Source organism: Halorientalis sp., from assembly GCF_028275115.1.
GTDB lineage: Archaea > Halobacteriota > Halobacteria > Halobacteriales > Haloarculaceae > Halorientalis.
Genome location: NZ_JAQCNH010000029.1, coordinates 1 through 55331 on the forward strand (window position 1 = coordinate 1; position 55331 = coordinate 55331).

At 65.7% G+C, this 55331-nt stretch carries 61 protein-coding genes, 1 tRNA gene and 1 pseudogene (1 of these 63 running past the window's edge); 30 read left to right on the forward strand and 33 right to left on the reverse strand.

From position 1 onward, the window contains the following. Window positions 1-725 (reverse strand): DUF429 domain-containing protein (locus Q0964_RS04580; protein ID WP_299263995.1); only part of this gene is annotated, 725 nt, incomplete at its 3' end. Window positions 726-794: 69 nt separating this feature from the next. Between Q0964_RS04580 and Q0964_RS04585 the strand changes: the two genes are divergently transcribed. Together Q0964_RS04585 and Q0964_RS04590 are read left to right on the forward strand one after the other, a co-directional pair. Next, on the forward strand, window positions 795-953 hold the full coding sequence (locus Q0964_RS04585) for a DUF7559 family protein (RefSeq protein ID WP_299263997.1): 159 nt from the start codon (window positions 795-797) through the stop codon (window positions 951-953). Continuing rightward, complete coding sequence (locus tag Q0964_RS04590) at window positions 950-1450, forward strand: Hsp20/alpha crystallin family protein (protein ID WP_299263999.1); 501 nt, start codon at window positions 950-952, stop codon at window positions 1448-1450. The genes Q0964_RS04585 and Q0964_RS04590 overlap by 4 nt, the downstream gene beginning before the upstream one ends. Here Q0964_RS04590 and Q0964_RS04595 read toward each other — a convergent pair whose 3' ends face one another. The 6 genes from Q0964_RS04595 to Q0964_RS04620 form a co-directional block, all read right to left on the reverse strand. Then, window positions 1451-2635: an NAD(P)/FAD-dependent oxidoreductase gene (locus Q0964_RS04595; protein WP_299264001.1), complete on the reverse strand. Its 1185-nt coding sequence runs from the start codon at window positions 2633-2635 to the stop codon at window positions 1451-1453. It abuts the gene before it with no gap. Window positions 2636-2660: 25 nt separating this feature from the next. After that, window positions 2661-3113 carry a hypothetical protein gene (locus Q0964_RS04600; protein ID WP_299264004.1) on the reverse strand — a complete coding sequence of 151 codons (453 nt, stop codon included), beginning with the start codon at window positions 3111-3113 and terminating at the stop codon, window positions 2661-2663. Then, on the reverse strand, window positions 3110-3427 hold the full coding sequence (locus tag Q0964_RS04605) for a DUF7388 family protein (RefSeq protein WP_299264007.1): 318 nt from the start codon (window positions 3425-3427) through the stop codon (window positions 3110-3112). The genes Q0964_RS04600 and Q0964_RS04605 overlap by 4 nt, the downstream gene beginning before the upstream one ends. 547 nt (window positions 3428-3974) lie before the next feature. Next, window positions 3975-4370, reverse strand: coding sequence for a hypothetical protein (locus tag Q0964_RS04610; protein WP_299264010.1), 396 nt, complete (start codon window positions 4368-4370; stop codon window positions 3975-3977). A 123-nt stretch (window positions 4371-4493) separates the two neighbouring features. Then, window positions 4494-5093 carry an NUDIX hydrolase gene (locus Q0964_RS04615; RefSeq protein WP_299264012.1) on the reverse strand — a complete coding sequence of 200 codons (600 nt, stop codon included), beginning with the start codon at window positions 5091-5093 and terminating at the stop codon, window positions 4494-4496. A gap of 57 nt (window positions 5094-5150) precedes the next feature. After that, window positions 5151-5621: a DUF7109 family protein gene (locus tag Q0964_RS04620; protein WP_299264015.1), complete on the reverse strand. Its 471-nt coding sequence runs from the start codon at window positions 5619-5621 to the stop codon at window positions 5151-5153. A gap of 105 nt (window positions 5622-5726) precedes the next feature. Here Q0964_RS04620 and Q0964_RS04625 point away from each other — a divergent pair, with 105 nt between their 5' ends. Then, window positions 5727-6509, forward strand: coding sequence for a response regulator (locus tag Q0964_RS04625; protein ID WP_299264018.1), 783 nt, complete (start codon window positions 5727-5729; stop codon window positions 6507-6509). A 9-nt stretch (window positions 6510-6518) separates the two neighbouring features. Here Q0964_RS04625 and Q0964_RS04630 read toward each other — a convergent pair whose 3' ends face one another. Beyond that, window positions 6519-7616, reverse strand: coding sequence for a glycosyltransferase family protein (locus Q0964_RS04630; protein ID WP_299264021.1), 1098 nt, complete (start codon window positions 7614-7616; stop codon window positions 6519-6521). 146 nt (window positions 7617-7762) lie between these two features. Between Q0964_RS04630 and Q0964_RS04635 the strand changes: the two genes are divergently transcribed. Beyond that, window positions 7763-7933, forward strand: a complete 171-nt coding sequence (locus tag Q0964_RS04635) for an HVO_0758 family zinc finger protein (RefSeq protein ID WP_299264024.1) — start codon at window positions 7763-7765, stop codon at window positions 7931-7933. Here the strand turns inward: Q0964_RS04635 and Q0964_RS04640 are convergent, their stop codons facing one another. The 7 genes from Q0964_RS04640 to Q0964_RS04670 form a co-directional block, all read right to left on the reverse strand. Beyond that, a complete protein-coding gene (locus Q0964_RS04640; RefSeq protein ID WP_299264027.1) occupies window positions 7934-9022 on the reverse strand; it encodes an aldo/keto reductase in 1089 nt (362 codons plus the stop codon). Window positions 9023-9259: 237 nt separating this feature from the next. Next, window positions 9260-9712 (reverse strand): hypothetical protein, encoded by a 453-nt coding sequence (locus Q0964_RS04645; RefSeq protein ID WP_299264030.1) that lies wholly within the window; start codon window positions 9710-9712, stop codon window positions 9260-9262. Between the two features lie 65 nt (window positions 9713-9777). Next, entirely contained in the window at window positions 9778-10182 is a 405-nt protein-coding gene (locus Q0964_RS04650; protein WP_299264032.1) for a type II toxin-antitoxin system VapC family toxin, read from the reverse strand. Then, window positions 10183-10398, reverse strand: coding sequence for a DUF7557 family protein (locus Q0964_RS04655; protein ID WP_414652132.1), 216 nt, complete (start codon window positions 10396-10398; stop codon window positions 10183-10185). A 200-nt stretch (window positions 10399-10598) separates the two neighbouring features. Next, on the reverse strand, window positions 10599-11771 hold the full coding sequence (locus Q0964_RS04660) for a DHH family phosphoesterase (protein ID WP_299264038.1): 1173 nt from the start codon (window positions 11769-11771) through the stop codon (window positions 10599-10601). A gap of 105 nt (window positions 11772-11876) precedes the next feature. Further along, window positions 11877-12764, reverse strand: coding sequence for an SDR family oxidoreductase (locus tag Q0964_RS04665; RefSeq protein WP_299264512.1), 888 nt, complete (start codon window positions 12762-12764; stop codon window positions 11877-11879). A 2-nt stretch (window positions 12765-12766) separates the two neighbouring features. After that, window positions 12767-13195, reverse strand: a complete 429-nt coding sequence (locus tag Q0964_RS04670) for a DUF5791 family protein (RefSeq protein ID WP_299264040.1) — start codon at window positions 13193-13195, stop codon at window positions 12767-12769. A gap of 242 nt (window positions 13196-13437) precedes the next feature. On the opposite strand from Q0964_RS04670, the gene Q0964_RS04675 reads away from it, so the two are divergent. After that, window positions 13438-14193: a hypothetical protein gene (locus Q0964_RS04675; RefSeq protein WP_299264042.1), complete on the forward strand. Its 756-nt coding sequence runs from the start codon at window positions 13438-13440 to the stop codon at window positions 14191-14193. Window positions 14194-14327: 134 nt separating this feature from the next. Here the strand turns inward: Q0964_RS04675 and Q0964_RS04680 are convergent, their stop codons facing one another. From Q0964_RS04680 to trpC, 4 genes are all read right to left on the reverse strand, one after another. Beyond that, on the reverse strand, window positions 14328-15131 hold the full coding sequence (locus Q0964_RS04680) for a 2-amino-3,7-dideoxy-D-threo-hept-6-ulosonate synthase (RefSeq protein ID WP_299264047.1): 804 nt from the start codon (window positions 15129-15131) through the stop codon (window positions 14328-14330). Window positions 15132-15268: 137 nt separating this feature from the next. Next, a complete protein-coding gene (gene trpA, locus Q0964_RS04685; RefSeq protein WP_299264050.1) occupies window positions 15269-16114 on the reverse strand; it encodes a tryptophan synthase subunit alpha in 846 nt (281 codons plus the stop codon). Beyond that, entirely contained in the window at window positions 16115-17362 is a 1248-nt protein-coding gene (gene trpB, locus Q0964_RS04690) for a tryptophan synthase subunit beta (RefSeq protein ID WP_299264053.1), read from the reverse strand. Then, window positions 17359-18138, reverse strand: a complete 780-nt coding sequence (gene trpC, locus Q0964_RS04695) for an indole-3-glycerol phosphate synthase (protein ID WP_299264056.1) — start codon at window positions 18136-18138, stop codon at window positions 17359-17361. Before trpC ends, trpB begins: the two co-directional genes overlap by 4 nt. 101 nt (window positions 18139-18239) lie before the next feature. On the opposite strand from trpC, the gene Q0964_RS04700 reads away from it, so the two are divergent. From Q0964_RS04700 to Q0964_RS04720, 5 genes are all read left to right on the forward strand, one after another. Then, complete coding sequence (locus Q0964_RS04700; RefSeq protein WP_299264059.1) at window positions 18240-18914, forward strand: twin-arginine translocation signal domain-containing protein; 675 nt, start codon at window positions 18240-18242, stop codon at window positions 18912-18914. A 346-nt stretch (window positions 18915-19260) separates the two neighbouring features. After that, window positions 19261-19734, forward strand: a complete 474-nt coding sequence (locus Q0964_RS04705; RefSeq protein WP_299264062.1) for a hypothetical protein — start codon at window positions 19261-19263, stop codon at window positions 19732-19734. Between the two features lie 35 nt (window positions 19735-19769). Continuing rightward, window positions 19770-20234 (forward strand): MGMT family protein, encoded by a 465-nt coding sequence (locus Q0964_RS04710; RefSeq protein ID WP_299264065.1) that lies wholly within the window; start codon window positions 19770-19772, stop codon window positions 20232-20234. A gap of 140 nt (window positions 20235-20374) precedes the next feature. Beyond that, on the forward strand, window positions 20375-20563 hold the full coding sequence (locus tag Q0964_RS04715; RefSeq protein ID WP_299264068.1) for a hypothetical protein: 189 nt from the start codon (window positions 20375-20377) through the stop codon (window positions 20561-20563). Between the two features lie 80 nt (window positions 20564-20643). Further along, on the forward strand, window positions 20644-21882 hold the full coding sequence (locus Q0964_RS04720) for a PQQ-dependent sugar dehydrogenase (protein ID WP_414652130.1): 1239 nt from the start codon (window positions 20644-20646) through the stop codon (window positions 21880-21882). Between the two features lie 290 nt (window positions 21883-22172). Here Q0964_RS04720 and Q0964_RS04725 read toward each other — a convergent pair whose 3' ends face one another. Both Q0964_RS04725 and lonB read right to left on the reverse strand, forming a co-directional pair. Then, window positions 22173-23075 (reverse strand): CPBP family intramembrane glutamic endopeptidase, encoded by a 903-nt coding sequence (locus Q0964_RS04725; protein WP_299264073.1) that lies wholly within the window; start codon window positions 23073-23075, stop codon window positions 22173-22175. Between the two features lie 3 nt (window positions 23076-23078). Then, window positions 23079-25208, reverse strand: coding sequence for an ATP-dependent protease LonB (lonB, locus tag Q0964_RS04730; protein WP_299264075.1), 2130 nt, complete (start codon window positions 25206-25208; stop codon window positions 23079-23081). A 167-nt stretch (window positions 25209-25375) separates the two neighbouring features. Here lonB and Q0964_RS04735 point away from each other — a divergent pair, with 167 nt between their 5' ends. Together Q0964_RS04735 and Q0964_RS04740 are read left to right on the forward strand one after the other, a co-directional pair. After that, entirely contained in the window at window positions 25376-25909 is a 534-nt protein-coding gene (locus Q0964_RS04735) for a nicotinamide-nucleotide adenylyltransferase (protein ID WP_299264078.1), read from the forward strand. Window positions 25910-25927: 18 nt separating this feature from the next. Next, the gene (locus Q0964_RS04740) at window positions 25928-26695 is read left to right on the forward strand and encodes an SAM hydrolase/SAM-dependent halogenase family protein (RefSeq protein WP_299264081.1); all 768 of its coding nucleotides are present in this window, start codon (window positions 25928-25930) and stop codon (window positions 26693-26695) included. On the opposite strand, the gene Q0964_RS04745 is transcribed toward Q0964_RS04740, so the two are convergent. Beyond that, on the reverse strand, window positions 26692-27207 hold the full coding sequence (locus Q0964_RS04745) for a CinA family protein (protein ID WP_299264083.1): 516 nt from the start codon (window positions 27205-27207) through the stop codon (window positions 26692-26694). The genes Q0964_RS04740 and Q0964_RS04745 overlap by 4 nt on opposite strands. 126 nt (window positions 27208-27333) lie before the next feature. On the opposite strand from Q0964_RS04745, the gene Q0964_RS04750 reads away from it, so the two are divergent. After that, the gene (locus Q0964_RS04750; protein ID WP_299264086.1) at window positions 27334-29808 is read left to right on the forward strand and encodes a DUF5059 domain-containing protein; all 2475 of its coding nucleotides are present in this window, start codon (window positions 27334-27336) and stop codon (window positions 29806-29808) included. Window positions 29809-29868: 60 nt separating this feature from the next. Continuing rightward, window positions 29869-30657, forward strand: a complete 789-nt coding sequence (locus Q0964_RS04755) for a hypothetical protein (protein WP_299264088.1) — start codon at window positions 29869-29871, stop codon at window positions 30655-30657. Window positions 30658-30782: 125 nt separating this feature from the next. Here Q0964_RS04755 and thsA read toward each other — a convergent pair whose 3' ends face one another. Beyond that, the gene (thsA, locus tag Q0964_RS04760) at window positions 30783-32342 is read right to left on the reverse strand and encodes a thermosome subunit alpha (protein ID WP_299264515.1); all 1560 of its coding nucleotides are present in this window, start codon (window positions 32340-32342) and stop codon (window positions 30783-30785) included. Between the two features lie 178 nt (window positions 32343-32520). Here thsA and Q0964_RS04765 point away from each other — a divergent pair, with 178 nt between their 5' ends. Continuing rightward, the gene (locus Q0964_RS04765) at window positions 32521-33342 is read left to right on the forward strand and encodes an amidohydrolase family protein (RefSeq protein WP_299264090.1); all 822 of its coding nucleotides are present in this window, start codon (window positions 32521-32523) and stop codon (window positions 33340-33342) included. A gap of 57 nt (window positions 33343-33399) precedes the next feature. Next, entirely contained in the window at window positions 33400-34896 is a 1497-nt protein-coding gene (locus Q0964_RS04770; RefSeq protein WP_299264092.1) for a glycosyltransferase family 39 protein, read from the forward strand. Here Q0964_RS04770 and Q0964_RS04775 read toward each other — a convergent pair. Together Q0964_RS04775 and Q0964_RS04780 are read right to left on the reverse strand one after the other, a co-directional pair. Continuing rightward, a complete protein-coding gene (locus Q0964_RS04775; protein WP_299264095.1) occupies window positions 34881-35783 on the reverse strand; it encodes a glycosyltransferase family 2 protein in 903 nt (300 codons plus the stop codon). The genes Q0964_RS04770 and Q0964_RS04775 overlap by 16 nt on opposite strands. Before the next feature lie 39 nt (window positions 35784-35822). Beyond that, entirely contained in the window at window positions 35823-36530 is a 708-nt protein-coding gene (locus Q0964_RS04780) for a class I SAM-dependent methyltransferase (protein WP_299264098.1), read from the reverse strand. Window positions 36531-36803: 273 nt separating this feature from the next. Here Q0964_RS04780 and Q0964_RS04785 point away from each other — a divergent pair, with 273 nt between their 5' ends. Next, window positions 36804-37091 (forward strand): MarR family transcriptional regulator, encoded by a 288-nt coding sequence (locus Q0964_RS04785; protein ID WP_299264101.1) that lies wholly within the window; start codon window positions 36804-36806, stop codon window positions 37089-37091. Between the two features lie 39 nt (window positions 37092-37130). Next, complete coding sequence (locus tag Q0964_RS04790) at window positions 37131-37904, forward strand: MBL fold metallo-hydrolase (protein ID WP_299264104.1); 774 nt, start codon at window positions 37131-37133, stop codon at window positions 37902-37904. Here Q0964_RS04790 and Q0964_RS04795 read toward each other — a convergent pair. Next, window positions 37901-38848, reverse strand: a complete 948-nt coding sequence (locus tag Q0964_RS04795; RefSeq protein WP_299264107.1) for an AAA family ATPase — start codon at window positions 38846-38848, stop codon at window positions 37901-37903. The two genes, Q0964_RS04790 and Q0964_RS04795, sit on opposite strands and share 4 nt — an antisense overlap. A 105-nt stretch (window positions 38849-38953) precedes the next feature. On the opposite strand from Q0964_RS04795, the gene Q0964_RS04800 reads away from it, so the two are divergent. Both Q0964_RS04800 and Q0964_RS04805 read left to right on the forward strand, forming a co-directional pair. Then, window positions 38954-39038 (forward strand) — tRNA-Ser (locus tag Q0964_RS04800). Between the two features lie 281 nt (window positions 39039-39319). Further along, window positions 39320-40648: a cytochrome P450 gene (locus Q0964_RS04805; protein WP_299264110.1), complete on the forward strand. Its 1329-nt coding sequence runs from the start codon at window positions 39320-39322 to the stop codon at window positions 40646-40648. Window positions 40649-40674: 26 nt separating this feature from the next. Here the strand turns inward: Q0964_RS04805 and Q0964_RS04810 are convergent, their stop codons facing one another. After that, a complete protein-coding gene (locus Q0964_RS04810) occupies window positions 40675-40926 on the reverse strand; it encodes a DUF8142 family protein (RefSeq protein WP_299264112.1) in 252 nt (83 codons plus the stop codon). A 159-nt stretch (window positions 40927-41085) separates the two neighbouring features. Between Q0964_RS04810 and Q0964_RS04815 the strand changes: the two genes are divergently transcribed. Beyond that, the gene (locus tag Q0964_RS04815) at window positions 41086-43395 is read left to right on the forward strand and encodes a heavy metal translocating P-type ATPase (protein WP_299264115.1); all 2310 of its coding nucleotides are present in this window, start codon (window positions 41086-41088) and stop codon (window positions 43393-43395) included. Window position 43396: 1 nt separating this feature from the next. Here Q0964_RS04815 and Q0964_RS04820 read toward each other — a convergent pair whose 3' ends face one another. Beyond that, window positions 43397-44185, reverse strand: a complete 789-nt coding sequence (locus Q0964_RS04820; RefSeq protein ID WP_299264117.1) for an enoyl-CoA hydratase/isomerase family protein — start codon at window positions 44183-44185, stop codon at window positions 43397-43399. A gap of 162 nt (window positions 44186-44347) precedes the next feature. Here Q0964_RS04820 and Q0964_RS04825 point away from each other — a divergent pair, with 162 nt between their 5' ends. Then, entirely contained in the window at window positions 44348-44785 is a 438-nt protein-coding gene (locus Q0964_RS04825; RefSeq protein WP_299264120.1) for a bifunctional nuclease family protein, read from the forward strand. Between the two features lie 80 nt (window positions 44786-44865). Further along, complete coding sequence (locus Q0964_RS04830; protein WP_299264123.1) at window positions 44866-45354, forward strand: universal stress protein; 489 nt, start codon at window positions 44866-44868, stop codon at window positions 45352-45354. Here the strand turns inward: Q0964_RS04830 and Q0964_RS04835 are convergent, their stop codons facing one another. Beyond that, a complete protein-coding gene (locus Q0964_RS04835) occupies window positions 45355-45825 on the reverse strand; it encodes a phosphopantetheine adenylyltransferase (RefSeq protein ID WP_299264126.1) in 471 nt (156 codons plus the stop codon). Between the two features lie 125 nt (window positions 45826-45950). Here Q0964_RS04835 and Q0964_RS04840 point away from each other — a divergent pair, with 125 nt between their 5' ends. Further along, window positions 45951-46418 carry a DUF4112 domain-containing protein gene (locus tag Q0964_RS04840; RefSeq protein WP_299264128.1) on the forward strand — a complete coding sequence of 156 codons (468 nt, stop codon included), beginning with the start codon at window positions 45951-45953 and terminating at the stop codon, window positions 46416-46418. Window positions 46419-46442: 24 nt separating this feature from the next. On the opposite strand, the pseudogene Q0964_RS04845 reads toward Q0964_RS04840, so the two are convergent. Both Q0964_RS04845 and Q0964_RS04850 read right to left on the reverse strand, forming a co-directional pair. After that, window positions 46443-46928 (reverse strand): annotated as a pseudogene (locus tag Q0964_RS04845) (RNA-guided endonuclease TnpB family protein); the annotation flags it as partial. A 248-nt stretch (window positions 46929-47176) separates the two neighbouring features. Continuing rightward, the gene (locus tag Q0964_RS04850) at window positions 47177-48286 is read right to left on the reverse strand and encodes an AI-2E family transporter (RefSeq protein ID WP_299264134.1); all 1110 of its coding nucleotides are present in this window, start codon (window positions 48284-48286) and stop codon (window positions 47177-47179) included. Between the two features lie 380 nt (window positions 48287-48666). Between Q0964_RS04850 and Q0964_RS04855 the strand changes: the two genes are divergently transcribed. The 5 genes from Q0964_RS04855 to Q0964_RS04875 all read left to right on the forward strand — a co-directional run bounded on the left by Q0964_RS04855 (window position 48667) and on the right by Q0964_RS04875 (window position 51739). After that, window positions 48667-49743 (forward strand): disk-shape morphogenesis protein volactin, encoded by a 1077-nt coding sequence (locus Q0964_RS04855; RefSeq protein ID WP_299264137.1) that lies wholly within the window; start codon window positions 48667-48669, stop codon window positions 49741-49743. A gap of 116 nt (window positions 49744-49859) precedes the next feature. Beyond that, on the forward strand, window positions 49860-50111 hold the full coding sequence (locus Q0964_RS04860; protein ID WP_299264140.1) for a hypothetical protein: 252 nt from the start codon (window positions 49860-49862) through the stop codon (window positions 50109-50111). Window positions 50112-50151: 40 nt separating this feature from the next. Continuing rightward, the gene (locus tag Q0964_RS04865; RefSeq protein WP_299264143.1) at window positions 50152-50565 is read left to right on the forward strand and encodes a hypothetical protein; all 414 of its coding nucleotides are present in this window, start codon (window positions 50152-50154) and stop codon (window positions 50563-50565) included. Then, the gene (locus Q0964_RS04870; protein WP_299264145.1) at window positions 50562-50777 is read left to right on the forward strand and encodes a hypothetical protein; all 216 of its coding nucleotides are present in this window, start codon (window positions 50562-50564) and stop codon (window positions 50775-50777) included. Before Q0964_RS04865 ends, Q0964_RS04870 begins: the two co-directional genes overlap by 4 nt. Window positions 50778-50839: 62 nt before the next feature. After that, a complete protein-coding gene (locus Q0964_RS04875) occupies window positions 50840-51739 on the forward strand; it encodes a cell division protein CdpA domain-containing protein (RefSeq protein WP_299264148.1) in 900 nt (299 codons plus the stop codon). Window positions 51740-52037: 298 nt separating this feature from the next. Here the strand turns inward: Q0964_RS04875 and Q0964_RS04880 are convergent, their stop codons facing one another. Both Q0964_RS04880 and Q0964_RS04885 read right to left on the reverse strand, forming a co-directional pair. Further along, window positions 52038-53582 carry a (R)-citramalate synthase gene (locus Q0964_RS04880; RefSeq protein WP_299264149.1) on the reverse strand — a complete coding sequence of 515 codons (1545 nt, stop codon included), beginning with the start codon at window positions 53580-53582 and terminating at the stop codon, window positions 52038-52040. Between the two features lie 163 nt (window positions 53583-53745). Next, window positions 53746-54201, reverse strand: a complete 456-nt coding sequence (locus tag Q0964_RS04885; RefSeq protein WP_349254432.1) for a DUF192 domain-containing protein — start codon at window positions 54199-54201, stop codon at window positions 53746-53748. A gap of 181 nt (window positions 54202-54382) precedes the next feature. Between Q0964_RS04885 and Q0964_RS04890 the strand changes: the two genes are divergently transcribed. Further along, a protein-coding gene (locus Q0964_RS04890; RefSeq protein WP_299264152.1) for a sensor histidine kinase crosses the window boundary here: on the forward strand, window positions 54383-55331 show its 5' portion. The gene runs 803 nt beyond the window's last position; the window shows 949 of its 1752 coding nt (coding positions 1-949); its start codon is at window positions 54383-54385; the stop codon falls past the right edge of the window.

The window sequence follows — 55331 nt, forward strand, 5'->3', positions numbered from 1 at the left end:
CGATACGTCGCCAGCGCCGCGACCACGGCGTCCAGTGCGTCCCCGCCTGCGTCGTCGATCAACTCGGCGCGGACGCCCTGCGAGAAGGCCAGGGGCGTCTCGGTTTCCAGTCCGTCGACGATGGTCCGGCGACGGTCACGGGCGGTCTCGCCGCCGTTCTTGTACTCGGCGGCGGGCAGGTCACACTGGGCTATCGTCGCCGCGGGGTAGACCTCACACAGGGACACATCGCCGCTCCCCTGCATCGGACGAATGGTTACGTCGTCGGTGTCAGCGAGGGGGGCGAGAACGTCTCGAATCCCGAAAAACGTCTGCTTCCAGACGTGGCTTCCGTACGGGCAGAGCGCGCCGACAGGGCCGTCGGTCTCTCGGCGCAGGTCCGCTCGCTCGCCGTCGGTCACCTCGCGGGCTCGCGAGCGACAGGTCGCTTGAAACTCGTCGGCGTCCGTCGCGGCGGTGGCGACCCACTCGACGCTCGACTCCCAGGTCTCGCAGTCATGGACGGTCGCGGGAACGCCGAAGGGAAAGTCGAGGCCGACCGTCTCGGCCTCGCGGAGAAAGGCAGTTAACTGGCCGAGACAAGGAGCGCGCTCGGCGACACCGAAGCGGTCGGCGGCCGACTCGCAGGATTCGACGTGTAGTTCGTCGTCGGTCGGCGTGGCCTCGGCGATCCAGATGTTGTGGCCGGCCTGGGCTGCGCCGCTGAAGTCGACGCCGTGATACATGCTCATAGGTGGGTGCGTCGGAGGCAAAAAGCCGGGGCATTGATACGCGAGGCCACCATATCGAGAAATATGCCCAAAACGCTCGAAGTCAGGTGCACGAGCGGGGACTGCGAACTCGATATGTTCGCGCTCCACTATACGTACGACATGCCCGACGGCGTTGGAGTCGCGGAGTTCGCGTGCCCGTACTGTGGCGAGACGGACGGACTGGAGGAGATCGAGCTATGATCCGGGAACTCGGTCGGTCGCTCGGCAACACGGTCATGGAGACCGTCGGCCGGGCGGCCAGCCGCGTCCAGGAAGGCCGCCCGCTTCCTGCCGACCTGCTCGAATCCGAAGACGCCTTTCTGGCAGTGTTCGACGCGCCCGGCACCGCCAGCAGCGACATCCAGGTCCGGTTCGACGACAACGCCGTCGAGGTCCGGGTCGACCGGTTCCGGGATTTCTACGACGGCTTCGAGATGCTAGTCCCCGGTCGCGGCCTCGCACTCGACGGGCGCGTCACCCTCCCCGCCGACGCCGCCGTCGACCCGAGCGGTGCCGACGCCACACTCAGACACAACGGCACGCTCGAAGTTCGCATCCCCAAAGGCGAAGCCACCCACGAGATGGAGGTCACGGACGAATCGACTGCGGTCGAAGGCGTTGAGGAGTCTACGGAAGAAGACACCGACGACGGAGTCGGCGACGCGGAGACCGACACACCGGACACGAACGACGCGTAGCTACTCGACGGTCATCCCCTCGACGACTGGGAACTGTTCGTCACCGTCGAACCGCGTTGGCTCGAACTTGTCGATACCGCGTTCGCCCAGAATCTGCTCGGCGATCGTTCTCCCGAGCGCCGGCGCACGCATGAACCCGTGGCCGTGCCACCCCGTCGCGACGAACAGTCCGGGTTCGACCTCACCCACAAGCGGGTCTCGGTCCGGCGTCGCGGTACAGAGCCCAGCCCACGACCGCTCGACCTCGACCGGCCGGGCGACCCCCGGAGCGAGCGCCGCGTCCACCCGTTCGACCGCACTGGTACGGAACGTCGCGTCGGCTGCTCGCTCCCAGTCGTCGGGGTCGAAGTCCCGTTTTTCGACGCCGTCGCCGACGAGCAGTCCGCCTGCACCCGGCCGCTGGCTGCTGCCCGGTGTTCGTGTGCCGAACCCGGTCTCGTCCTGCTCGACCGGACGCCAGTAGAACTGCTCGGTCGCGTCGTACAGCGTCGGGACACACTCACTCGCCGGTGTCTGCTCCGTAACCAGCGCCTGGACCCGGTAGGCCTTGACCGGCACCGTGACGCCGGCTCCGGCCAGCAACTTGCGGGTGTGTGCGCCGGCCGCGACCAGTACTGCGTCGAACGCTACCGTGGCGTCGGGCGTCTCGACCGCGGGGTCGGCCGTCACGCCGACCTCCGTCTCTGTCTGCACCGACGCGCCCGCTTTGCGGGCTCGCTCGGCCACGACGGCGGCGTATTCCGCGGGGTCGGCACAGCCGGCGTCGCGTGCAACGGCGGCGACAGCTACGTCGTCGGTCTTCAGAGCGGGATACTCGGCAGCCAGCGTCGCCGGGTCGAGCAGTTCGACGTCACGGCCCCGTTCGCGCATCCGGGGCACCTGCTCGCGGATGGCCGCCGCTCGCGTCTCGTCGCCCTCGCGGGCGAGCCAGACGTATGGACATTCGACGAAAGAAAAGCGAGTTTCGGCCGCCAGTTCGCGGAGACGGTCCATCGCCCGTGCGGCGACAGCCGCGTCGGTCTGGCCAGCGAAGGCGTCGTAGCAGAGACCTGCCGCTCGGCCCGTGCTCCCGGCCGCAATCTCGCCGCGCTCGAACAGTGTCACGTCGACGTCGCGGGCAGCGAGTGCACGGGCGGCGGTCACGCCCACCGCACCGCCGCCGACGACGGCTACCGAGTCGGTCACTGCTACGTCTGAGGCGCGACTGCACTTAGCTTCGGCGTCGACGGACGGCGTCGACCAGCCCGACGAGTGTCAAACTGCCGAACACGGCGAGAGCCACGTGGAAGACCTCGATGCCGTCGATGTCGACACCGGTCCGCCCCAGGGCGTCGCCGGCCAACGCGAGGAGGTCGTCTAACACGACGAGAGGGAGAAAAAGCGACAACACGAGGACGCCGGCGACGCCAAGGGTGATTCGTCGGGCGGCCGCCTCGTCGACGCGCCCCTGGCGCTGGTGGTACGCCGAGTAGACGATGACCGCAAACCCCAGACAGAACACGGCAACAGCCGCAATCCGAAAGGAGGCGAAGACGAACAGTTCGGCCGCCCACGCGACCGTCGCGGCCAGGTCCGGCGACGTTTCGAGGACGCCGGCCACCAGCGTCAGGAGGAGACCGACGACACCGACGGTACCGACGGCACGGGCCCGGCCGACACTCATCGGCCGAACGCGCCGGGGCCGCGTGCCCAGCACGCGGCTACCGTGTCGGTTCTGACTTCTCGGCGCTGCGCAATCCGATACTCGACTGTCTCTCCGTTACCGACCGGCGCATAGTCCCGGCGGGCCTGTGTGAGGGCGGCTTTAATGTGGCCAGTCGTCGCGTCCGTCGTAGCGTCCTCGGAGAGGAATCTGCGACTCTCGTGGCCGGCGGCTGTGTCGACGGACGGCAGCGTCGCTCGCGAGACGGTCGTCTCAGTGAGCTTCAATGTCGCCACGTTGGTCCCGGTATTCGGTAGCGCCGTTGTCGTGAGCATCGGTGGGGCTCGCGGCTAACTCGCACGGGTTCGTGTGTCATACAGCGTCAACGGCGGGTGAACTACCCCGACCTACCGCGCTCGGGCCTACCCGGCCCTCGCTTGTTGAGGTCGGGGCTTCCTGTTTCTGTGTCAGAATTTATACCCGACGTGGGCACAGGGATTCCAGACTCCACAGGCGGCTTCCCTTCACAGGCGATTCGGAGTGTCCCACTCCTACCGGTTGGACACTCAACCACAACCGACGGTGCGCGCTTCTTGTCTCGCTTGAACACCACCAGAGACGTGGTGAGCATTATACTACCATCTTCGACCGCAGGGATACTAAGGGCATGCCGTGTAGTGGAAGTAAAACCATGACGGCGTGGACGAATCGCTCCGCGATTCGTTCGCACACCAGAAATCGGAGATTTCTGGGGACGCTGTATCCCCGCCCTACTCGCTTCCTCCGGTCGCTCCTTGAGGAAGGGGGCTTAGCGCCTGCAAAACAGCTAAACGCTGTCGGTTCTCTCGGCGGGCGCCGAGGTGTGTCACTGCCGAGCCACCGTTACTGCTCGGCAGTCCACTCCCGGGCCTCGCGAATACTGTCGGTCATCATGGCCGTGTGCAGGCCGTCAACATCGTCGATGAAGCTCTCTATGTCCGTCTTCGCGACGGTACTGTCGGCGTGGACCGTGGCGCTGTGTTCGATGCCCGCGTCGATTATCTTCGGCACCCACTCGTTTTCCGGCCACACCTGGTCGTCGCCGCGTGCCCGGATACCACTGGTGTCGACGATCAGCTTCGACGTGTCACGCTCTCGGCTCACCTCCAGGAGGTCGTTCGCGCCGTCACGGAACGTCTCGCCGGCGGCGAACTCGTCCCAGGTGTACACGATTGCATCGAGTCCGTCGTCCCACTCGAGCGTGTAGAGACGTTGCTCGGCGATGACTTCACACGACATGCAGTTTTCTATCGAGCGGCAGAATAAATTCCTGGCCCGAGAGGAATCAAATCTGATAACAACAGGGAACGGTCGTAGGTCCGCGTCCGCCGAACCCGTACCCCGATTCCCGTCCCCTGGCCGCTACATTGGGAGGTCCGCATCCGGGTCCACCTCCCGATCCGCTTCCGCCGGCATCTCCCAGTCGGTCGCGAGTTCCAGCAACTGCACGAGAATGCGCGCGGTCGCGCCCCAGACCGTGTAGCCGTCGACGTGAAAGAAGTGTAGACGGATATCGCCGTAGTGTGGATGGTCCCGACGCTCGGACTCGTACTTGTCCAGGTCTGTGAGGTCCGCGACCGATAACACCGCAATCTCGGCGACCTCACGCTCGTCTGGAACGTACTCCTGGTCTGGAATCGTCCCGACAAACGGCCGGACAGCGTACCGGGTCACGGTGCTGATCTCGTCGAGGCGGCCGACGATATCTGCCTGCTCGGGGTCGAGGCCGATTTCCTCGTTTGCTTCCCGGAGCGCAGTCGCCTTTAGATTCCTGTCGCTGGGTTCGCGACCACCACCGGGGAAACTCATCTGGCCCGGGTGCTCCCCAAGATGGTCCGCCCGCTTCGTGAACAGCACGTGCGCACCTCCATCACAGGCGACGATGGGCGCGAGGACGGCAGCCTCACGCTCCCCGTTGTTTATTTCGGTCGCCGGGAAGTTCCCAACCCGCTCCAGGTCCATATCCTCTACGTGGGGCCCCGCGCTCTTAATTTGCCCGGGGACACCGCTGTCCGTGGGTCACGTTAGCGCGTCGTCAAGTCGCTCCCGGGCCGACGCGAGGTCGACCGGACCCCACACTTCGAGTTCGTAGCTCGCGTCGAGCAGTTCCCGCATCCGGTCGTCGTTCCCGTCGGCGACGGCACGTGCTGTGTCCGCTCGAAACCGTTCCTCCGCGGCGGCACCGAGCCGGTCCCGGTCGACCGTCCGGTCGGGGACATCGAGGATGTGCGGCAGGTCCGTCGCATCCTCAGGGAGCTCCGGGAACGCCACGGGACCAGGGACCAGCCACGGTCCGTCGGCCGCCGTCGGCTCGAACGCGACCAGATGGTACGTCTCGCGGGCCACGGCGACGTCGTCGTCGAACACTGCGGGCTCCACGTCGTCGCCCTGCCGGTACGCAAGTTCGGCCAGTGCCTGCCCGAGTTCACCGGGCGTCAGCGCGTCGAACAGGTCGACGACCCCCGCCAACTCGTCGCCCGTTAGGTCCATACTCCGACCGGCGAGTGGCACCCTCTTTACTCTGGCGGGACTGTCGACAACCGGGCCTGTCAGGGCCTACGTTTATTACATAATATCCCCAAACTGTAATGAACTGTGCCCGCGCTGACCGACGACCGGATACAGGTGCTCCACGTCGACGACGAGGTCAGTCTCCTCGATCTGACTCGGGAGTGTTTAGAGCAGTCCTCGGACCGGCTCACGGTGGTGCACGAGACCACGGCCACGGCCGGACTGGACGTGCTCGGTGAGTCACCGGTCGACTGCGTGCTCAGCGACTACGACATGCCCGGCATGGACGGGCTGGCCTTCCTCGACCGTGTTCGCGCACGGTACGACGACCTCCCGTTCATTCTCTACACCGGGAAAGGCAGCGAGGAAATCGCCAGCGACGCCATCTCCGCAGGTGTCACCGATTATCTCCAGAAACAATCGGGCGTCGACCACTACGACGTGCTGGCGAACAAGATCGAAACAGCCGTCGCGCGCCATCGCGCAGAGCGGGAACTGCGTAGGACCAGAGAGCAGTATCAACGTCTCGTCGAGCAGGAACTCGTCGGAATCTATCTCATCCAGAATGGGGCGTTCCAATTCGTCAACGAGAAACTCGCCGCCATCCACGGCTACGACCGCGAGGCCGTCGTCGGGATGTCGCCGCTGAAATTGGTTTCCGCGTCCGACCGCGACCGCGTCGGTCGACGACTACAGGAACAGTTGTGTGGTGACCGCGAGGAGTGCCACTACCGGATCACCGGGAAACACCGAGACGGCTCGACTCTCGACTTGGAACTCCACGGCGGCCGGATCAGGTACGAGGGACGCCCCGCAGTCATGGGCGTGGTTATGAACTGGTCGGAGCGAGACGGCGGAGATGAGTGAGCGCCGCGTTCACCGGTCGGTCGCGCGGTCCAGTCCCTGCCGAGCGGCCCGTTCGATCGTCTCGGGGTCGAGGTCCGTCTCCGCCCAGGCGGGAAGTCGCGTGTCGGCGTCCGGCGGGGCGACGGCCTCTGCGTACGTGTCGACCTGCTCGCGCTCGCCGGCGGCGTCGAACTCGAACCCGTTGAACGCCGCGTCGGTCCCGTACTGTGCGACGAGGCCGTCCGCGAGTTCCCGGTAGTGTTCGCGGAGTCGCCCGTAGTCGGGGTCGAGACCGGCGTCCTCGACCGCGTGGAACAGCGCGGCGGCGACCTCACGGCACATGTCGCCCAGTCCCTGCGGACCGCCGACGGCGCGGTGGTCGTGCTCGTGTCGTCCGAGGTCGACCTGTGCCGTGCCCGCAAAGCCCGCGGCCTCGAACGCGTCACCGAGCGTCCCGACTTCGAGCCCCCAGCCTCGCTGTGCGCGCAGGCGTCGGGCGAGGTCGCTCGTCGCCGCGAACTCGCCGGCCAGCGCGTACCGGAAACTCCCTAAGTAGTCGACGACCGGCGCGTCGTCGTCCGCGGCGAGCGCTCGAACCAACGGCGTATAAAAAAGCCGAAACAGGCGGCCGTACAGCCGGTCGTTCTCGACACGGGCGTAGTAGCCCTTCGAGAAGTCGTAGCCACGGGTGAGTGGAAAGAGCAGGCGCGGAACGTGGGCCCGCGAGTACGTCGTCGCGTCGGCATCGTGGACCGCGACGTACTCCTCCCGAGCGGCGAGCCCCAGCGCCAGCCACACGTCCCGTCCCTTGCCGGCGGGGCCGTTCAACCCGTACTCACCGAGAGCGTCTCGCACCTCCGGGGCGTTGCACCACAGCACCTCGGGGCCGAGTTCGAAAGAATCGAGCCAGCGGGCGACGGTGTCGACCCGCTCCTCGCTGGCCCGCAGCGCGACGATTACGCGAGCGGGGTCGACCCTATCAAGCGTCGTCAGCACCCGCTCGGCGGCGAGGCTGGCGTGTTCCCGCTCCGTCAGAGGGACGACGACGGCGGCGCTCTCCGTGGGCGCCTCCGGAACGCGGTCGGCGAACGCGTGCAGCGTCGCCACCCGCTCCTGGACGTATTCCATCGCGTCCTGGTTAGAACTGGTCCTGAAAAAGCCCGCTGTTCTCGGCCGTGTGCCGGTTTCCCTGCCGTTCGCCGGAGCCTCACCGTCGAACGCTCGTCTGACACGTCGGCACGGGGTTTTTGTTGAGGCCGCATGTACTGAGAATTATGGAATCCGTCCGCAAAGGACTGCGCTCGGGCGACATCGAGAAGGACACGTACGAGCGACTCACCTGTGCGGAGTGCAGAGAGCAGCTCGGGACAAAAAACGACCCCGACGAACTCAACACCATCAGGTTCTGTCCGGGCTGTGACCGCGAGTGGAAAAAAGTCGGGTAGTCAGTCGAAGACGGCGTCGAAGGCGCTCGCTCCAAGGGGCTCGAAGGTCCCCGCCCCGACGTTCTCCGCGACGTGGGTCGGCGAGCCCATCCCGACCAGCGAGCTCGTCACCCCAGGTGCGCTCCGCGCGAAGTTGATCGCCCGCTGGGCCCGTGTCTCACCGTCCAGTTTCGCTTCCACCTGTTCGGGCATCTCCGTCGCTAGCCGTCCCTGCATAATGGAGGCGCTCGTGAACACGTCCAACCCGGCGTCGTTGGCGAACCACAGCGCCGACTGTGACCCCTCCGCCCCATCGTGAGCGGCGACGGTGAACGCGTCGGCCATGAACACGTTGAACGGCAACTGGACCGCCCGGAGGTGGGTCGAATCCGTCCCCGCCCGGTCCGACGCCGCCCGCGCCCGTGAGACGACCGCCGGTAGCGAGAGGTAGCTGTCCGCACCCTCGCCGACCCGGAACGACTCCCAGGAGGCCACGCCGTAGTGACGCAGGTCCCCGTCGGCCGCCCGCTCTTCGAGCCGAACGAAGGTGTCCTCGAGCTGGTCGTAGACCGCGTCCTGGGAGTTCGTTTCGAGTTGCGTCTCCGGGTTGTGGACGTAGTACAGATCGACCGTGTCGAGTCCCAGGTTGTCCAGCGACCGCTCCAGTTGGTCGTCGATGTAGTCTGGCGCGATGCAGTGTTGCCCCCGAACGAGGTCGTCGGGGTCGACGAGACCCGTGTCGACGTACTCCTCGCGGACGAACTGGCCGGGGTCTGTCGGTCGCTCGCCGTCGAAGGGGACGAACCCACCCTTGGTCGCGACCAGGACGGCCTCGCGGTTCACGTCGGACTCGGTGATGGCGTCCCCCACCACGCGTTCCGAGCGCTGACATCGGTAGTTGATCGCCGTGTCGACGACGTTGATGCCAGATTCCAGCGCCTCGACGAGTGCCTCGTGGTAGTCCTCGTCGGCTTCGTCGGTGGGGTCGCCGAGGTAGGTGCCGACGCCGACCGAGGAGACGACGCAGTTCCCGAAGGATCGGAAGTACGTGCGGGCGAACCGCTCGTGGTGGCGGTCGCGGTAGTTCCAGGTTGCCTCGCGGGTAGCCATGGGCGTAGATTGGAGCGCGGGGCCTAAAGACGGGACGGTCGCGGGTACCGGTTCCACCCAGTGCGCTCACTCGAAACACTCGACGGGGACGCCGGTCTCCAGGGAGTCCGGAACGAGCGCGTCCCCGGGATCACGGATGCCACAGGCCTCCGCTCGAAGCACGACACCATCGTCCACATCTAAGGAAACGTAGCAGATTGGTGAATCGAGATTGCCTCCGCTGCCCTCGCCCTCAGATTAGAGGGTGGCGAAGTAGTTGTACTCGAGTCGGACGGCGGCGGCACTATCGAGTGCCGTGTGCGCCCAGATGTCGTGAACTCCAAATCCGAACTGTGCGGTTCGGCCGTCCAGATCCCGCCGCGATGACTTCTGGACGAACGCTCGTTCGTACTGCGTCGCGTGCTCGACGACGTTGGGTTCATCGCCGATCCGTGGAGGGCCACCCGGGTATGCCTGGGGCTCGACGGCATCGTCGGTCCGGCGGTCCGCTGAATCCAGCGTCGGCCGACTGGCTTCACCGCAGTCGTAGTCCGGCGGTGCCGTTCGAGTGGCTGTGTCAATCGTCGACGACTGTCCGGTCGGTTCGCCGCTCGCCGTCTCGGCCGACGGAGTTCCTGCCTCCGAGCTACAGCCGGCAGTCCCGAGGCCGAATCCGACGCCCAGCACCCCGAGAAAGTGACGGCGGCGCATTCGGGTTCGAGTGGTGGCGGTCGCGGTAAGTGCTTTCTCCCGCTCCGTGTTCGGAGTCGATATCGTCACTCCGCGGTGTGGACGACATCGACATCGGCCAGCGAGTGGACCGGCCCCTCGTCGACGTCGCGTTTGTTGTGCGTGACGAAGGTCCCGCCCTCGGTGTAGACGGTTGCGAGGGTGAACAGGTCGACAGCGTCGAGGACGACATCCTGAGACTGGAGTTTGTCGTCGAGATAGGACGCTTCGATGGCCGTGTCGTCGGTAAACGAGAGAATCCGGTCGAACGTCGACCTGAGACGGCGTTGCTCCTGTCGCCGCTCGGCACGGCTGGTGTGATACTGGAACGACTCCCAGGCGACGTGCGCGGGTAGCGTCCACTCCTCGGTGCTGTACTGCTGGAGGTGGTCGATGACCGCCTGATTCGAGTTCCGCAGTTTGACCAGTACGTCCCTGTCGAGGGCGATCATCTATCGTCGCTCCTCCAGCGACTCGTTCAGTCGGTCGCGCGCTTCGTCCATCCGCTCGATGTCCTCGTCGTCGACGGGCGGGAGCGATTCGGCGATCCGTTCCACGTCTTTCTCCGTTCGGCTGAGCCGTTCCAGCAGGTCGTTGAAGCTCTCGTCGTCCCGCTTGAGGTCCCGCAATCGCTCTTTGACCTCCTCGCTGACCCGGATCGTACTTATGTGTATACGCTGTGTACAAAATGGTGGTAGGTGTTTCGCCGCTCGGGCACCCATGCCCCCCGGAGCGGCCGCGGGTGGTGCGGTCGACACTCCGTGTCGTACCGGACGCGAGCCAGCGGCTCGCGTCCGGCAGTTTTTCGCCACGTTTTCACGAGGAGAGGTGCCGCGCGGAGCGCGGCACCCGACGAAGTAAAAAGTGGTTAGATATCGCCGCTCATCGCGTCGAACAACCGGTCCGTCAGTTCGGGCATCGTCATACCCGTCGAGGGGCCGATTCCCTCCATGTGGTCCAGCGAGACCTGGCCGCCACCCATGCGGGCGTGACCGCCGGCCTCGGCCATCGGAATGTCGTCGACGGTAGCGCGAAGGGTTTTGCCCATGTGGACGCGGTCGTCCCGCGACCGTCCCGAGAGGTGGACGGTACCGTCTTTCTTGCCGGCGACGACGACCGCCGTGACGCCTTCTAGCCGGAGAAGTTCGTCTGCGGCCTGCGGGATGGCGTCGGCGTTGTTCACCTCGCCGACGTTGGCGAAGCCGAAAGCGTTGCGAACCTCGCGGTTAGTGATGGCACGGGCCTTGACCTCCAGCACCTCGGCGTCGACCTCGGGGTTAGCGATGCGGTCGAGCATGTCCTCGTCGACGCCCTCGTAGAGGTAGGAAGCGGCCCCGAACTCGGCGGCAGAACAGCCCTTGGTGAGGTGCTTGGTGTCCGACTGGATGCCGTATATGAGGCCCGTCGCCAGATCCGTTGGCAACTGTTTGGCCTCGGCCTCGTCATCGGGGTCACTGGGGTCCCAGCCGAGTCTCTCGAAATACTCGGCGAAGATGGTTGCACAGGCACCGATGTCGGTGCGAACGTCCGTGAACTCAACGCCGGTGCCGTCTCCGGGGTGGTGGTCGACGACGGCGAAGGGGTCGACGCTGTCCGCGCCGGAGAACCCTCTCGGCGTGTTGTGGTCGACGAGGACGACCTCCTTCGACGTGAGTTCACTGGCGTCCTCGATGCGCTCGAAGTCCAGGTCGAGGACGGTCTCGAAGGCGCGGTTTTCCTGATGCCGGATCTGGCCGGTGTACTGCATCGACGCGTCGGTGTCGACGGATTCGGCGAGCGTTCGAATGGCCATCGCGCTGGCCATGGCGTCCGGGTCGGGATTGGGGTGCATCAGCACCGACACGTCGTCCCGGGCGGCCAGAAGCCGCTTGATTTTCGCCCCCTCGGGTCGGCGGAGGCGGGCGACGACCCAGGCGACGGCGCCGAGAGCGACGAGCACGGCGACGGCCACCACCACCGACGGTGGGCCGTCTATGGCGAACGCCGCGGTGGTGTCGACGGCCGCATCGGGCCAGACGCCACCCGCGGCTGCAAGTGGCATACTCGCGTTGTGTCGGGCCCAACGAACATGAAGTTTCCCCATCAGTACAACAGTAGAAGTCAACCCCTGGTACGAACACTCCGGTGCTGTACGGCGGCGTTACACCTAGTCGCCGCGGTACGCCTCGATTGCGGCCCGGTATCCCTCCCGATAGGTCGGGAACGAGAGGTCGTACCCCCACTCCTGGAGCCGGTCGTTCGAGCACCGCTTACTCGTCTCGACTCGGCGGCGCGCGGCGGGAGACAGCGCCTCGTCGGCCAGCCGCTCGGCTTTCGTCCGTTTGGCTGGCTCCGTGACGCCGCACTCGGCGGCCAGCCAGTCCGCGAACTCCCATTTCGGGGCCGGTTCGTCGTCGACGACCAGCACCACGTCGTCGCGGCCACGGTCGGTCTCGAGCAGGAACCGTACCACTCCCGCGGCGTCGTCCCGGTGGACCATGTTCAGATATCCGGCCGTGACCGGTCCCTCCAGATATCGCTCCAGTCGGTAGCGGTCGGGGCCGTACAGACCGGCGAAGCGGGCAACGGTTCCGTCGATACCGTTCGCGCCGGCCAGTTCAGTGGCGATCCGCTCGGCTTCGGCCAGCACCTCGGTCTTCTCTGTCGTCGGGTCGAGTGGCGTCTCCTCATCCACCCAGTCGCCGTCGTGGTCGCCGTAGACGCCCGTACTGGAGGTGTAGACCAGCCGGTCCGGTGTGTTCTCGCGAGCGGCGAACTGCTCGACGGTCGTCCGGAGACCGTCGACGTAAATCTCGCGAGCCGCCTCGGCCCCGCGCCCGCCGGAACTGGCGGCGAACACGACCGCGTCGACGTCCGGTACCTGTTCTAAGTCGACGGGGTCGGTCACGTCCGCCTGAACGGCCTCGAGCCCCGCCGACTCGATTGCGGCGACACCCGAATCCGAGCGGCGAACCCCGACGACGTCGTGGTCGGCCGATAGCTGTCGACCCAATTCCAGTCCGACGTAGCCACAGCCCAGAATCGCGACGCGCATCGTCACCGCCTGCTCTCGATGAACCTATGCAGCAGGGCGTACTCTGCCAGCGTCATCGGGTGTCGGCCCTCGACTTTCTGCTGTATCTCCTTGGCTTCGAGTTGGCTGCCGATTCCCGACTGGATCGCCTCCACGTCGAGGACGGCACTGCTCATCCCCATTAGGAGGATGTCGCGGGCGTCCGCGACGAGAAAGTCCCGATCGTCGGGCCGGTCCGGGTCGGTCGCGAGGATGGCCGCCCCGTCCTCCAGCGTCAGGTCGGGCGAATCGCCCTCGACCAGCCCCGAGAGCGTCGTCGCGTCGATTCCGGTCTCGGCCGCGACGGTCTCGATGCCCTGTCGCTCGATCACGTCCGTCAGGACCGCCTCGTAGGCGGCCAGCAGGTCCTCGGGGTCGCGGTCCCCGACTGCCTCGAACTCGTCTCTGAGCATACACGCGGATAGAAGGTCCTCCGGTAAATCAGTGTCAGTTCGGGCGGATTTCGACGGGACTGCGACCGGTCGCTCAGCCGGCCGTCGGTCTCGGAGTGTATCGCGTCGAAAGAGCGGGACCGTATCGAACACAGTTTTATTATCCAGCGCAGTTGGATATCTACCGTGATGCTGGGTGGGCCCGCGTATCGCTGGATTGGGGCGGGTCCAGCAGATCACGGCGACCACGGGGTGGTCCACACATGAGTAGAGGAAAAAAGAGGACGGCAGCGGACGAACTGAACTACTACGAACTGGACGAGTACTTCCCGACGACGGCGTGGCTGGAGACCTACGCCGAACGGCTGTGTGCCAGCGAGGAACTCGACCGGGAAATGAACGGCTGGGGTACCGACTGGAACGGCGATTTCGTGTTCGAGATTCGGAATCTCCCCACCTTCGAGAACGCAGTCAACGACCTGCCTGAGGAGCTCTGGCGCAACCTCGGCGACGCCATCGAGTCCCTGCCTGACAGCACACTCGAGGCCGTCCTGCAGACCGCACCGGAGGGGATACAGAACAACATCGAGGCCCGGACCGGCACCCTCCAAGAGCGGGCGGCGGCGGAGTTGCTGGAGACGCCCATCGAGGAGTCCCCGGAGAAGGTCTGGCCGGGTCTCCGCAACATCATGCCGGAGGTGCTGGACGACCTTGTCGACGAACTCGACGAACACGTCACCGACGAGGGCCACGTCTTCGCCTGGCTCAACATGGTCGACGGCGACTGTCTGGAGACCGCGACGATGCAATCCTTAGACGAGCGCGAACACCGCGTCCGCCTCACCGGCGAGTACGCGGACTGGAAACGCCTACTGTCGGGCGAACTGGGCCTCCTCGACGCCGTGATGGGCGGGACGCTGAACGTGACCGCCGACATGAAAAATACCCTGCAGTACATGGACGCACAGTTGGAGATGGTCGAGGTCGCCGCGGAGACGGACAAACGGTACCTTTTTTAATCCTAACTGGTTCCGTTACCGGAGTCGCCCGCGACGGCCCCCTGCGTGAAAAGTTGAGGGAGAATGCGTGAGCGCCTGCCGTGACGGCGCCAGCGGCGTCGCTCGAACAACTCCCACGGAAAGAGAGTACGGTTTCAGGCTTCCACTGCCAGCCCGGCCTCTCGTGCGGCCTCCTCGGCACTCTGGTCGTCGTGGATGACGCTGGCGACGCCCTGCGTGATCGCTTCGGGGTCGTCGTGCTGGAAGATCGACCGGCCCATCGAGACGCCGGCCGCACCGGCGTCCATCGCGCCCCGCACCATCTCCAGCGTCTCCCTGTCGGTGCCTTTCGACCCGCCCGCGATGACGACCGGCAGGCTCGTCGACTCCACGACGTGCTGGAAGCTCTCGGCGTCGCCGGTGTAGCCGGTCTTCACCAGGTCCGCGCCGAGTTCCTCGCCCAGGCGGACGGCGTGGCCGACAGCCTGATTGTAGTCGTCGGATTCGGGGTCGATCTCCGGACCGCGCGCGTAAGTCATGGCGAGGACGGGCATCCCGTAGCGGTCGGCCTCGCTCGTGACCGCTGCGAGTGCCTCGATCTGTTCGCGTTCGTACTGTGAGCCGACGTTGATGTGGAAGGAGACGGCGTCAGCACCCGCCCGGATGGCGTCCTCGACGGTCCCGGTCGCGCGCTTGTCGTTTTCGTCCGGACCGATGGCCGTCGAGCCGTTGAGATGGCAGATGTAGCCCGCGCGGTTCTTGTTTTCGTGCACACGTTCTGCGATGCCCTTCTGAGTGAGAACTGCGTCGGCACCGCCCCGTGTGATCGCGTCGATCGTCGATTCGATGTCTTTGAGGCCGCTGACGGCCCCCAGTGTGATGCCGTGGTCCATTGGGACGATGAGGTGGCGTTCCCCTGTCCCGATGCGCGCCAACCGCGCTGCGTTCCCCGTACTCATGTTAGGGGAAAGTGTGGCAAGTACAGACATAAGCGTTGCGAGACTGCGACACGGCCACCCGTTCCGGACCGGCCGCCGTCGGTGAGTTCGCGTCCAGAGCGTCGCCGGACCGAGCGGTGTCGGCCCGGGAACACGCGTCAGTCCCCACCGGCCTTGGCCCGCTCTCGAGCCCCGCGCAGTGCTCCCTGCTTCAGTTCGCGGGCCCTCGTTTCGAGTCGGTCGGCCACCGCTGAGACCGGTTCGTCGCTCTCTGTGCCCTCGGCCACGATGTCGACGAGAGCAGAGCCGACGATGACCCCGTCGGCCCCGGCCCGGACGATTCGCGCGGCGTGGTCGCCCTTTTTGATGCCGAAGCCGACGGCTTTGGGCACCTTCCAGTCGTCGATACGGGCTAAACTCTCGTCGGTCTGGTCGCTCACGTCGTCGCGCGCGCCGGTCGTCCCCAGTCGGGCCTGTACGTAGACGTAGCCCGACACCTGCTCGCGCATCTCGTCAAGGCGCTCGCCGCGTGTCGTCGGCGCGACGATGAACACGAGGTCCAGGCCGAACTCGTCGCAGGCGGTCCGGAGCGGGTCGGCCTCCTCGGCCGGCAGGTCCGGGACGACAAAGCCCGTCAGCCCGACATCTGCGGCCTTCTCGACGAAGGAACGCGGCCCGTCCTCGTCGCCGTACTGGTAGATGAGGTTGTAGTAGGTCATACAGACCAGCGGCACGTCCACGTCCACGTCCTCGACGAACTCGAAGTACCGGTCCGGCGTCATCCCGGCGTCCAGCGCGCGAACAATGGCGTCTTGAATCGTTTTCCCCTCCGCGATGGGCTCGGAGAAGGGTAGACCGAGCTCGATCACGTCCGCGCCGCCCCGGGCCAGCGCCTCGACGTACCCGATCGAGGCCTCGTAGTCGGGGTCGCCGGCCGCCAGATACGGGACGAAGGCGGGCTCGTCGCGTCCGAACGCAGTGCCGAGGTCGGGGTTGTTGGCCATCTACATCGCACCTCCGGCGGTGTCAAACACGCTCATGTCGACATCCACGTCGAGGTCCCGCTGTTCGGTCTCCTCGATGACGGTCTGGAGGTCCTTGTCGCCTCGGCCCGAGACGTTTATTACTGTGACGTCGCCCACCGCGTCGGGGTTCTCGTGCAGATAGCCGAAGGCGTGGGCGGTTTCCAGCGCGGGGATGATCCCCTCCTCCTGTGAGAGGCGGTGGAACCCCTCCAGCGCGGCGTCGTCGTCGACGTTGACCGGCCTGACCCGGCCCGTATCGACGAGGTGGGCCAGTTCCGGCCCGACGCCGGCGTAGTCCAGCCCCGCCGAGACACTGTGTGACTCCATGATCTGCCCGTCCGAATCCTGCAGGAGCTTGGTGCGTGCACCGTGGAGAACACCCTCGTCGCCGGTCGAGAGCGTCGCCGAGTTGGGGGCAACGCCTTCTTCCTCGTCGACGGCCAGCGAGGAACCGCCGGCCTCGACGGCTATCAGTTCCACCTCGTCGTCCTCGGCGAACTCGGCGAACGCCCCCATCGTGTTCGACCCGCCGCCGGCACACGCGACCACCGAGTCGGGGAGTCTGCCGAGTCGCTCGCGGCTCTGCTCGCGCATCTCCTCGGAGATGACGCTGTGGAAGTCACGGACCATCCGCGGGAACGGGTCCGGGCCGACGATCGACCCGATGACGTAGTGGGTGGTTTCGACGGTCGTTGCCCAGTCGCGCATCGTCTCGCTGATAGCCTCCTTGAGCGTGCCCCGGCCCACGGTCACGGGGTTCACCTCTGCCCCGTTGAGCCGCATCCGGAACACGTTGGGCCGCTGGCGGTTGATATCGGTTCGGCCCATGTAGATCTCACAGGGCATGTCCAGGTGGGCGGCCGCCATCGCCGTCGCGGTGCCGTGCTGGCCGGCCCCGGTTTCGGCGATGATCCGGTCTTTGCCCATATACTTGGCGAGCAGAACCTGTCCGAGCGCGTTGTTCAGTTTGTGTGCGCCTCCGTGGAGCAGATCCTCACGTTTGAGGTACACCTCGGCGTCGTACGCGCCCGAGAGTTGGTCGGCGTACTGCAACGGCGTCGGCCGGCCGCCGAAGTCTCGCAGTCGCTCGCGGAACTCGTTCATGAACCCGTCCTCGTTGTTCAGCACGTACCGTTCGTACGCGTCTGTCAACTCCTCGATGGCCGGCATCAACGCCTCTGGCACGTACTGACCGCCGTACTCTCCGAATTTTCCTGTCTCACTCATGTTTCGGTCTCCGTTTGCGTCAGTCGCGACGTGTTTTCCTCGACCGGTCCGTCCATGATGGCGCTACCGATCAACAGCCCATCTGCCCCAGCCGCTCGCATTCGGGACACGTCGGCAGCGGTCTCGATACCGCTCTCGGCCAACACGGTCACGTCGTCGGGTACGTCGGCTGCGACACGCTCGAACGTCCCCAGGTCGACGTCCAACTGTGCGAGGTCACGGTTGTTCACACCCACGATATCGGCTCCGGCGTCAAGTGCCTGCTGGAGTTCCGCCGCGTCGTGAACCTCCACGAGAACCTGGAACCCGCGGTCCCGGGCCGCTCCGAGCAGGTGAGCCAGTCCGTCGGTATCCGATTCCTGCAAGAACCGGGCGATCAGAAGGATGACGTCGGCCGCCACGGTGTCGAGTTGGGCCTCGCGCACGACGAAGTCCTTCCGCAGGACCGGCACGTCGACGGCATCGCGGATTCGGCGCACGTTCTCCGGTGAGCCGCCAAAGTGGTCCGGTTCGGTCAGCACCGACAGGGCCGCCGCGCCGCCGGCAACCATCTCCTCGGCGAGCTCGACGGGGTCGTCGGTCCGTTCGCCGTCGGTCGTCGGACTCGTCGGCTTGATCTCTGCGACTACGGGTACCCGCCCGTCGGCCTCGGCTGCCGCGAACGCGTCGGGTAGCGACCGCGGGTCGACCGACAGCCGCCCGTCGCCCCCACCTCGCTCGCGAGCGGCCGCGAGTATTGCTTCCACCGCTGGTGCTATTTCTCCACTAGCGTCCATTACTGTACACTGACGGACGGAACTGCACATAAGACTTGCGCCCGGGAACGGTGAGTCGAGGAATAGCCTGAAGAGGTGACACGACGAACTGTCGAACTGAAATGACGGATAGACGAGATTTTCTCGGGGGACTGACGCTCCTCGGAGCGGCCAGCGTGGCCGGTTGTCTCGGTGATGACGGCAGGAGCGGCGGGAGCGGCGGGGACGGGCGACGGACGCCGACCACGGTGGGACCGGCTGCGTCCGGGAGTCAGTCCCGAGAGCCTGACGAGGCGGGGGACGGGGGGTCACTCCCATCGGCACTCCGAGTCGTCTCGGCGGTCGGAACCGGCGTCGAGGCCCGCCGGATTGGGACGGTCGAACTGACGGTCGGCAGGGCCGACTGGGTCGAGAGCGTCGATCTGACCGATCTCACCGCCACCTGGACCGTCCCTGGCGACAGCTATGAACTGGCCGCGGCCACCACCGATACCGATACCGACGCCGACGGCTACTTCGGAATCGAACCGGACAGGGGAACGGCCGCGGACGCGACGCTGCAGACGGCCGACGAGCGGCACCGACTGGTGTTCGACCTCGGAGACGACGACGTCGAGAACGACGACCGGCACCGGCGGACGGAGACCGACGTCACGCACTTCGGTGAAGTCGTGCGCGAGGACGACGTCGTCGGTCTCAGACTCACGACGGCCGGTGGGTCAACGACGAGCGTCCGGCTGTTGGCCCCGGCCGACGTGACGGAAATCGAGGGAACCGTCGAGTTGACCATCGACTGATACTGTCGGCCGGGAGAGGCTCCAGCCGACGTGCGCCTGGAGTTATACGGGCACGGCTGGCGTCGTACCGGCGGACTGACGTCCACTGGCACCCGTCCGGCGGTGTGTGATTTCCGGTCGCGTTACGGTACGGTCGTTTACAGGTCGGGCGCGACTCGTCTGTGTTTACCTGTCGGCGGCGGATGCTCCTCCGGACCGGCATCACCGCCACAGCGCTCGCGGTAGCTGGCTGCACCAGCCAGGACGACTCGGTCGACCCTGCCGCCGACAGTGACGGCGGAACCGACGACGCCGGCGGAACCGAGATACCCGGGACCGTAGTGGTGGAGGCACCGATACGAACGATTTGGCCGAGACCACGACGGACGACGACCGGCGGCCGACCGACCGGAGACAGGCCGCCTCGAAGGTGAGGGTCGTCGCGGACGGGCGGATCAGCGCCGTCGAACTGACGGTCGTACCCGCTCTGGGGGCCGGTCCCGTCGGCCTGGACGTCTTGATTGTCCAAAGGGTCGGCGCGAACGGAACCGACGATGTCGCTACGACGTCGGGTGGGGCGACGGTCGACGGCGGCTTTCGGCTCGCCCCGGTCACGGACTCGGACGACTCCGCATCAGTCGTGGACGTCGTCGACGACCGGATGCGGTTGTCGATGGCTCTCTGGACGACCGACGGGGTATCCCGCGTGGAGGAGTTCGGTGAATCGCTCCGGCCTGGGGTCGCGGCTGCGGTCAGAGTCGCGACTGGCAGTAGCGCGACGGCAACCGTCCGACTCAGGGTATCGCAGACGCTCGCCGGCGAGCAAGCAGTCACCCTGTAGCCAGTTTCAAGACCCTCTCACCCCTTCACGCGAGCATGAGTAGCGATGTCGCGGGCATCTACGCACGCGAATCGGAGTATCTCGACCGCTTCGTGCAGGTCGGGATTGCACAGGGTCGAGTCATCTCCGTCTCGTTCCCCGAAACCCCCGACGAGGGTGCCGAGGACGAACACGAGCTCCTGGATCGGGTCGGCGCGTACCTGCAGGGGAGCGAGGAAACCTTCGAGAACGTTCAGGTTGCGCTGACCGTCCCGACCGACCAGCGACAGGTGCTCGAGTCCGTCCGGGAGATTCCGTACGGACGGGACTCCTCGGTCGCGCAACTCACGCGGATGACGCCCGGACTGGACGACGAGAGCGACGCCGACCTGCGGTCAGTTCAGGAGGCGCTCGCCGAGAACCCCGCACCGGTTTTCATCCCCGACCACCGCGTCCGCGACGGCCCCGGCACGACCCCGCGCGCGGTCGCCGACAAACTCCGGTCCGTCGAAGGTATCTGAGTCCCGGTACCTCGCCGCCTGTCGATTTGAGTTGCGTGCTGTTCCTCCGTGAACTCAGTTACCCCTGTCGTGTAGACAACAGGTCACAGTGGCGAACGAGCTATCGTGGCGAACGATTTTACACGACGTCACAGTGGGTTGTGGGAGCGGTTGCGGTCTCAAGGGTCATCACGGCGTCTGCGTCCGGCGACGTGGACCGCCTGTTCGTCGCCGATCACAGTACGCTGGCCAACTCCGTGGGCGAGGGAACTCCTACGAACGCGGGACAGGCGCTGGCGGCCCGGACTGCCGAACGGATCGTCGAACGGTACCTCTGCCCTCTCTCGTAGCGGAGTGTGCCCGCCCGTGCGGAGCCATCAATAGTATCATAGGCACGTGGTGCTATCTCCCGGCCGTGGTTGATGAACGTGTGTCTCGACGCCGGCTGCTCGCAGCGGTAGCCGTCTCCGGCTCGGTAACGGGCTGTACTGGCTTGCTAGAGGGGGAGTCCGGAGCGACTCCGTCGGATGGCCCACCATCCGGGACGCCGACGGCAACCGAACGGGCGCCTCCGATGGACTCACCCGACGCGGCCACCGGCGTCACGGTCACCGAGGTGTCGACCGGTCTCTCGAACCCCTGGGGGCTCGCCTTCCTCCCCGACGAGTCCGGCCTGCTGGTGACCGAGCAGGCCGGGCAGCTCCTGCTGACGGACGTGGAGAGCGGCGACCGAACCGCGCTGTCGGGGGTCCCGACGGTTCACGCTCGCGGCCAGGGTGGGCTGCTGGACGTGACGCTACACCCCAACTTCGACTCGAACCGACTCGTCTACCTCACCTATTCCGTCGCGGGTGAGGGCGGTTCGACCACACGGGTCGGTCGCGGGCGACTGGAGCGCGACCGGAGCCGGCTCGTCGACTTCGAACCGGTCTACACCGCCCGTCCGTTCGTCGAGTCGAACGGCCACTACGGCTCACGAGTGGTCTTCGATACCGAGGGGTATCTTTACGTCAGCGTCGGCGACCGGCAGTTCAAGAACTTCGGCCCGGACCACGTCGCACAGTCGCTGGACGACGACCTCGGGTCGGTGCTGCGACTCAAGGACGACGGGTCCGTTCCCGATTCGAACCCGTTCGTCGACGACCCGGACGCCTCGGACGCAGTGTTCACCTACGGCAACCGGAACCCGCAGGGACTCGCGATACACCCCGAGACGGGCGCGGTGTGGGAGACGGAGTACGGCGAGCGCGACGGCGACGAAATAAATATTCTCGAAGGTGGTGAAAACTACGGCTGGCCAGTCGCGGACAACTCCTGTCGGTACGGTACCGACGACCCGGTCGGCGTCTCACACGGAGAGCGTGCGGACGTGGTCGCGCCGGTCTACGGGTGGGCCTGCGGGAGCGGCGGGTTCCCGCCGAGCGGCACCACCTTCTACGACGGGAACGCGTTCCCCGAGTGGCGTGGCGACCTGTTCGTCGCCGGTCTGGCCAAGCAGTACCTCGCCCACTTCACGGTCGACGGTCGCGAGGTGACGGAGGTGGCGCCACTGCTGGCCGACAGCGGTCAGCGTATCCGTGACGTGACAGTGTCGCCGGCCTCGGGTCACCTCTACGCGGCGGTCGATGCCGACAGCGCGCCGATATACCGTATCGAACCCGGCGAGTGAGTTCGAATCGGTCTCTCCCGGCCGGTTCCGTTCCCGTCCGGTTCGGTCGTGACCGTGCCTGCCTCGGTCGGAGTGTGTCCGAACTCCCAGCGACGGTTTCCCTGAATGTGGACGGGGCGGTACACCCGCCAGCCACGCCGGTAGTGTCCGTTTACTCCCCTTTGCGACTCAGTTCGAACTCGGGAGCGCTCGGTTCCGACATCAAATCGCCGCGTCTCACAGATTAGCCCGACGGCGTCCGTACAGGTCGGTCACGGTGGTCCTCCGCCGTACCAAGCAGCGTCGTGACCTCACCCGCTACCGCCGACACGCTCTCCCCACTCGACGCCCAGCAGTTCGTGGACGACGAACTCCAGAGCGTTCACGAGGTAGTGGGCGACGAATACTACCAGAAAGCTCCCGGTGACGATGAACGCGCCGGCCAGCACGAAGCCGAGCGACCCGGTGACGACGACGCCAGCCCGACCCTGTGCGCCGTGGCCCAGCGCGAAGGCGAGCGAGGAGACAACCGCCAGCGCCCATACGGACGTCCCGAATCCGGCGGTGGTCGCGCCGACGACCGCCGCCCGGAAAATGAACTCTTCGACGCCCGCGATGATCGGGAGAACCACAAAGAGGAGCGCGACCCACCCGCCGGTCGACTCCGGTGCGAGCATCGACCGCAGGCGCTCGTCGTGTTCGACGCCCATCGCGTCGGCGCTGACCGCGCCAATCTCGTTGGCGGCGTACAGCGTGACGCCCAGCAGAACACCGGCCGCGAGTGCCGGGAGGCCAGTCGAGAGCGGCGCGTCGGTGACGCCGAACGCCGACGCTGGAATCTCGAAGTACCACGCGCCCGCGAGCAGGAAACCGCCGAACAGCCCCTGCGTGAGCGCGACGTTGGCCAGCAACGTCCCGGTCGAGAGGGCGCCGGTGGCGGCGTCGGCACCCGAGTTCCGCCCGCCGGGTGTTCCGGTCGCCGCGAGTTCGCCGTTCGCTCGGAGCGGTCGCTCGTCGGCGCGGGAGTCAGTGTCAGCCTCCGGCGGGACGAACGTCGGAATCTCGTCGGCGCGTCGGCGGTCGGATGCGGAAGCAGTGCGGTCGGTGACTCCGGCCTCGTCGTCACGGACGACGCGCTGGGAGAGACGAGCAAGCGCGAGTAAGAGAGTGAGGACGACGCCCGTCAGTCCGACGAACGCACCCCACTGCGCCACGGCTTACTGAGGGCTCGGGCTTCCGCCGCTGCGACCGACTTCGCGCTGCTCTAGCGCCTTGCCGGTGATATTTTTCAGGCGGTTGACGAGGCCGTCTTTCTCGGGTTCACCCGCGAGAGCGACCTCCAGCACTTCGCTGATGTGGGAGACGGGGACGATTTCGATCATCTCCTCGTACTCCTCTTCGATCATCACGTCCTGCTCGTTGGCCTTGGGGATAATGACCGTGTCGAGACCGGACTTGGCCGCGGCTTCGATCTTGTGCGTGACGCCACCGACAGGCAACACGTCACCCCGGACCGACAGAGAGCCGGTCATCGCGAGGTTCTGCTCGACGGGGACCTCTTCCAGTGCCGAGATGACCGCGGTCGCCACGGTGATTGAGGCGGAGTCGCCGTCGACGCCGCCTTCACCGGCCTGGACGAACTGGATGTGAACGTCTCGTTCGGTGATGTCCTCGTCGGAGAACTTCTTGATGATTGCCGAGACGTTCTGGACGGCCTCCTGAGCCATCTCTTTGAGCTGGCCCGTGGCGATTACTTCGCCCGGACCCTGCGAGGGCGTGACTTCGGCCATGACGGGAAGAACGATACCGGAGTCCTCACCCATCACCGCCAACCCGTTGACGCGGCCGATCACGTCGCCTTTGTTGACGGTGAGTTCGTAGTCTTTCCGTCGCTCGATGTAGTTGTCCGCGAGCTGCTGCTCGATGGAGCGACTGCGGCGTTTAGCCTGCAGCACGTCCTCGCGTTCGGTGTACTCCTTGTCCTCTGCGCGGGCGATGTCGCCAGCGACTCGCACCAGTCCACCGAGGTCACGCAGTTTCAGGGTGAGGTGTCCCTTCCGACCGGCGCGGCGGCGAGCTTCGAGGATGATCTCCTCGACGGCCTGCCGGTCGAAGTGGGGGAGTCGTCCGTCCTTCTCGACTTCCTGTGCGATGAATCGGGTGTACTTCCGACGCATCTCGGCCTCGTCTTCGATGGTGTCGTCCATGTACACCTCGTACCCGTACCCCTTGATTCGAGAGCGCAGGGCTGGGTGCATGTTCTCCATCGCGTCGAGGTTCCCGGCCGCGATCATGATGAAATCGCAGGGGACGGCCTCGGTCTGGACCATCGCACCCGAGGAACGCTCGGACTGGCCCGTGATCGAGAATTTGCCCTCCTGAATCGCCGTCATCAGTTTCTGCTGACTGCGGATGTCGAGGGTGTTGATCTCGTCTACGAACAGGACGCCCTTGTTGGCCTTGTGGATCGCGCCGGGTTCGACGCGGTCGTGGCTGGGCGTCTCCATGCCGCCGGACTGGAACGGGTCGTGGCGGACGTCGCCCAGCAGTGCGCCGGCGTGTGCACCGGTCGCGTCCTCGAAGGGCGCGGTGTTTTGCTCGGCGTTGTTAACCAGCAGGTTCGGAATCATCGCGTCGTTGCCCCGCGAGCCGTACCGGAACGCGAGGTAGATGACACCGGCCGCCAGGATGCCCAGCAGGGGTTGCTGGACGATCAGCAGCGAGTAGCCGATGACGATTGCGATGATGATCCACATGAGGAAGCTACGCATCTGATTGCGCTTACGCGCTTCCTCCTTGTGGGCGTCGACGATCTGATCGCCTTTGCCGGCGGGCACAGTTCGAACCTTCGGTTCGTTACCGTCGTCGGGGTTGTGATAGACGAGGACGTCCTGCAGCTCCTCTTTGGGGAGCAACTGGCTCATCGCCTTGGCGAGCATCGATTTTCCGGTCCCAGGTGAGCCGATCATCATGACGTGGCGACGCTGTTTTGCAGCCTTCTTCACCACATCACGGGCGTGGTCCTGTCCGATGACTTGGTCGACCAGTCGGTCCGGGACCTCGATGTCGTGGGTCGAGTCGATTTTGAGGCCGCCCAGGATGTCGTCCTCGGCGTTTTCCTCGTCGACCGGGGCGTCGATCTCTACTTCACTGCCCAGGTCGTCGATACTACCATCGTTACCGTCGGGAATCCCAGGCTCCTCGCCGTCCCCATCGTCGTGGACGCTCTCGATGCCGTCGACATCGTCGATGTCGTCGACTACGTTGTCGAACGCGTCCGGGGACTCCTCAGCGGAGTCGGGCCCCCCGTCTTCGGGGTCGTCGTCGGTGTCCGTACTGTCGTTCATAGAATCGTTGCTGTTACTGAAATCGAAGGGCTGTCTACTGATATACTTTCTCCCCTATTCAGGCCAGTGAGAAGGACAAAACCGCAGGACAGCGGCGTCGTGTGCGGGTATTCAGAGTGGCGACGACGACTCGCGGATTTTATGCGACTGCCCACGTACGTACAGGTATGGCACGGGGGTTTTACATCGGCCGCTTCCAGCCGTTCCACGATGGCCACCGGGAAATGACCGACCGTATCGCCGAGACGGTCGATGAAGTGGTCGTCGGTATCGGCAGCGCCGACGTCTCACACACCGTCCGGAACCCGTTCACTGCAGGTGAACGAATCATGATGGTCTCTCGCGTCCTCGACGAAATAGACACGCAGACGTACGTCGTCCCCATCGAAGACATCGACCGCAACTCCGTCTGGGTGGCCCACATCCAGAGTATGGCCCCGGAGTTCGACGTCGCGTACTCGAACAACCCACTCGTCATCAGACTGTTCGAGGAAGCCGGCATCGAAGTCCGCCAGTCCGAGATGTACAACCGCGGAAATCTGAAGGGCTCGCGCATTCGGTCTCGGATGGTCGAGGGGAAAGACTGGGAGCATCTCGTTCCCGGCGTCGTCGTCGAGGTACTCGACGAAATCGACGGGCTGGAGCGACTCCGCCGGATCGCGGACGAAGACGGCGACGACGCCACGGAGAACGACCACTGACACCCACAGCCACACAGCATGCTCACCCTCGCGACAGATTTCGGCTCGCCGTACCCCGCCGCGATGAAAGGCGTCGTCCTGCAGGAGTCGGACGCTCGCCTCGTAGACGTCGCCCACGATTTCCCCCGTCAGGACGTGCGGACTGCGGCTTTCTGGCTTCGGGAGATTCTCCCCTGGTTCCCACCGGCCGTCCACCTGGTCGTCGTCGACCCTGGCGTGGGAACCGACCGGGCCGCCGTCGTCGTCCGCGCCGGCGATCACGCCCTCGTCGGTCCGGACAACGGCGTCCTCCTGCCGGCAGCCCGCCGGCTCGCGGACGAGAGCGACGGAATCGATTGCTTCGAGATCGACCTGGGCGACCCCGCGAGTTCGACGTTTCACGGGCGAGATGTGTTCGCGCCGGCGGCCGCGCTCGTCCACGAGACCGGCGTCGGCCGTGTCGAGACACGCGAGGAGTTCACACCGGCCGCGGACTGGGTGGACCTCACGTTCCCCGAACCGACGGTGGCGGACGACCGAGCGACCGGCGAGGTACTGGTCGTCGACGGCTTCGGCAACGCCATCACGAACGTTCCCGGCGACGTTCTCGCCGGTCGGTACGGCAGCACGGTGGCGGTCGACGGCGAGCCCGCGCCGGTAGAACCGACGTACGCCGCGGTCGATGCGGACCGGCGGCTGGTGACCGTCGGGAGTCACGAGAACGTCGAACTCGCAGTCAATCGTGGCCGCGGCGAGGCGGCGTTCGGCGTCGGTGTCGGCGACAGACTGACGCTCGAACTCAGTTAATCCGTCTCTATCCGGTCGAGCAGGTCCGAGAGCGCCTGCTTGGCCACTCGTTCTTTCACCTCCGTTCGAGAGCCGTCGAACCGGTATCGCTGGACGGTCGTCGTCGACGCACCGCTCCCCCACGGCGCGGCGGAGGAGACGCCGACGAAGACAGTGCCCACTGGATGGTCCGCGCGGTCGCGCTCGGGACCGGCCACACCGGTGGTCGAGAGGCCCCATGTCGTGCCCGCGACGTCACGTGCCCCCTGTGCCATCTCGCGGCCGACTCGTTCCGAAACTGCGCTCTCGTCGTCGAGCGCTTCGCGGGCGACGCCCAGGACCTGTTGTTTCGCGTCGTAACTGTACGTCACGAACGAGCGGTCGAAGTACGCGCTGGACCCCGGCACGTCGGTCACGAGTGAGGCGACCAGTCCGCCCGAACAGGACTCGGCGGCCGCCAACGTCTCACCGCGTCGCCCGAGCGCATCCCCGACGCGTGTCTCGATCAGTGGCTCCGTCCCGAACTGTCGCATAGGCTGTAGACTCACCGGCCACGGAATTGAATCCCCGGGACGGACGAGCGTGACTGCGGCCAACCAGTTTTTTGGCTCGCCTAAACTTCGACGGATTTAACTGTGGATTAGGTCACCCTAAAACTGATGAACGCGAACAGAAGACAGCTGCTCCGGACGGCCACGGCGGTGGCTGCAGGGCTGGGACTCGCAGGGTGTAGCGGCAGCAATCAGGACGGCACACCGACGGAAACGGCGACAGGCGCGGACGCCGACACGCCGGCTTCGGCCGAGGGTGACTCAGAAGCCGAAGCGGGCTCGACGAGCGTCGGCGCGGAGGCGGCCGTCGCCGCGGAGTGGACGGCGATGCGGATGCGACTCGACGACGCGTTCACCCTCGGTGTCGCGGGCCACACCGAGGCAGGCGCGAGCGTCGGTCAGAGCGTGTTCGCCCAGTTCGAGAGTGCCAACGGTGAGTACGGCGCACACGAGTACCTCGAAGCCACGGACGAGGCCAACTACAGCGGCTTCGAGGAGGACGGACTGGTCGTTATGAACGAGAGGCTGAACGCAGGTGACGCCGAGGCCGCCCGGGACGGCTGGCGGACGGCCAACACCAACCTCCGTGAGGCGACCGTTGCCCGCATCGGCGAGACCGGCGCGAACGCGCTGGCGGTCCTCCGGTTCGGCGCGGCCGTGAACAACGTCGAACTGCTCGCCGCCGCCGGCGACGTCGAGGGCGCGGCCTCGGTCGGACAAGAAGTGCTAAGCTGGTGGGAGAGTTCGCCCGCTCACGACGCGGTCGAGAGTGCCGACAGCGAGGCGTACGAGCGCCTCGAAGGCGCGATGGAGGACGCGATTTCGGCCGCACAGTCCGGTGACGTGGCGGGAGTCCGGAGCGCGACGAACACAGCGTTGAGCGCCTCGGCGACCGGGGCCTACGCCGTCGCCGGCAGCCGGAACGTCGCAGGCGCGGGCCAACTCGCGGCTTACCAGGCACAGGGCTGGGACGCCGCGACGCTCGCTTCGATGGGCGGTGCCGGCGAGGCACAGGCCCACGCCGCCGTTCTCACGACGTATCGCGCACGCGTCCACGATTCGCACTGGGTCGCGGCCCGCGGCGAGACCGACACCGCACAGACGATGGCTCAGGACGTGTTCGCGCACTTCGAGGGTGCGAGGGCTCACGACGCGCTGGAAGAGGCCAACAGCGAGGCCTACGAGAGCTTCGAGAGCGGACTGGACTCGCTGATTTCGGCCATCGACAGCGGTGATTCCGCGGGCGTCGACGACGCGCTGGCAGCGGTCGACGACAACCTCGTGACGGGTATCGAGGCGCTGGTCGGCGACACCGGTTCGGCGGTCCTCGAAGCCGAGTTCTTCCGAGCGCGACTCCAGGACGCCCGGGAGGTCTACCGGTTCGGTGGCGCCGACACCGCCGCAGAGATTGCACAGTCCCTGTTCCGGACCTTCGAGCAGAACGAACTCGGCTTCCACGAGGCCTTCGAGGCGGCAGACGCCGAGGCCTACGAGTCCTTCGAGTCACACCTCGGCTCCCTGCAGACGGCCTTCGAGAACACGAACGACAGCGGCGTCGAGACCCACGCGACGGGCGTGCTCGACGAACTGCTCGGCTTCGAGACGACCGCCGGGTCGACCGGCCAGGTCGGTGCCGGCGAGACCGCGTACATGGCCGCTCGGATCTTCGACGCCGCGGGCGTCGCCGCGCTCGGCAAGTCCGGGCGCGCGAACAGCGTCGTCCAGGAGACCTTCGCCGGCTTCGAGGCCGGCGCCGGCGGCTTCCACGAGGCGCTGGAGGAATCGGATTCGGAACTGTACGAGAGCTTCGAGAGCGACCTCTCGGCGGTCGGCGCCGCGGCCAACGACGGCAGCACCGTCTACGGCACCGCGAAGAGTTTCTACGGGAAGACAGTCGACGCCGCCTACGCAGTCGTCGGCGCCGGCGGCGCCAGCGTCGTCACGCCCGTGATGCAGGACACTTTCGCCGCCTTCGAGGAGGCGACGGTCCACGAGATGCTCGAAGAAGCCGACGAGAGTACCTACGAGAGGTACGAGGCTGCGCTGGACGACTACATCAGCGCCCTCGACTCCGGGTCGGGCGTCGAGAGCGCCGCGACGGCTTACGCCGACGCCTCGACCCGTGCACAGTTCGCCGTCGTCGACGCCGTGGCCGATGCTCCTGTCGGCGAGGGAGGCGGCGAGGCCAGCGGCGAGAGCGAAGAAACGAGCCTCCAGGGCGGTCCCGACGTCCAAGACGGCGTGCCGGACGGCGCCGACCACATCGTCGACATGCGGGCCGTCGCCTTCGAGCCGGCCGAACTCACGGTGAAAGTGGGCGATACGGTCGCGTGGGCACACCGCGCCGGTGAGGCACACAACGTCGTCGCCTACGAGGACGCGATTCCCGAGGGCGCAGGGTACTGGGCCTCCGGCGGCTTCGAGTCCCAGTCCGCCGCCGAAACCGGGTGGGAGAGCGGCGACGGCGCCGTTCAGTCCGGCCAGTCCTACACCCACACGTTCGAGGCGGCCGGCACTCACGAGTACTACTGTGTTCCCCACGAGATGGCAGGGATGAAAGGCGAGGTGGTCGTCGAGGAGTGAGCGGCACTCGCCCCCCCGCCGGAACGTGGGTTTTTGTCTCCGTCGGCCGACAGGTCCGATATGGGATTGTTCGACTGGCTCGGCGACCTCCTCGGCGACAGTGGACCGACAGACGATCGGCGGGGGACCGAACGCCAGCGTCACGGAAGTCACTGGGACACCGTCCTCGCGCCCGAGGGCCGAGAGGCTGCGCTCCGGACGGTCCTGACGGCGACGGTCGAAGGCGGGACTCCGAGCGAAGCCGGCACGCACGAAGGCGCGCCCCTCGTCGGCTACCGGGACTCCCCGGATCCGGTCGGTGCAACCGTCGTCACGCTCGATGAACAGGTCACCACCGGCTACCCGGTCGCCGACGGGGTGGGTCACGAGTTCGGCGTGACTGACCGAACGGAGTGGGCGTCCGGGGTCGAGGCCTGGGTCGAGGGGACGGTCGGTGCGGTGACAGTGACCTGCTTCGACGTCGACTGGTTCGCCCACCGGTCGGCCCCACCAGGGGGAGACGTGACGGCCTCGCTGTCAGTACTGCTTTACAATCTCCAGTCGGCCGACCCGACGGAGCCGCTCGTCACTGCTGACGGCGCGAAAGCGGACGCGACGGCTGGATTCCTCCCGTTCGAGAAGGGCGGCGCCGACGACTACGCCGTCTGGACGACCGTCGACGACGTGACCCGATGGACGTGGCGCGACACCGCGGGGTACCGCCTCCGCGCCCCCCTCGTCCGGGCCGAGGGGAGCGACGACATAGACGTGTCGATGTACGTCGCCGACCACAACCTCGTGGACGGGTACGTCCCCGAACCGGGCGACGAGGTCGAGGGGCTCGGCTGGGTCCAGGGGTCGTTCGAGTGAACGGGCGGCGCAGTCGCTCCGGGACGACGCTTCAAAAAACGGGACGTCGAGACGTTATGCTGCGGTCGTTCGCCGCCGGATGCGAACTGACCGTTCTGACCCGATAGTCCTCACGGCCAAATCGTTCACTCCGCCGCGATGACGTCGTCGATGCGGACGATCATCGTCGCCGCCTCGGTCGCGGACTCGACGGCCTCTTCCTTGACTGCGGCGGGGTCGAGGACGCCGTACTCGACGGGGTCGCCGATGATGCCGGTCTGACCCTCGGAGATAATGCCGGCGCGGCCCTCACTGTCGAACTCCGAGCGGAGGTCGACGAGCGCGTCGATGGGGTCCATGCCGGTGTTGGCCGCCAGCGTGCGCGGGAGCACGTCGACGGCGTCGGCGAACGCTTCGACAGCCAGTTGTTTGCGGCCCTCGATGCTCGCGGCCTCGTCGCGGATATGGGCCGCGATTGCGATCTCCGCGGCACCGGCACCGGAGACGACGCCGCCCTCGTCGAGTGCGGCGGTCACGACGTCAAGCGCGTCGTTGAGGGCGCGTTCCAGTTCGTCAGTGACGTGTTCGGTGCCACCGCGGGCGAAGACGGTGACAGCGTCGGCGGCCGCGCCACCCTCGATGAAGGCGACGTCGTCGCCGTCGTACTTGTCGACACGGACCGCCTCGGCCTCACCGAGGTCGTCGGCTTCGAGGTCGTCGACGGAGCCGGCGCGGGAACCGCCCGTTGCTGAGGCGATGGCCTTGGCGTCGTCGTCGTCGACGCTCTCGAAGGCGAGGATGCCGCGCTTGGCGAGAAAGGCCTTCGCGCGGTCGGCGATGTCGCCGGTGACGAACGCGACCTTCGCGCCGACGTCCTCGATGGCGTCGACGTAGCCACGCAGTTCCTCTTCCTCGGCCTCGATGGCCTGGTCGAGCTGGTCGACCTCGGTGATATTGTACTCGGCGTCGATGCTTGACTCCTTGAGGTCGATATCGTTGTCGACGACAGCGATGGCGGCGTCTTCGACCGAGCGGGGCATGTTCTCGTGACCCGGTTCCTCGTCGACAATGACGCCCTCGACCAGTTCGGTCGCGGAGGAGGAGGCACCGGTCTGAGTCCGGACAGTAATGTTGTCGCGGACGACGCCGGCGTCGGTGTCGACGTGCTGGACGGCCCCGACGACCGTCTCGGCCAGGCCACCGGCGTTCACGTCGCCGGTGCCTTTGCCGGTCATCGAGGACTCGGCGACCGAGCGGAGCGTCTGCTCGTCCACGTCGGCGTCGAGTGTCTCGGCGTCGATTGCCGCCTGGGCCAACTGTGCAGCCTCGTGGTACCCCTCGACGATGGTCGTCGGGTGCACGTCGTCGTCGAGCAGGTCCTCGGCCTGCTTCAGAAGTTCTCCCGCGAGCACGGAGGCCGTCGTCGTCCCGTCACCGACCTCGTCTTCCTGGGTCTGGGCGACTTCGACGATCATCTGCGCGGCGGGGTGTTCGATCTCCATCTCGTTCAGGATAGTCGCCCCGTCGTTGGTGATGACCACGTCGCCCGAGTCGGAGACGAGCATCTTGTCCATCCCGCGAGGACCCAGTGTCGTCCGTACCGCCTCTGAAATCGCCTTTCCCGCGGCGATGTTGGATGTCTGTGCGTCTTTCCCCTCTGTCCGCTGGGAATCCTCGTTGAGAATGAACATGGGCTGGCCGCCCATCCGTCGCTGTTGAGACATAGTCAGTAATGAGATGGTAAGCGGTTCTATATAAACTTTGCTATCGGAGGAAAGCGAGAGACGGCGAGGGGATATCGGTGCGGTGACGGTTGGATTCGGCAACAGAGGCAGACCATCTGGCGGGCAACCGTTATTACACGGCCGTTCGTTACCTCGGTGGATGCTGGAGCTGGAACACGAGTTCCGCGTCGTCGACGTTCACGTCTGTCTCGAGCCCGACGACACGCGACGGGCCGACGCCCGAACCGGCGACCCCGAGACAATCGAGCGGGAGATGCACCAAGCGGGGGTCATCCGGTCGGTCGTGTTCCCGGGGTCCCGGGACGGGAGCTATCTCAAGGTCAACAACGCGGTCGCCCGCATGAGTGTCGGCCGCTCGTTCGTCGCGTTCGCCCGCATCAACGGGGCCAGAGATGCCGGTTCGAGTCCGGGCGCGCGTTTGCGCAACCTCACCAGCTCGCGGGACGAACACCACACCTCGCCCGAGGACGTGGAGCAGTACGCCTACGACGACCGCTTCGCCGGGTTCAAACTCCACCCCGCAGCCGACGGCCTCCCCGACGAGGACGTCCTAGAACGGCTCGCCGAGGTCGGCCTCCCTGTCCTCGTTCACAGCGGTCAGCAGTTCCCGCCCCGGGCCGTGGCCGACCACCTGCTCGAGTACGAGTTTCCCGTGATCGTCGAACATTTCGGCGGCTACCCGCTGGACGGCGAACTCATCGGCGACGGCATCACCCTGCTGGACCGCTGGGAGTCGTGTTTTCTCGATACGAGTTTCGTCCGCTTCCGGACGCCGCTCGAACGGGCGATTATGGAACACCCCGATCGGATCTGTTTCGGTAGCGGCGCGCCGGCCAGCCACCCCGACGTGGGCCTCATGGAGATTCTCACGCTGGACGTGCCCGAAGACGCGATGGTGAAGGTGTTCTCGAAGAACGCCTCCCGCGTGGTCCCGGAGCTCTCGTCGTCGGGCGGACGCTGAGGGGTGAACCGCTCCGTCCCGTAGTATTTATCACCGAGACCTGCAGAGAGAGTGACAGTGGGTGGCCACATCGACTGGCGAAACCGGTACGTGGTGGCGCTGGCCGGTATCCTCGTCGTCGGAGCGACCCTGCGGCTGTACGGCCTCGGCGTCGAGAGTATCTGGGTCGACGAGGCAATCACGCTCCGGTTCGTCGAGAACCACGGCCCGCTCGAACTGCTGTGGGTTATCCCGAGCGAGCAACCACATCTCCCGCCGTACTACGTGTTCCTCGACGTCTGGGTCGCGGCGTTCGGTACGGACGCGACCGCTGTCCGGTTCCCATCGGCGGTCTTCGGCATCGTCTCCCTGCCCCTGCTGTACCTATTGGGCCGGAAACTGTTCGACCGGACGACAGGGCTGGTCGCGACCCTCGTGTTCGCAGTCGCCCCGTTCCAACTCTACTACGCCCAGGAGACGCGGATGTACAGCCTCTGGACGATGTTGACCCTCGTTTCGTTCCTGACGTTCCTCCGGCTCCGACGCCAGCCAACCCGTCGGCTGGCCGCCGGCTACGGCACCGCGACACTTTCGACCGCGGCCGTCCATCCGTTCGGCCTGTTCGTCCTCCTCACGCAGGGGCTCGTCTCGGTCTGCGACCGCCTGTCCGCCGGTGACGTCCTCGGAGTCGACGAGCTGACCACCCTGGAGCGGGCCCAAGCCGTCTGCTGGGGGTTGCTCGCCCCGGTTCTCGTCCTCGGGTTCCTGAAACTCGACACCGCCGTCGCCGGCTTCGATTTCATCTCCCCTCCGGGACCGGGGCGGGTCGTCGGGACCGTCGTCGAGTACTTTACGACTGCCGCCGGGACGGCCGAACTTGCGGTCTGTCTGCTCGTCGCCGTCGGTGTCGCCCTGGCACTCCGGTCGCGGCCGGTCGGGCGCGACCGTCGCCTCCTCGTCGTCTGGGCACTGGTCCCGATCCTCGGACTGGTCGCGGTGTCGTACCTGGTGACGCCGCTGTTCTGGGACCGGTACACGGTCACCGCCGCGCCGGCATGGGTCCTGCTCGCGGTTCGCGGGTTCACGAGTCTCGACCGCGACCGACTCGGACTCGGCATCGAACGTCGCCACGTCGGCTACGCGCTGGCCGGCCTGCTCGTCGTCGCCATCGTGCCGGCGACGGCGCACTACCACACGACCGAGGGCAAAGAGCAGTGGGACGAGGCCGTCCCCGACCTGGAATCGGCGGCCGAATCCGGCGACGTGGTCCTCGTAATCGACCGCGCCGGGCTGTCGGCGTTCGACTACTACCGCACCCGACGGGACGTGACGGTACGACCGGTCCACGCCGGACTGGGACCGAACGGAAGCTACGTCACACCCAACGCGACGCTCCGGAACATGACCGACGGCCACGACCGGGTGTGGCTCGTCCTGACACACCTCTGGTTCCTGCCGGGCGAGCGCCGGCGGATGCTGGACGTCGTGAACGAGAGCCGGCAGGTAGTTCGCCACCGACAGTACAACAGCATCGAGGTCTACCTGCTGGCCAACCGGACTCAGCGCCAGTCGTAGACCGAAACCGCGCGGTCCGTGCGGTCGGCCCGGCCGTTGGGGTTGCGTGCCGGCGTCCGGTCGCGCCACCGCGCACCGACGCCGTCTTTGAGGCCGACGGCCAGTCCCGCGAGGACGTCCCGGCCGTTGCCGAACCACTGCGACGGTTCGATCAACCCGCCAGCGACATCCCGGAGCGCACTGCCGGCGTCACGGAGAGCGTGACCGACGAGGCGTCGGACGACGGTCGGCCGAACGCCGTAGTTCTTCGTCAGTCGGTACGCCAGCGAGCGGTACTTCCAGCGCCAGTCGGTGTCGGTCACACCGCCGTCGGTGCCGTACTCACCACGCACCGACATGTCGCCGCGCCAGGTGACCTCGTACTCGTGCCCGGCCAGTCGGTGGGCCACGTCGCGTGCGCCGCCGGTGAGGAGGTACTCGTCGAACCCGTCGACAGCGTCCAGTGCCGCCCGAGAGAAGGCCGCGTTGTCGCCGTTGAAGTAGGTGACCGTGCGCCCCTTGACCGTCGTGGACTCGACGCTCTCGGTCGTCATACCAGCCTTGAGCTCTTGATGAGTCGGGCCGGTGACAACGTCGGCGGTTTCGATGCCGACTTCGAGCGCCGACTGCCAGTCGGGTTCGACGGCCAGTTCGTGGTTGACGAACGCGATTACATCGCCGGTCGCCCGGTCAAGACCAGCGTTACGCGCCGCGTTGAGCCGGCGGTCGGCGATATCGACCAGCAGGTCCACGTCGTCGCGCTCCCGGACCATCCCTGTCGTCCCGTCCGAGGAGGGTCCGTTGACGACGACGACCTCGGCGTCGAACGCGTGGTCGGCGAGGGCGTCCAGACAGCCCGACAGCCGCTCACGCCCGTTGAGTGTTGGAACGACCACCGAGAGATCCATACTCCTCGTTCTCCCCCGGACCCCTAAAAACTCGCGCCGTCAGGGGACGCGGGCGTGCCAGTACGAGACCGAGGCCAACCGCTTGCCCAGGGGTGACGAGATGAGCGTGGTGTCGACGTCTCGGAACACGCTAGCCAGTTTGTTCGGAATCTCCCGATACAGTCCGTACGGGAGGGCGAAATCGTGGTCGGACTTGACGAGGTGGAGGCCAGCGCTGTCGAGTAGCCGGGACACCTCCCAGCGCGAGTAGAGCCGCGACCCCATCGGGAGCGCCCAGTTGTACAGCGAACGCGTAGTGAAGCGATTGAACGTATCGAAAAAGACCTGATCCCGCGAGACTCGCCGTATCTCGCTCAGAAAGGAGGCGGGCTGGTCTGCCAGGTGGAAGAACCGCATGGCCAGCACCGAGTCGAAACTGTCGTCGGGGAACGGAAGTCGCCCTGCGTCGCCCCGCATCAGATTCATGTTCTCTGCGACACCCACACGCTTTGCCTTCTCCCGGCCCTGCTGGAGCATCGGTCCCGAGATGTCGAGTCCGACGACGTTGGCGCCACGTTCGGCCAGCATGACTGTGAACCGACCGGTCCCACAGGCAATCTCCAGTACGTTCCTGTCTTCGACCGGGCCAATCTCGTCCAACACGGCCTGTTTCTCCCGCCGGTCGATGAGTCGCCCCCCTTTAGAAAACCGCTTTTCCTCATACTCCTCGGCGATGTCGTCTTCTTGATACCACTCCTGTCCCTTCACGGCTTGTCCTTGATTGCTGCTCGGAGTGCATAAAACGGTACTGAAACGCACCGCTCAGTGTCGCCCGGGACGCCGAAGTGGTAACTATACGGATGTTTGCGGAACGAGTTCCCGACTGAACGAGGTGATTCGACGTACGCGAGTGCGTTGCCGATTCCGATAATTTGTGTCGGTATATTTTGTATAAGGACGCATAATACGCACTTATTTGTTCCTATTGTTTTGTCACACATGTAGCCAAGGTTTACACGTAGTGTTCGAACAGGCTCAAATATGAGCACGAGGACGGACGAAAGTGCATACACGGAGGACGGCGAAGAGAGCCCGTTGGCCGATCCGGAATTTCGCGAGCGGTTGCGGGAGCTTCCACCGAGTGCGAAGCTCGTCGCAAAGGTACTGGAGGGCGACGCACCCCTCTCACAAGGTCAGCTCGCCGAGGAGTCACTGCTGCCAGACCGGACCGTGCGGTACGCGCTGAATCGGCTGGAGGAGTCCGATCTTGTCGGGTCGCGCTACAGTTTCCGCGACGCGCGCAAACAGGTCTACTACCTCAGTAGCTGACCACCGCCACTTTTGACCGGCGTGGCCCTGGGGTGGGATATGGACGTTACCCGAGTTCCCGTCGATACCGCTACGCGCGGTCCCGGCGGCACGACGAACACGTATCTGCTCGGCAGCGACGGCGCTGTTCTGGTCGACCCCGCCGCACAGACCGGCGACCTCGACGACGCCGTCGACGCGGTGAGTGTCGGTCATATCGTAGTGACACATTATCACCCCGACCACGTCGGCGCAGTCGCCGAGTACGCCAGTACCTGCGACGCGACGCTGTGGGCACGCACCGGCCGAACCAGCGCGTTCGAGGCGGCCACCGGTGTCGCCCCCGACCGCACATTTGCTCCGGGCGACTCGATCCGGACTGCCGACGGCACAGTCGGCATCGTGGACACACCTGGCCACACACAGGAACACGTCGCGCTCACCTGGGGTCGTGGCGCTGTCGTCGGCGATCTGGCGGTCGCGGCTGGAAGCGTCGTCGTTGGCGCACCGGACGGCGACATGCGCGCGTACCTGACGAGTCTCCGTCGACTTCGCGCTCGTGGCTTCGGGACCCTGTACCCGGGCCACGGACCGGTGATCGACGACCCGGAAGCGACGCTGGCACGGCTCCTCGACCACCGTCTCGACCGCGAGGAATCGATCCGGCGAGCCGTCGTAGCAGGCGCTCGGACGGTCGAGGAGGTGCTCGACGAGGCCTACGAGAAGGACCTCACTGGTGTTCGTGACCTCGCGCGTGCGACCACAGTCTGCCATCTGGAGAAGCTGGCCGTCGAGGGCGACCTCAACTTCGACGGCGCGCGCGCCGAACCCTAAACCGTCGGTACGGGAATCTCGTCGAGGGTCGCCCGGACGATACTTTCTTTTTCGACATCGTCGAGGCGCGCGTCCGGGGTGAGTACCAGCCGGTGAGCGAGCGTCGGTTCGGCGACCCACTTCACGTCGTCGGGGATGACGTACTCGCGGCCGGCGATCACCGCGCGGGCACGAGCGGTCTCGAACAGCCGCTGGGTCCCCCGGGGCGAGACGCCCACTTCGACGCGGCGGTCCTCGCGAGTCGCGCGAGCGACGGCCGCCATGTAGTCGAGCAGGTCGTCATCGACGCGGACGGCCTCGGGCGCCTCCCGGACAGCCGCCACGTCGCCGGCAGCCAGTACGGGTTCGACGCTCGGGCTGAGCGTGTCCCGGCCGCGGCGGCGTCTCAGCAGTTCGACCTCGCCGGCCTCGTCGGGGTATCCGATGTCGGTCTTGATCGCGAAGCGGTCCATCTGTGCCTCTGGCAACTCGAAGGTGCCCTCCATCTCGACCGGGTTCTGAGTCGCCACGACGAAGAACGGCTGTGGGAGCGGGTGTGTCTCGCCGTCGACGGTGACCTGGCCCTCCTCCATGGCTTCTAGAAGCGCCGACTGGGTCTTGGGCGGCGCGCGGTTGATCTCGTCGGCCAGCACGACGTTGGCGAAGATGGGACCGTCCGCGAACTCGAAGGTGCGGTCGCGCTCGTCGTAGACGTTCGTGCCGGTCACGTCCGAGGGGAGGAGGTCGGGCGTGAACTGCACGCGAGAAAAGGAGAGTCCGAGCGCCGTGGCGACGCTGCGGGCGGTGAGGGTCTTGCCGGTGCCGGGCACGTCCTCCATGAGAACGTGCCCGCGAGCGACGATACCGAGGAGGACCGTGTCGAGGAACTCGTCGTCGGCGACGACCGCCGATCCGACTTCCTCGCGGACCGAGTCCAGGACGGAGTTCGCGTCGGGAATCTCCATGCCTGGAGCATCCGGGGCGTCGCATTTACCCGTTGTGCCGACGAGAGAGCACTCCCTCTTCCGAAACGAAACGGATAAACACCAACCGCTAGAATATCGAAGCGAGCCGAGGTAGCCTAGCCTGGCCAAGGCGGTTGCTTCGAGAGCAACTGTCCTCACGGACTCAGGAGTTCAAATCTCCTCCTCGGCGCTTCTGCCGACACACTCCGACGAGCACCGCGAGTCGGTACCGTCGGCAGGGCGGCAAGTGGAGTTTGAACGAGAGGAGTTCCAGCCCGCACAACGAGTGAAGCGAGTGAGCAGGACCTTCTCCGTGTAGTTCAAATCTCCGCCTCGGCGTCATCTTCGCGGCCCATTACAGTGAGCGAAGCGAACCGTCGGCTGTACTCGGCGTGCGGACCACGGCACCGCTTTTCAAAAGCCCGCGAAAGAAGGCGGTGTAATCAAACGGGGGCAAACGTAGATAAAAGCATGGCAGAGACAGATACGGGTCGGCCGAAGGGGCCGGACGGGTGGCCAGTCGTCGGCAACACCTTCCAGTTCGCTCGGGACCCATTCGGGTTCTACGAGCGGTGTGCGGATTTCGGGGACGTGGTGCCCCACGAGGTCGGCGGGCTGACGTTCTATCTCGTAACGCATCCCGAGGACGTCGAGCGGATTCTCTCGACGGAACATCGCAGGTTCGAGAAAGGAGCCTTTCAGCGCGAGCAGTTGAGCGACGTTCTCGGCGAGGGGCTGCTGACGAGCGAAGGCGAGCGGTGGCGCGAGCAGCGCCAGCGCATCCAACCAACGTTCGGGCCGGAGAAGATCCACTCGTACGTCGAGATCATGACCGACTGCGCACAGCAGGCGAGTACGCGGTGGTGGGACGGCCGGCGGGTCGCAGTCGACGAGGAGATGCGTCGGATCACCGTCCAGGTCCTCGCGCGGTCGCTGTTCGGGACCGACATCAGCAACCACATCGAGACCATCGCCGACGCGATGGGGGACATCGGCGCACAGGCCGAGGCACCGGCGGCGACGGCCCTACTTCCGGAGTGGTTGCCGACGCCGTGGGACCGGCGGGCCCAGCGTGGCGTCGACGCCATCGACGGGGTGATCGAGGATCTGATAGAGCGCCGGCGAGGCGACGCCGCAGGTCGAGACGACCTCCTCTCGACGCTTCTTGTCGCACACGAGGACGGGGAGATCGACCGGGCGACGCTTCGGGACCAGCTCGTGACATTCCTGCTCGCGGGCCACGAAACGACCTCGCTGGCGCTGACCTACACCTGGTACCTGCTGGCAGAGAATCCGGGCGCACGGGAGCAGTTACACGCGGAAGTCGACGATGTGTTGGGGACTGCGGTGCCGACGATGGCGGATCTCGGGAACCTGTCTGTCACCGAGCAGGTCGTACAGGAGGCGATGCGGTACTATCCGCCAGTCCACCGGGTCGTCCGCGAGGCCAGCGAGGACGTCCAGTTGCGCGGTCGGACCGTCGACCAGGGGTCGATTCTCACGATGCCGCAGTGGGTCGTCCACCGGGACCCGCGGTGGTACGACGACCCCATGGAGTTCCGACCGGAGCGGTGGGCGGGTGAGAGCGACCGCCCGGACTACGCGTACTTCCCGTTCGGCGGCGGGCCGCGTCGCTGTATCGGGATGCGCTTCGCAAAGCTCGAAGCCCAGCTCATTCTCGCGACGCTGGCCAGGAGTTTTCGACTGGAACTGGTCGGCGACGGGGGCCCGCTGGAGCTAACCTCGGGCGTGACGGCCTCGCCGACCGACCCCGTGGAGATGGTGCCACGGGCGCGCTGATAGCTCGGAGTCGCTTCGAGACGCGCTCACTTCGGTCGGTCGGCCCCGCCTTTCACGTCACCAGTGCGGTCGGCCGCGAACCCGGTCCGGAAAGCGATGTACGCGAGGACACAGATGAACAGAATCGGCGGCAGAATCATGAAGCCCCAGAGTCCGTCGAGGCCCCACCCGAGGATGAGGACGACGTCCGCAATCCCGAGCGAGAGGAAGGGCAACACCCAGAGCGCCGCCTGCTTGCGACTGACTCCGTCCTCGTCGCCGAAACCCAGTTTATCCATACACAGTGTTGGTGTTTGGGAGTAAAAAACACCCCGCTGTTCACCACGCTCGGCATACAAATATTATTAACAAAATGCAGACCAGATATTAAGAAAAGGCAGCAGGTGGCCGGCTGATAACAGCGCGATTAATAAGCACTGCCGGACTACGGTCTGGTAGTGAGCGAAGACACCGCGAACGGCGACGGGGGGCCGGGCGATGGGACTCGGCTCCGTCTGGAGGTGCCGGAGATGGACTGTCCGTCGTGTGCCGGAACGGTCGAAAGCGCACTCAACGGCGTCGACGGCGTAACCGGTGTGGAGTGTAGCCCGGCGACAGGCGTGGTCACGCTGATGGCGGCGTCTGCAGACACTCGCGAGGCGGCTGTCGAGGCGGTAGCGGGTACCGGCTACGAGGTGACCGGCGTGTCCAAAGCCGGCACGACGCGAGCGGGGCCGGCCGCAGCGGACCCGGTCTGGCAGACCGTGCGGGCGAAAAAGACCGCAACCGGCGGCGCGCTGCTGTTGGTGGGCCTCGCCATGCGGTTCCTGCCGCTGGGAGTTGACGTGCCGGTCGCCCGGCTCTTCGGTCAGTCGCTGCTGGCCCCCGACGTACTCCTGCTGGTGGCCGTCGTGATCGGCGGTGAAGTGATCGCTCGAAACGGCTACTACTCGGCACGAAACCTGCGTCTCGACATCGATTTCCTGATGACCGTCGCGATAGTCGGCGCGACCGCGGTGTCGCTGGCGACGCCCGAACGGTTGCTGATCGAGGCGGCCTCGCTCGCAGTGCTGTTCAACGTCGCCGAGTTGCTGGAGCGTCACGCCGTCGGTCGGGCCAGAAACTCCCTGGCCGAGTTGCTGGAACTCGCACCCGAGCGCGCACTTGTGCGACGTGACGGCGAACCGACGGAGGTGCCAGCGAGTACGGTCACGGTGGGCGAGACCGTCGTCGTCGAGCCAGGAGAGAGGGTGCCCCTGGACGGCGAGGTTATCGAGGGCGAGAGCGCGGTCAACGAGGCTCCGATCACGGGCGAGAGCGTCCCCGTGGACACCGGCGTCGGCGACGAGGTGTACGCCGGGTCGATCAACGAAAGCGGCTACCTCGAATTCGAGGTAACCGCGAGTGCCGACGACACCACACTCTCGCGGGTGATCGACCTCGTCGAGGGTGCACAGGAGCGGAAAACCGACCGCGAGCAGTTCGTCGACCGCTTCGCCAGTTACTACACGCCTATCGTGGTCACAGCCGCGATTCTTACCGCGACCGTTCCGGCGCTCGTCTTCGGGTGGCCCGCCGTCGAGTGGCTCGTCAACGGCATCACGTTCCTCGTAATCGCCTGTCCCTGTGCGTTCGTCATCTCGACGCCGGTCACGGTGGTCTCTGGGGTGACGAGCGCGGCCCGCAACGGTGTTCTCGTCAAGGGCGGCGATCACCTCGAAGCGATGGGGGAGGTCGACGCTGTCGCCCTGGACAAGACGGGGACACTGACGACCGGCGACCTCGGTGTTACGGATATCGTTCCACTCGGGGGGAACGACGAGGCCGATGTCCTGCGCTGTGCCCGCGGGCTGGAAAGCCGGAGCGAACACCCCATCGCGACGGCGATCGTCGGTCACGCGAGCACAGCGGGTGTCACGAACGGCGACCGCGAAATTGAGGCTTTCGAGAGCCTGACTGGACAGGGCGTCCGGGCAGACCTCGGTGGATCGACACACTACGCCGGTAAGCCCGGCCTCTTCGAGAGTCTGGGTTTCGACCTGGGACACGTCCACCTCACGACCGACGCGGGCGAGTTGCCCGGGGACGCTCGTGACCGGTGTGAGCGCGCGGACTGTCTCGACCTCGTCGAGGACACCATCCCACGGCTCCAGGGCGAAGGCAAGACCGTGAGCCTCGTCGGAACGGACGAGGAAGTCGAGGGGCTGATCGCCGTCTCGGACACGGTCCGACCGAACGCCACTCGCACCGTCGAGGCGCTGCGCGAGCAGGGGTTGACGACGGTGATGCTCACCGGCGACAACAAGGGGACCGCCCGCGCCGTCGCCGAGCAGGTCGGCGTCGACGAGTTCCGGGCCGGCCTGCTCCCCGAGGACAAGGTAACGGCAGTCGAATCACTGCAGACCGACTACGGCGAGGTCGCGATGGTCGGCGACGGCATCAACGACGCGCCTGCGCTGGCGACCGCCGACGTAGGCGTCGCTATGGGTGCGGCCGGCTCGGATACGGCCATCGAGACCGCCGACGTGGCGCTGTTGGGCGACGACCTCTCGCGACTGCCGTACCTCTCGAAGCTCGCAGCGCGAGCCAACGGTGTTATTCGCCAGAACATCTGGGGCTCGCTGGGCGTGAAGGCCCTCCTCGCGCTCGGGATTCCGTTCGGCTTCGTCGGTGTCATCCACGCCGTCCTGATCGGTGACGTCGGCATGACCAGCGCCATCACCGGCAACGCGATGCGACTGGCGCGGCTGACGCCAGAGGACCTCTAGCTCACTCCCCGCGGAACTCCGGGTCCCGGTCCTCTAGCATCGCCGCGAACCCCTCGCGGCGGTCGTCGCTACCCCACAGTTCCCGGGAGTGGTCGTACTCCATGTCCAGGCCGTCGTCCAGTGTCACGTCGAAGGCGCTGTGCAGACACTCCTTGGCGCGGGTCATCCCCATCGGTGCGCGGGTCGCGAGTTCGTCGGCGTACGCACGGGTCTCCTCGTCGACGGTCCCCGGTTCGACCACCTCGTTGACGAGGCCGAGCCGTTCAGCCTCCTCGGGGTCGATCTGGTCGGACTTCATCACCAGTTCTTTTGCTTTCGCCAGGCCGATCAGCCTGGGGAGACGCTGCGTGCCGCCGCCGAACGGGAAGATGCCCAGTTTCGTCTCCTTGAGGCCGTATGCGGCGTCCGCACCGAGGATTCGGAAGTCAAAGGACAGCGTCAGCTCGAAGGCTCCGGCGATGGCGGCCTGCTCGACGCCGACGACAGTCGGAATCGGCAGGGCTGCGATGCCGTCGAACAGGCCGCGCAGACCGTCGTAAATCGCCTGATGACCGTCCACGTCGGCCTCAGCCATCAGTTCCAGGTCCATCCCGGCCGAGAAGACCGAGCCGTTCCCGAGCAGCGTCATCGCGCGCACGTCGTCGCGGTCGTCGACGGTCTCGACGGCCGCCCGGAGGTCGTCGATGACCGCCAGGTTCAGTGCGTTTCGCTTCTCTGGGCGGTCCAGCAGTACGTCCGCCCGGTGGCCCTCGAACGAGACCGCGACCGTTCCGGCTCCGATCGATTGCATGGCCCCATCCACTGCCGAGGCGTATAAAAAGACTCGCCTGCGCGGCGCGCGATATCGCGCTCGGTGGTCCGTCGCCTGCACGTCGATGCCAACGCCGAACTCCTCGCGCGCCACACCGCCGGCTCGGGATATCTTTTCATACCCACCGACCGTACTGTGGGTATGAACGAAGCCACCGTCGAAGGCGTCGGTGTCGGCGTCGGCGACGAAGGCTCGGGCACGCCCGTCGTTGTCCTGCGTGCGCGGAACGAACTCCTACCGATTTTCGTCAGTAGCGACCAGGCCCAGTCGATGCAACTCGCCATCGAGGGCGAGCCGTTCGACCGACCACTCACACACGACCTGTTCGTAGAGATGGTCGCAGAGTTCGGCGGCGCTATCGACAAGGTACGCATCGACGACCTCGCCGACGGCACCTTCTACGCGAAAATCGACACGGAGCAGTACCACGGCGGCGAGCGCAAGGAGTTGGTCTTCGACGCCCGCCCCAGCGACGGCATCGCGCTCGGCCTTCGCGTGGACTGCCCGATCCTGGTCTCCGACGAGGTACTCGACGCCGCCGGCCGCCCACCCGAGGAGTTCGACGTCGAGGGCACCTGACCGGACGAAGCGGTCCTTCCAGCGACTGAGAGGCGGCGGCCGTCTTTTTTGTTCCGCGGTGAAAAGCTCGAACCGAATCCATGGTAGCTCACGATTACGACACGATTCTGGTTCCGACCGACGGGAGCGAGGGCGCGCTACTGGCAGCCGAACACGCTATCGGGTTGGCCGAGCGGTACGACGCGGCAGTTCACGTCCTCGCGGTCGTCGACGTCGACGACGTGGCCCTGGCCACACCGACCGACACCGGTCTGGGCGACCTGAAGTCGACGTTGCGGACACAGGCACAGGCCGACATCGACGAGGTCGTGAGTATGGCTAGGGCGGAGGGACACGAGACCGAGGAGGCGATTGTTCCCGACACCGAGGAAACGATTCTCGTCGGCGTCCCACACCGTTCCATCGTCGAGTACGTCGAGGACGAGGGAGTCGACCTAGTCGTGATGGGGACCCACGGGCGGCGGGGGATACAGCGCGTCCTGGTCGGTAGCGTCGCCGAACGCGTCGTCCGGACCTCTCCGGCACCGGTCGTGACGGTCCGTCCCACCGACGAGGACGGGGGGGCCTGATCACGCACGGACACGTCCGTGCTCGTCGATCTCGCCCCGAACGATCCGCGTTGAGGAGATGCGTTCGCCGTCGTCTGCGTGAACGTAGGGTGCAACGATTCCCTCGATCGGTTCGAATCCTCGCTCGCGCCGTCCGTCGTTGATCGCCGCCAGTTCCGGCGCCGTCTCCGGCGAGACGACCAAGGCGTCGATTCCCGGCTCGTCGCTGACGATTCCGTGCTCGTCGGCCAGCCGCCTGATTTCGACGTCGCGGTCCCACTCGTCGAGGGCGGTGAGAGCGGTTTCCAGCGCGGTTCGTCGCCGCTCGAAGGGCGGCACCTCGCGCGTCCGCGACGCCTGCGCGAACGCGTCGCTGGTCAGTCCGACAGTCACCTCCTCGTCCCCGTGTTTCAGTGCCGTCCGCAGGAGGCGCCGATGGCCGTCGTGGAGCGGCCCGAAAGTTCCGGCGACGGCGACGCGGGTTCCGGTCACGGCCGACCTTCGCGCGCCAGCCACTTCAACGGCGACGACCGGCGTGTCGAACTGCCAGCGATGGTATCAATACCCGAACACGAGCGGCGTCGGTGTTATAACCTGAGGAGCCGAACCAATCGGACATGAGCGGGGAGTTAGAGGCGCGACTCGACGAGGCGTTCGACGGGGACCCACCGGACGGTGTAGACGAGGCGGCGCTCGATCGGCTCAAAGCCGTGGCCTACGTGATGGACGAGAGTATCCGCGTCCCTGGCACGGAGTTGCGGGTCGGGTTCGACCCGCTGCTGAGTGCGGTGCCCGTAGTGGGCGACGTGGTCAGTGGTGGCCTCTCGCTGTACATCGTCGTCGAGTCCGCGTATCTCGGCGTTTCATACGCGACGCTGGCGCGAATGCTCGTCAACGTCGCCATCGACACGGGCGGCGGTGCCGTGCCGTTCGTCGGGACCGTCTTCAGTGCGATCTGGAAGTCCAACAAGCGCAACGTCGAACTCCTGGTCGAGGAGTTAGCTGGGAGTGACCAGCCGGATTCGGTCACGGAGACGACCGACCCGGAGCCAGTGACGATCGAAGTCGACGAGCCAGTCGGCTGACGCGGCCTGGCCTCCCGACGGCCGTATCTCCACGCCGTACTCGAAATCGTAGCGGTCTTCGAGTACGTCACCGACGCCAAACTCGAGTGTACTTCGGTCTTCGTCCCAATCGAACGTGTAGAGGTCGTTGCGGACGAGACCGTGCAACTCGTTGCCCTCTTCACGAGTGCCCCAGTAGCCCGGTGGTGAGGGTTTCTCGATCACTGCCGGGTCGGAGTCGTCGTAGTACTGGTCAAGCAACTGGAAGTGGCTCCGCCATGCTTCGCTGTTCTTGCGAGCGATTTGCTGGCACGTTGCTTTCCCGAGTATCGGCGCGTACTCGTCGTAGAGGTCGGTGTGGTCGGCGTCCCATACGTCACCATTGTCGCTGAAGTATTCTTGGCGGCGTCGGTAGGTGATCTGATTCCAGAGGGGTGGTTGGGCGGCCAACCAGTCAAACAAACACTGCCGATACCTGTTGCTGGTCGCTCCAGCAGTGTAGGTATTCGTTCGCTGTGGCCGGTCGCTCACACAGTATATTATGTGATAGATTGGTGTAAACGTTGGGATTACAACCAGCCTATGTCTTGTGGTTTATGCCATGTCATGTCGGCTTCATTCACACCCCTGAAGGGGTGGGCTTTCGCCTCGCTATTCTGTAATCGGGAGGGTCGTTGGCGTCGCGGGCACCCGCGCGACGCTCGTCGTCGCCACACAGAACGAGGACCCCGGATGTGACTGGCGACGACGGTCGAACCGGGCAGGACGGCCTCGTCACCTCAGTCCTCGCTGCCCGGGTCGGCGTGCCCGCCGTTGCTCTCCCGTGTCGCGGCGGGGTTCGTCTCCAGCCAGCCCAGTCGTCCGTCCTCGGGGACTTCGGGTGGTGGCGTGTTCATCGCGAGAGCATCGTAGTGAGCGTCGAATGCACGGACCATCGCGGCGAACAGGCCGATGACGAGCGGCCCGACGAACAGGCCGACGGCACCGAAAGTGTAGATTCCGCCGACGACGCCGACGAGGACGACGCCTGGGTTGACGTCCGCCGACTGGTCGATCGCGATCGAGCGCAGGTAGTTGTCGACGAGGCTCACGGGAACCAGTCCCCAGAGCAACAGCGCCACCGCGAGGCCGGGTTCGCCGAGCAGATACAGGTAACCGACCGCCGGCCCCCACACGAGGAAGGCACCAATTACCGGGAGGAGGGCAGTAATCGCCATGACGACCGCCCAGAACGTCGCGTTCGGAATCCCGACTGCCCACAGGCCGGCGCCGCCGATAAGCCCCTGTACAGTCCCCACGAATATGTGGCCCGCGACGACGCCCCACGTCATCCGGTCCATCCTGGCGACGATCTCGTGTGCAACGGCGTCGTCGAGTGGCGCAGTTCGAACCGCCCACTGGACGAAATCTGGCCCGTCGACGAGTACGTAGTACACCAGGAACAACACGAGCGCGACCCCGAGGAGGATGTATGTGACGTAGGAGACGATCTGCGGAGCGTTGCCCGTGACGAAGTTGGCCACGAAGGAACCGATGTCACCGGTCGTGCCCGCGAGGTCCAGGTTCGACCCGGAGAGGGCCTGGATTTCGGCCTCGATGCGCTGGAGGTTCAGCCCGGTTTCGCCGGTCGCGAGCTGTCTTGCGTCCCGATAGACGACGTAACTGACGTACGCGAGCGGGATGAGGAGTGCGACGGCACCGCTAACGATCGCGGTGATAGCGGCCGGCCGCACGCCGAGATACGGCATGAGCCGACAGTGCAGCGGTCGGAGCGCGTAGCCGAGCAGGAGGGCAGCCAGCACGAACTGCAGAAACGGGAGGAGAACGGTGAAACTCGCCACACCGGTCGCAACCAGGAGGACGATGAGGAACGCCTGCTCTCGGTTCATACGTTGTCTGGTTCGTACGACGTAATAAAACCGAACCTGGAGTTTCACGGTCAGAAACTCGGTGTCGCCAGTCGGACCGGTCGGTCACGCCGTTCGGTCTGACGACCGGCCCTGGCCGCTCTGTCAGTCTCTGTCACGGGTTCCGTACCGACGACGGAATCCACGGCGGGCCCGCGCGACACCCGCTGTCGCGGATGTAGAGCGATGCGAGACCGGCGTTCCGATCACTGCTGTTGGCACCGGTGAGACTGTCTCCGAGCGGTTCCCGGAAAACGAGTGCCGTACTGAAACTTCTCACTCGTTGCTTATTGACAAATTGATACGACATCAATCCGAGCGGAACAGGGGGATTTATTCTCTTGGGCCTCGCACACTCAGATATGGCAAAAGGATTAGACGTGGGAACGATGAACATATTGTCAGCTAGACAGGACGGCTCTGAGACGGTCTTCGTTCAACAGCGGAACTCCTTCGTGGAAATCGAGTACTCCGACATGGCCGAGCAGATGCTTTCCCGGAGCGACGTCCTACACATTCGGAAAGACGAGAAGGTGTACGTGGTCGGTGACGACGCTCTCAACTTCGCGAACATATTCAACAAGGAGACCCGGCGGCCGATGCAACACGGGATCCTCTCGAGCGACGAACAGTCAGCCATTCCGATGATGAAGCTGATACTCGAGCAGGTCGTCGGTGAACCGGACTACCCGGGGGAGCGGTTGTACTTCTCCTCACCAGCGGATCCGATCGATTCGGACCTTTCGACGCTGTATCACCAGAAGACACTCGAATCGTTCATCGACGACATCGGGTACGACGCCGAACCCATCAACGAGGGGATGTCCGTTATTTACTCCGAACTGGCGGACAACTCGTTTACCGGCCTGGGTATCTCCTTCGGCGCAGGAATGACCAACGTCTGTCTCTCGTACTACGCCGTCCCGGTGATGAAGTTCTCCGTCGCGCGTGGTGGCGACTGGGTCGACGAGCAGGCCGCACAGGCGACGGGAACGCCGGTCGACAAGGTCACCTCGATCAAAGAGGAGGACTTCGAGCTCGACTTCCAGACCGACGTCGGCGGTGTCGAGGGTGCGCTGAGCATCTACTACGAGAACCTGCTCGATTACGTGGTCGAGCGTATCGTACAAGAGGTCGACGAAGAGGACATCGAGGAAGGACTCGACGTGCCCGTCGTTGTCACGGGTGGGACGGCGAGTCCGGACGGCTTTCAGGACCTGTTCCGCGACCACATCGAAGACGCCGAAATCCCCTTCAGCATCAGTGATGTCACACACGCTTCGGAACCGCTGTACAGCGTGGCACGCGGTGCGCTCGTCGCGGCGCGGTCCGACGAGGAAGAACCCGAGCAGGACGCGGCCGGAGCCACCGAAGAAGCCGGAGGCAGGACCGCAGACAAGCCGACTCAGGAAGCGGCCGAGGCCGCCGAAGAGAGCTGAGGTACTCGCCGGTCGAATCCGGCGAGACCTACTGAGAGAGTCGGCAGCTACCGGGTTGCCACGACCGGCCGGTCACTGCTGAAACAGTTCTCCAAACGTTTCACACATCCGCTACCATGCAATGCCCCCGCTGTGACGCCGAGATGGCCGTCTACACGCTCGAAAACAAACGGTCACTCTCGTGTAACAAGTGTCATTTCGTAGGTATTTCGATCGATCACACGTCCGAGCGTCGGGCCTCTGAATCGTGGGCAGCCGCGCTCGACCGGTTCCGTACGGGGACCGGCTTAGCCGACCGAGAGGCCACAGATGCCGAAGGCACGAGCGACGACGTCGACGGGGGCGAGCGGGACGAGACGGCCTCCTGAGGGTGGTGTGATTATGTGGGTCGAGAAACAAGCCCGCGACATGCCGGAGTTACGTATACGCGAGGAGCAGGCCGAGCGTCTCGCCGAATTACGCGAGGAGCTCGCGACAGCACATGCGGGACCGTACGCTTCAGTTGCGGCCGAGGATGCCATGGAGTATCTGCTCGACCTCGCCGACGCGACCAGTGACCTGGACCCACCGGTCGAGTCGGAGGCGGGGTCGGCGCCCGCAGGTGATAGCACGGCGGAGACCGAAGAATCGACCGCGAGTGATGCGTCCGGAGCGGGGCAGACCGACGCGGACGAGCTCTTCGACCTGCTGGAAACGCACTCTGAGAAGTGGCGTGAAGCGTCCGGCGACGAACCGTACGAGGTCGACCTGCCTGGCGGTGAGACGACGACCGTCCGGACGAAAGACGACGTGAAAGCGACGTTGTTCCGTGAGTATCGATGAGTCTGCTCGGTCGGATACGGTCGTGGCTACGCGGGGCCGACGGTTCCGATGACGACAACGCCGAACCGAGTGAGCGACCCGCCGACGGGGACGGTAAGCGGAGACTCGATCCAAGCAACGTCACCGAGGTTCGCAGTTCCGAGACGGGCGGCGTCGACCCCGTGGAAAAGCTTCGGAACGTCGACGCGGACGACGAGGACGACAGTTCGTGACGATACAGTCGTTTCTACTGCCGAACAAACATTTAGTACGGCAGCATCTGTAGTAGCCTGTAATGACCGAACGGTCCCCGCGGAAAAACGTCTTGTTCAAGTGGTACAGACAGTATATCGGGGAGCCGACCACGGATACGGAAGTGTATCTCGGGTTCGGCCTCTTTTTTGGAGGCTGTGCCTTCGCCGGCCTGGGTCTCCTCCTGTTTCTCGCGGGGACGGCGGTTTACGGGCTTCGGGACGGCGGCTACTTCGCGCTGGCCCAGCCGGGTTACTTCCTCGCGATGTTGTCCGTTCCCGCGGTAGCACTGTCGATTGTGGTCCTGCTACCGACCAATCGAACCCCCACCGTCGCAGGGTACGGCGGGGCCGTGTTGACGGTCGTCGCTGCCACTGCGTTCCTCCTCGCGTACCCGGACCAGTGGTTCGAGTTCGGGACACGGAACACGCTCGCAGTCGTCGGACTGTATGCGATCGGGATTACCATCCTCATCGCCGTGGCGGGCAGCGCCCTCGTCGCGCACCGGGTCGAACAGGCACAGAATTCGGTCACGAAATTGGAGGACAGTGGAGGCGACGCGAACGAGACCGTGACGACCGAACAGGTCGAGTCGGACATCGACGACGCGATGTCCGAGGTCGATCTCAACTGGGGCGGGGTCGAGCGGGAAGACCATCGCCGACTGGAGTTCACCCCGGAAGAGGACGGGGTCACCAGCGAGAGCGTGGACATCGATGCAGAACGGACTGTCAGTCCGGGCGGGGTCGATTCGGAGGTGGAAGGGCTCAAACAGCTCAAAGGCGAGAACAACAACGTCGACACCTCGACGACCAGCGTCGACGACCAGACGGCTGCGCTGAACGAACTCAAGCGGGAGAAACAAGCAGGCGGCGATGTCCCGACAGAACGGGATGAGAAGGGTTTGTTCACGCGTCTCGTCGACTGGCTCCGTGGGTCCTGATGGAGACCGGGTTCGTCTCGAGCCGGTTCCGCTGACCGTTCGGCAGGCCCACCGCACCGTCACGAGGGGGCGTGAGTGGGCCGCCGACGTGTCCTCTCGCGACCGTCGCTCGCCGGAATAACACGGGTTGGCGGACCGTCTCTCGAACTCGAACCACTGCGTTCGCGCTACCCGTGACAGTGTATCACTCAGCTTTTAGAGGGAGTGAGCCAGGCGACTACGTTCCCGTACGAGCCGGTGACCCTGCCATCGGTGGACAGACACAGAGTGCGCGGACCGGCCGCGTCGTCGTTCGTGGTTAGTCGTCGGCGAGCACCTGCTCGGGTTCGTTCTCGAGCAGGCGGTCGATAGCCTCGACCATCGCTTCTACCGACGCACGGGTGATGTCGGCGTCGGAGACGGCGACGGTGACGGCGGTGTCGCCGCGGGACATCTCGACTTCCACTGTCACGACGGCGTCGGTGCCGCCGGTGATGGCGTCGACGTGGTAGGAATCGAGAGAGGCGTCGGCGGCGTGGCCGAGCGCCTGCTGGACGGCGGAGACGGCGGCGTCGACGGGGCCGTCACCGTAGCCCGACGCGACGCGTTCCTCGCCGTCGACTTCGACTCGAACGCTCGCGGTCGGGGTACCCGAACCACTCGCGGCAGTCATCTCTAGAAGCTTCACGCGACGGTCCCGGTCCTGACCGACGACTTCTTCGGCGATCGTGAGCAGGTCGGCGTCGGTGACGCGCTTGCCGCGGTCGCCGATGGCCTTGACGCGTTCGACGACCGCCTCGATCTCCTCGTCATCGGCGTCGATACCGTGTTCTTCGAGGGCGGCTTCGACGCCGGCGTGACCGGCGTGTTTCCCGAGGACGAGCCGACGCTCCCGACCCACCTTCTCCGGCGGATAGGGCTCGTACATGGCGTCGTCTTTCAGCGTTCCGTCGGTGTGAATACCCGACTCGTGGGTGAAGGCGTTCTCGCCGACGACGGCTTTGTTCGGGGCCAACGGCACGCCGGTCGAGCGGGAGATTAGTTGTGCGAGGGTGTGCACCTCGGTGAGGTCCATCGGCTGGACGTCGTAGCCGTGGTCCAGCGCGATGGCGACCTCTTCGAGCGCGACGTTGCCGGCACGCTCGCCGATACCGTTGATCGTCCCGTGGACGAGGTCGGCACCTGCGGCGACGGACACCATCGCGTTCGTCACGGCAAGGCCGAGGTCGTCGTGAGTGTGGGTGCTCGTCGGGCCGAGTTCGGTCATCGGTCCGATCCGTTCGAGCGTGTCGTCGGGCGTGGCGTGGCCCACCGTGTCGGCGTAGCAGATCCGGTCGGCACCGGCGTCCATCGACGCCGTCATCAGTTCTTCGAGGTACTCGACGCGCGCCCGGGAACCGTCCTCCGCGATGACCTCGACCCAGAGGTCGTGGTCTTTGGCGTAGGACACCAGCTCACGAGTGTTCCGAACGTTCTCCTCGTGAGTCGTCCCCACCTTCTTCTCGATGTGCTTGTCGCTTCCCGGGACCACGATAGTGACGCCGTCGACGTTACAGTCGAGTGCGAGGTCGACGTCGTTTCTGATCCCACGGCAGAAGCTCGTGATTGTCGCGTCCAGGTCGAGGCCGGTCACGCGCTTGATCGTCTCGCGCTCGCCCGGCCCGGTGCAGGCACTGCCGGCCTCGATGAAGTCGATCGCTGCTCGGTCCAGCCCGCGGGCGATGCGCGCTTTTTCATCGGGCGTCAGCGACACGCCCGGCGCCTGCTCGCCGTCGCGAAGCGTTGTATCGAGAAACTGTACGTCTCCGACGTTGCTCGGGTCCCGAAGCTGTGGGTGGCTCCCGAAGAAGCTACGTTGTGTCACCGTTTGTCCACTTCCATCAGGCAGAACCAAGAATTTCGCGCCCAGCCGCCTTGCGGCGACTTCCTCTATCCCCCGTCGGTGTCTGGTCCGACATTGTACACCAGTGTAGGCCCGTGCTCGCGCTTTAATCTATTGGATTCGACACAGCGGCCGACCGCGCGACTCACTCGGTCGCGCCGGCGGCCGGTTCGTCTTCGGCCGACTGCTCGTCGTCGGTCGGTTCCCCGTCGTCGGGCGACGCCTCGCGCTCAACGACCACGCGGTCACCGACCGCGACGCCCTCGGCGCTACCGGCGGCGAGTTCGACGATGGTGTCGGCTTTGGCGACACCGATGCCTGTCCAGGGCGAGAGCGTCGCCACCTTGACCACTTCGTCGCCGCGGAGCCAGAGGACGTCGAGCGGCATCCGGACGAACAGCATGTGGATTACACGCCGGGGCACCGTGTCGCGAAGGCGGTAGAAGAAGCCGGGGTCACCGAACTCGAAAACTAGTGCGTAGTCGTCGGACACCGTGGACTGCCCCATCAACCCGATGGTCTGTGAGACGAACGAATCGGCGAGGTCGACGGTCGTCGCAAGCGCTCGCCGCTCACCCGCCGTCTCGTGCACGACACGCATATCCACCGCTCGCCCGGTGCCGACAAAACGTTTTGGTGCGCACGACGACCGAGTGCCCGACCGGAGATCGTCACGCACCCGTCTGCGGGGGTCGACACACGGCCGCCGCTCGCCAGGGGGTGGTTTCAACCACTGAGAACTGGAGGAGGGGGTTCAAAATGCGGCGACCAGTACGATTGGTATGGCCAGTAGTCTCTCGGCCGTGGCGCTGGCGTACTACGCGCTGCCATCGGTGGCGGTCCTGCTCCACGCCGGGGTCGGCTACTGGATCTACCGGGACCACTGGGGCCGCCGGGGTGCAAAGTGGTTCGTGGTCACGCTCGCGACCGGTGGGCTCTCGACGTTTTTTTTCTGGCTCTACCTGTTCGTCCCACCGACCGCGTTCAAGCGTGCGATGTTCTTTCCCATCGCGTTGTTCGCGTTCTGTTCGTATCTCGCCTTTCCGATATTTGCCGGTCAGTACACGGAGACGGATTTCCATCGCCACTGGCTCGTCCGCGTGACGATGGTAGCAGTTCTCGGCGGGTTCGTCGCCCTGTCGCTGACGAGGCCGGCCGGCCTCTACACCGCGAACGTCCGACTGATACGGGAGCCGGTTACGTACTACGCGTACGAGGTCGGGGCGGGACTGCGCGTCATCTATCTCCTGACGTACGCACTCGGTGGCTACACTGTCTACCGGCTGTTCGTCTACCTGCTCTCGACCTCGGCGCGCGCCACCAGACAACTCGCACTGCTCATCGCCGCAGTCCTCTCGGTCATCGTCGTCATCGCCGCGAGCCAGGCGGGACTGTTCCCCGCCGAAGAACTCAATCACGCCGCGTACGCGACGCTCCTGTTCAATATGTTCGCGACGCTGGCGTTGTTCCGCTTCGACCTACTGAACGTCCAGCCAGTCGCGCGCAACGCCGTCGTCGAGAACCTCCGGGACCCCGTTGTCGTCCTTGACGAGGACAGACGGGTGGTGGACTACAACGAGGCCAGCATCCGGCTCTGGGCCGATCTCGACGGCCACGTCGGTGACCCGCTCGGGGTCGCCTGCCCGGACCTGTCCGAGGCGGTCTCGTTCCCCGAGGCCGGCGAGGAGACGTCGGGACGGTTCACTCGCCAGTTCGCGGAAGCGGAACGGC

Bases quoted from the DNA above. Each gene is read 5' to 3' on its own strand.
- Q0964_RS04585 (WP_299263997.1), top strand. From the start codon at position 795: ATGCCCAAAACGCTCGAAGTCAGGTGCACGAGCGGGGACTGCGAACTC.
- Q0964_RS04590 (WP_299263999.1), top strand. From the start codon at position 950: ATGATCCGGGAACTCGGTCGGTCGCTCGGCAACACGGTCATGGAGACC.
- Q0964_RS04600 (WP_299264004.1), bottom strand. From the start codon at position 3,113: ATGAGTGTCGGCCGGGCCCGTGCCGTCGGTACCGTCGGTGTCGTCGGT.
- Q0964_RS04605 (WP_299264007.1), bottom strand. From the start codon at position 3,427: ATGCTCACGACAACGGCGCTACCGAATACCGGGACCAACGTGGCGACA.
- Q0964_RS04610 (WP_299264010.1), bottom strand. From the start codon at position 4,370: ATGTCGTGTGAAGTCATCGCCGAGCAACGTCTCTACACGCTCGAGTGG.
- Q0964_RS04615 (WP_299264012.1), bottom strand. From the start codon at position 5,093: ATGGACCTGGAGCGGGTTGGGAACTTCCCGGCGACCGAAATAAACAAC.
- Q0964_RS04620 (WP_299264015.1), bottom strand. From the start codon at position 5,621: ATGGACCTAACGGGCGACGAGTTGGCGGGGGTCGTCGACCTGTTCGAC.
- Q0964_RS04630 (WP_299264021.1), bottom strand. From the start codon at position 7,616: ATGGAATACGTCCAGGAGCGGGTGGCGACGCTGCACGCGTTCGCCGAC.
- Q0964_RS04635 (WP_299264024.1), top strand. From the start codon at position 7,763: ATGGAATCCGTCCGCAAAGGACTGCGCTCGGGCGACATCGAGAAGGAC.
- Q0964_RS04640 (WP_299264027.1), bottom strand. From the start codon at position 9,022: ATGGCTACCCGCGAGGCAACCTGGAACTACCGCGACCGCCACCACGAG.
- Q0964_RS04645 (WP_299264030.1), bottom strand. From the start codon at position 9,712: ATGCGCCGCCGTCACTTTCTCGGGGTGCTGGGCGTCGGATTCGGCCTC.
- Q0964_RS04650 (WP_299264032.1), bottom strand. From the start codon at position 10,182: ATGATCGCCCTCGACAGGGACGTACTGGTCAAACTGCGGAACTCGAAT.
- Q0964_RS04660 (WP_299264038.1), bottom strand. From the start codon at position 11,771: ATGCCACTTGCAGCCGCGGGTGGCGTCTGGCCCGATGCGGCCGTCGAC.
- Q0964_RS04665 (WP_299264512.1), bottom strand. From the start codon at position 12,764: ATGCGCGTCGCGATTCTGGGCTGTGGCTACGTCGGACTGGAATTGGGT.
- Q0964_RS04670 (WP_299264040.1), bottom strand. From the start codon at position 13,195: ATGCTCAGAGACGAGTTCGAGGCAGTCGGGGACCGCGACCCCGAGGAC.
- Q0964_RS04675 (WP_299264042.1), top strand. From the start codon at position 13,438: ATGAGTAGAGGAAAAAAGAGGACGGCAGCGGACGAACTGAACTACTAC.
- Q0964_RS04680 (WP_299264047.1), bottom strand. From the start codon at position 15,131: ATGAGTACGGGGAACGCAGCGCGGTTGGCGCGCATCGGGACAGGGGAA.
- trpA (WP_299264050.1), bottom strand. From the start codon at position 16,114: ATGGCCAACAACCCCGACCTCGGCACTGCGTTCGGACGCGACGAGCCC.
- trpB (WP_299264053.1), bottom strand. From the start codon at position 17,362: ATGAGTGAGACAGGAAAATTCGGAGAGTACGGCGGTCAGTACGTGCCA.
- trpC (WP_299264056.1), bottom strand. From the start codon at position 18,138: ATGGACGCTAGTGGAGAAATAGCACCAGCGGTGGAAGCAATACTCGCG.
- Q0964_RS04700 (WP_299264059.1), top strand. From the start codon at position 18,240: ATGACGGATAGACGAGATTTTCTCGGGGGACTGACGCTCCTCGGAGCG.
- Q0964_RS04710 (WP_299264065.1), top strand. From the start codon at position 19,770: ATGAGTAGCGATGTCGCGGGCATCTACGCACGCGAATCGGAGTATCTC.
- lonB (WP_299264075.1), bottom strand. From the start codon at position 25,208: ATGAACGACAGTACGGACACCGACGACGACCCCGAAGACGGGGGGCCC.
- Q0964_RS04735 (WP_299264078.1), top strand. From the start codon at position 25,376: ATGGCACGGGGGTTTTACATCGGCCGCTTCCAGCCGTTCCACGATGGC.
- Q0964_RS04740 (WP_299264081.1), top strand. From the start codon at position 25,928: ATGCTCACCCTCGCGACAGATTTCGGCTCGCCGTACCCCGCCGCGATG.
- Q0964_RS04745 (WP_299264083.1), bottom strand. From the start codon at position 27,207: ATGCGACAGTTCGGGACGGAGCCACTGATCGAGACACGCGTCGGGGAT.
- Q0964_RS04750 (WP_299264086.1), top strand. From the start codon at position 27,334: ATGAACGCGAACAGAAGACAGCTGCTCCGGACGGCCACGGCGGTGGCT.
- Q0964_RS04755 (WP_299264088.1), top strand. From the start codon at position 29,869: ATGGGATTGTTCGACTGGCTCGGCGACCTCCTCGGCGACAGTGGACCG.
- thsA (WP_299264515.1), bottom strand. From the start codon at position 32,342: ATGGGCGGCCAGCCCATGTTCATTCTCAACGAGGATTCCCAGCGGACA.
- Q0964_RS04765 (WP_299264090.1), top strand. From the start codon at position 32,521: ATGCTGGAGCTGGAACACGAGTTCCGCGTCGTCGACGTTCACGTCTGT.
- Q0964_RS04775 (WP_299264095.1), bottom strand. From the start codon at position 35,783: ATGGATCTCTCGGTGGTCGTTCCAACACTCAACGGGCGTGAGCGGCTG.
- Q0964_RS04785 (WP_299264101.1), top strand. From the start codon at position 36,804: ATGAGCACGAGGACGGACGAAAGTGCATACACGGAGGACGGCGAAGAG.
- Q0964_RS04790 (WP_299264104.1), top strand. From the start codon at position 37,131: ATGGACGTTACCCGAGTTCCCGTCGATACCGCTACGCGCGGTCCCGGC.
- Q0964_RS04795 (WP_299264107.1), bottom strand. From the start codon at position 38,848: ATGGAGATTCCCGACGCGAACTCCGTCCTGGACTCGGTCCGCGAGGAA.
- Q0964_RS04805 (WP_299264110.1), top strand. From the start codon at position 39,320: ATGGCAGAGACAGATACGGGTCGGCCGAAGGGGCCGGACGGGTGGCCA.
- Q0964_RS04810 (WP_299264112.1), bottom strand. From the start codon at position 40,926: ATGGATAAACTGGGTTTCGGCGACGAGGACGGAGTCAGTCGCAAGCAG.
- Q0964_RS04820 (WP_299264117.1), bottom strand. From the start codon at position 44,185: ATGCAATCGATCGGAGCCGGAACGGTCGCGGTCTCGTTCGAGGGCCAC.
- Q0964_RS04825 (WP_299264120.1), top strand. From the start codon at position 44,348: ATGAACGAAGCCACCGTCGAAGGCGTCGGTGTCGGCGTCGGCGACGAA.
- Q0964_RS04830 (WP_299264123.1), top strand. From the start codon at position 44,866: ATGGTAGCTCACGATTACGACACGATTCTGGTTCCGACCGACGGGAGC.
- Q0964_RS04840 (WP_299264128.1), top strand. From the start codon at position 45,951: ATGAGCGGGGAGTTAGAGGCGCGACTCGACGAGGCGTTCGACGGGGAC.
- Q0964_RS04850 (WP_299264134.1), bottom strand. From the start codon at position 48,286: ATGAACCGAGAGCAGGCGTTCCTCATCGTCCTCCTGGTTGCGACCGGT.
- Q0964_RS04855 (WP_299264137.1), top strand. From the start codon at position 48,667: ATGGCAAAAGGATTAGACGTGGGAACGATGAACATATTGTCAGCTAGA.
- Q0964_RS04860 (WP_299264140.1), top strand. From the start codon at position 49,860: ATGCAATGCCCCCGCTGTGACGCCGAGATGGCCGTCTACACGCTCGAA.
- Q0964_RS04865 (WP_299264143.1), top strand. From the start codon at position 50,152: ATGCCGGAGTTACGTATACGCGAGGAGCAGGCCGAGCGTCTCGCCGAA.
- Q0964_RS04870 (WP_299264145.1), top strand. From the start codon at position 50,562: ATGAGTCTGCTCGGTCGGATACGGTCGTGGCTACGCGGGGCCGACGGT.
- Q0964_RS04875 (WP_299264148.1), top strand. From the start codon at position 50,840: ATGACCGAACGGTCCCCGCGGAAAAACGTCTTGTTCAAGTGGTACAGA.
- Q0964_RS04885 (WP_349254432.1), bottom strand. From the start codon at position 54,201: ATGCGTGTCGTGCACGAGACGGCGGGTGAGCGGCGAGCGCTTGCGACG.